This window comes from Anoxybacillus sp. MB8, from assembly GCF_011006755.1.
Classification (GTDB): Bacteria; Bacillota; Bacilli; order Bacillales; family Anoxybacillaceae; genus Anoxybacillus; species Anoxybacillus gonensis.
On record NZ_RXXX01000019.1, the window covers coordinates 1 to 51,904 of the forward strand.

Sequence of the window (51,904 nt, forward strand, 5' to 3'; positions counted from 1 at the left end):
TTTCCATAGAGTGGGGGCTTATTTGTGCTGCCCATAATCTCCTCAAAAAAGCCTCTAAGGACAAACAACGATCCTTAGAGGCTTAAGAAATGGAAAAATGAGAGGTAAATCCCTCTCTCATTTTTCATAATATGAAAACTAACTCCCAAAAGTCCGCTTTTTAGCGGACTTTTGGGTCAGCTCCACTCACTTTTTCTCGTTCTCTCTCTTGGAGAAATGCGATAAAACAATCGACCATTTGGGCATCCCATTGCGTGCCTCGACCTTCTAACAAAATCGAAATCGCTTTTTCTACGTTCATCCCTTTTCGGTATGGACGATCAGATGTCATCGCATCAAACGCATCTGCCACCGCAATAATACGTCCAAATAGCGGAATGTTCTCCCCTTTTAAGCCATCTGGATACCCTTTTCCGTCTATTCGTTCATGGTGCGACCGGATGCCTGGAAGCAAATCTTGCACTTCTTCAATCGGCTGTACTTGTCGAATAATATTTTCACCGAGTACCGGATGCTTTTTAATCCATGCAAATTCGTCATCAGTCAACTTTCCGTCTTTCAATAAGATATGATCAGGGATACCGATTTTTCCGATATCATGCAAAATAGCAGAACGATATAAACGCGTAAGTTGCTCAACTGTCATCCCCAGCCTCTTACCAATTTCTACAGCATATACGGCAACGCGCTGCGAATGACCAGCTGTATATTCATCGCGCGCATCGAGCGCGGTTGTCATAACTGAAATAAAACTATTTAATAATTGCTTATTTTTCTCATCTCGTTCAACGATCGCATCGACCATATGGTTAAAGCCATTTGTGAGCTCGGAAAATTCATCAATATAAACATTATCGCACATCAATTCGTATTCTTTTTTTTGTACGCGACTCATGTATTGAAGCAAATCTTCAATGCTTCGTTCCACATCTTCAGACAAGACGCGGGCCGCAAATAAAGAGAACAAAATGGAAATGACTAATACGACAATCGTCCACGTCCAATAACCTGAAAAAGTGTTTTTCCCTTCAGCAAACCATTTCACTTCAGTCGCTAACACAAATAATAAAACCGGGAAAATACCGATAAATAACACACTTAACCCAATTTTTACTTTCATCGGCACATATACGACGTTTGTCGCTCGGATCGCTTCATGAAATCCGTGCATTCTTCCCATTTGCATCATGTCATTAATAAGCGGACGCATCGTGCGCAACGTTAAAAAAAACTCAATCATCGCATGAAGCATCGCAATAAGCAATGCACCAAATAAAGCATAAACAACATACATATACGGAATGTGCAGCACATCGATAAAAATAAGTGAAAGGGTCATCCCAACAGCTGGAATCGAAAGTCCTAAAAAATGTGGGAGCGCAATCCGCTTGACTGTAAGTAGCGGAAATCTTTTTGCTTGAACCAACGCCCAATAAAACTGTTCTTCTGTTACTTTCGTTTCAGAAAAAACGAGACGAATTGGGTAAATATCTTTTTGAAAGGCACGATATTCGATAAACAACATAATACAAAAAGAAAAAAACTGAATAAGCAACAACATGAGTAAGTCTACTTGCCGAATGTTTAGCGCCATTACCATTAACGTGCTACCAACGCCGACAACGGCTAAAATCGAACCAATCGTATAATTGATAAACAACTTTTTTAATGTTTCATCATATATACGCATACCCATCCCTCCTCCCTATTCTTTTTCATTATAACAAGAATGTGATAAATTACGAGACATACATTCCTTTACAATTCATTAATAAAAATTTCTAAAAAATCAAACATTGTATTTACAAAGTCTACAAAAATATTAAACAAGGTTAACATTGCCCTTCTATAATAGGCGTTGTTGATATACAAACCTAGGAGGGAAAAAAATGTCCGTGAAGAAAGTGCTCGCACATACGCTGATCGCATCAGCTGTCCTCGCTTCTCCGCTTATTCCCGCGACCGAATGGAAAGCAGAAGCAAAGACTGTCCAAAAACAAACTATCCAAAAAACAAACTGGAGTGTAAACGGGACGGTAGTTTCTATTTCTGCGACGACCGTTTCTGGTGGGAACTGGATTGTAGCTGCTCCTGAAATCGCCAAATTACTCGGGGCTACATATTCCCACGACAAAAAAACAAAAATGTACAAGCTAACGAAAAAAGGAACGGTTGTTCAAGTAAAAGCAAATGACAAAGTTGCCGTCATTAATGGTAAAAAAGTAACGATGAACGTAGCACCTAAAACGGTAAACAACGTCTTATACGTTCCAGCTGTGACGATCGTTCAAGCGTTCGGAGGACAGTTACAAACAAATGCTAGCCCTATTCTTCTTTCGACAAACGGAAATGTACAAACAAAAAAAGTAACCGTTGCAGTTGATGGACAACCGACTCAGTTAAATGCTATAGCGATGGGACAAAAAACACTTTATTCTCTCTCTGATATCGCGAAAGCGTTCGGGGTCGCAATGAATGTCGATGGAAAAACAAAATCTATCACATTAAGCGGAAAAAGTAAAAAAGCTACTCTTCTTCTTCATCAACAAGGTTCATCCGTAGTCAAAGTAAATGGAAACTTCTACGCTGACTTGCACGGTGTCGTAACAAAATTAGGTGGCGAAATCGAGCATGGAAGTCCGTTATTTATCGCGACAAACGGATTTTTAAAAGGAACAAACTTTAATCCTCAATGGTTAAGCAACGAATACATGATCGTCACAAACGAAAACGATGAACCTGTGTCAAACATTGTACATGTTCCATCTCGCAAAGTCATCGCAACAATCGCAAGTGGAGATCTTGCGTTATCACCAGATAAGAAGAAAGGTGCATATGTAGACGATAACGGTCAATTATTCATTGTCGACCTAGCAACAAAGAAAACGATGCCTGTCGGTACAGATGATGATATAAAAGTAGAACTGACATGGTCACCAGATGGTTCGCTCATTTACTTCTTTAAAGGAAGTAGTAGTGATATTATCGCTTCTATGAATGTTCAAACTGGTGCGATGACAGAAATCGTTAACGATAAAGTGAAATACAAATCTGACCTTCGTCTATCGGCTGACGGAAAAAAAATTATATACACAGCCGCAAAAGAAGCAAAGGCAAACTATACCGATGATTCGAAAACAGAAATTGATACAATCGATACAACGGGCACAGAACCACAATTATATGTTGTTGATTTAACAACAGCGGATAAAAAACCAACAGCTGTAACAACAGATACAAATAATAAAACATTCTCGTCCTTTGCTGGCGATACGATTGTTTATTTAAGTGCTAATCCAGACGATGAAAACACGCTTCCTGTATTAAAAGCCATTGTTGCTGGCACAGAACAAAACATGGCAACAAACATGAACATTACTTACGTTGCAACAAAAGGAAATATCGTATTTGTGTTAGTAGAAGAGAAAAACGGATCTTATTCTATTTATCGTGCTACAGCACCACAAACACAATGGACACGCATTTTTAATACAAAAACAACAATAACATCTATTTCTCCTTCTCCATTCAGTAATGACATCGCTGTAACTATTCCAACAGATGAAGGAGAAAAAATTGCTGTTATCATAAACAATCGATTAATTGATATCACAAAATAAATTTTGTAAGAGGTGAAAATCATGAATTTAAAATCATTTATTAAAAAGTTCTCTCTTATTGCATTATCTTCTAGTTTATTATTCGGCTCTTCGCTTACAGTAACAGAAAAAACAGAAGCTGCTCAACAAAAGGGGAAAATTGTCGTCGCTGGCTCATCGGCATTACTTCCACTAACCCAACAAGCAGCAAAAGAATTTAAAAAGGCAAATCCAAAAGTAGCAATCTCTGTATCCGGTACATCATCTATCGTTGGACCACAATCTGTTTCAAAAGGTTCAGCAACAATCGGTGCTTGTGACTGGGATGCAACGAAACCTGTACCTGGCTTTAGTGCATTTCAAGGTTTAAACGCCTACCCGATTGCGGTTATTCCATTTGCAACGATCGTTCATAAAGACAACCCTGTAACAAATTTAACAACGAAACAATTACAAGATATTTTCGCAGGAAAAATTAAAAACTGGAAAGAAGTTGGCGGAAAAGATGAACCAATTATTGTCGTCAACCGCGCACACGGTTCAGGGACGCGTGTAAACTATCAAATGAAAGCATTAAAAGGCTCTTCATTTATGACACAAGGTGAAAACTATAAAGAAGTATCTTCAAACGGAAACATGATTAAAGCGGTGGAAACTACACCAAATGCCATTGGATACACAGACCTTGCGTACATTAAAGGAAACATTAAAGCGGTAGCCTACAACGGTGTAGATGCAACAGTAACAAACGTCATGAACGGAAAATATCCAGTTTGGGGCTATGGCTACTTGCTAACAAAAGGTCCTGCTACTGGAGCAAATAAAGCATTTATCGACTTTATCCAAAGCAAAAAGTTCCAACAAGGTTCGTTGAAAAAATTAAAATTCATCCCAATTACAGCAATGAAAAAATAAAATATTTGCAGCCTCCTTATGAGGAGGCTGTTCTTTATATGATAAACGAGGAGGAAACAATATGGCGTTACCTGCGGAACATGTTCGCATCCAACATGAGCAAACGAAAACAAAACAATGGCGCATCAAGTATATGAAAAATAACGCCTTTCGCTACGCTTGTTTAGTAAGTGCGCTCTCTTTAGGTGTTGCTCTTTTTTCGATCGTCATTTTTATTAGCCAAACGGGGTTTCTCGTATTTAAAGACGTCTCGTGGAAAGAGTTCTTTTTTTCCGCTACGTGGGAGCCGTTTGAAGAAAAATATGGGGCAGCTGTTTTTATTGCTGGGACGTTATATTTAACATTTTTAACGTTGATCATGTGCACGCCAATTGCTTTAGCTATTGCTATTTTTATTGCTGAAATGGCGCCAAATTGGCTAAAAAATATTATGCGTCCAATGTTAGATTTGCTAGTCGGCATTCCTTCCATTGTATATGGATTTTTAGGTTTAACAATCTTAATTCCATTCATTCGTGAGACAACGGGCACACTTGTTGGCGATGGTTTCTTCGCTGCTGCTCTCGTGTTAACGATGATGGTTTTACCGACTGTTGCTCGTATTAGCGATGACGCCATTTGCGCAGTGCCACAACATTTGCGCGAAGCAGGCTATGCACTTGGAAGCACAAAACTTCAAGTGATTACACGTATCGTTCTTCCTGCCGCTCGCCCAGGCATTTTAACGGCAATTATTTTAGGTATGACACGGGCAATCGGTGAAACGATGGCTGTTGTGATGGTCATTGGAAATACTGCACAGTTCGGTTGGGATCTACTCACGCCGACATCAGTGTTAACGAGCAACATCGTGATGCAAATTACAAACGTTCAATTTGATTCAACATGGAACTATGCATTATATATGATGGCGTTTTTATTGTTGTTTATTTCTCTTGTATTAATTATTATTATTCGTCAACTTCGTCCAAAGGGAGAGTAACATAATGAGAGAGTCATTGTTTCATAGTCATCGTAAAGCAATCGCAAGCGCCATTTACACAAATCGCTTGTTTCATATGTTCGTTGGCATGATTACAGTATCAACATTTATTTTAATTATCGGATTGCTATACACAATCTTAGTGAAAGGACTGCCGAAACTATCGCTTGATTTTTTATTCACATTACCGAACGAACTAGAAGCTGGTGGCGGTGTCGGACCATTTTTATTCAATTCTTTTTACGTTCTTATTTTATCTCTCATCCTTTCATTACCTATTGGCATTGGAGCCGGCATTTTTCTCGCAGAATATGCGCCGAACAATCGTTTTACAGAGTTTGTGCGCACGTCTGTTGAAAGTTTAGCATCTGTTCCTTCAATCGTTTTCGGTTTGTTTGGTTATGTATTGTTTGTCGAATATGTCGGTATTGGCTTGACGATCATTGGTGCTGCAGTTACGCTTGCTTTATTAAATTTACCCGTACTAGCCCGCGTCACAGAAGAAGCTATCCAAGCCGTGCCGCAAGACATTCGAGAAGCATCTCTCGCTCTTGGGGCGACAAAGTCGCAAACAATATTAAAAGTTGTCCTTCCTGCTGCGCTAAACGGAATTTTAACGGGTATTAGCCTCGTTGCATGTCGTGCATTTGGTGAATCTGCCATCATTATTTTAGCAGGAGGAACATCGACATCTGGCTTTATGTGGGATTTCAACTTGTTATCGCAAGGTGGTACACTTCCTGTTCACTTATGGTACGTACAATCCGAAGCACTCGTACCAGATGCAACAGAAATCGCTGAAAAATCTGCAGCTATTCTTGTTCTCATCGTATTAATCATTAGCTTTACTGTTCGCTTCCCACTTTGGATTCAAACACTAATTACAAAAATAAAAGCAACCCCTCGCAAAAGTTAAGCGAGGGGTTTTATGTTAATGCGCGGCATGTCCGGATGTTAATACCCAAATCGACCCTGCGACAATGACGATCGCGACAAACACCGCATAAGCCATATTAATGACGTTTGTTTTTCCGTCTTCTCCTTCTGTCACGTGCATAAACATAAATAGTTGCAATCCAGCTTGAATGATGGCCAGTGAACCGATAATCCACATAACAATTGTATACGATACGTTCATTTTCAACGCCACAAATACTGCAACGAATGTTAAAATGAGCGAAAATAAAAATCCAACAACGTGGCTAACGGGATATTTGCTTTTATGCTCCATTTACCCCACCATCCCTTTTAAATACACAAATGTGAAAATGAAAATCCAGACGACATCAAGGAAATGCCAGTATAAACTAATGATAAACATTTTTCTTGCAGTAACTGGCGTCAAACCGCGTTGAAGAAGCTGAATAATAAGCATCACTGCCCAAATGATCCCGAACGTCACGTGCGCACCGTGCGTACCAAGCAACACGAAAAAGCTTGATAAAAACGCGCTCGTTTGCATCGTTGCCCCTTCATGCACGTAATGAATAAACTCACGAATTTCCATAAACAAAAAGCCCGCCCCTAACAAAAGGGTAATGACAAACCAAACGAGCAGTTGCTTCATATTACGTTGTCGCATAAAAAAGACTGCCAAACCACATGTAAAGCTACTTGTCAACAACAACAACGTTTCAATGAGCACATCATTCAGCTTAAAGATGTCGCTTGGCGTTGGACCACCGGCATAGCGGTGACCTAACACGCCATAGACGGCAAACAACGTCGCAAATAGCACAATTTCTGCTCCAAGAAAAATCCAAAACCCTAAAATATTTAATCGGTTTTGCTCAGTTTGATATTCAAGTGGAAGCGAATGATTGACGTTAGCCGACATGGTTTTCCGTCCCCCCTTCTACATTTCTCCACGTCCGTTCGGTTTGTTTAATTTCATCGACGCTTACGTAATAGCCGTCATTGTAATCAAACGAACGGATAATAAGCCCAACGACAATTCCAATTGCCGCAACAGCTGCCGCGATATGTGCTTCAAAGACGAGGAAGAAACCCGTAATTCCAAACACAACCGCCATATAAAACGGCAATCCGGAGTTGCTTGGCATATGAATTTTCTTGATGTCGCTTTCTTTTAATGTGAGCGTTTCCCCACGTTTTTTCATATGCCAAAACGCATCTAATTGTTTCACTTCTGGCACGACCGCAAAGTTATAAAACTGTACTGGCGATGCCGTCATCCATTCAAGCGTACGTGCATCCCATGGATCGTGGGACACATTGCGCTTCGCATAACGGAAGCTCCAATAAATGTTATAACAAAATACCGCAAAACCGATCGCTAAAATAATCGAGCCGATCGCAGATACAAGGAAAAGTGGCGCAAAGCCGGATTCTGCTGAATACGTATAAGCGCGACGAACGGCTCCTTTTAAACCGAGGAAAAACATCGGCATAAACGTCACGTTAAATCCGATTGTAAATAGCCAAAAATGATATTTTCCAAGCTTTTCATTTAACATAAAGCCAAACATTTTTGGCCACCAATAATACAATCCTGCAAATACCGCAAACACAACACCTGGAATTAATACGTAATGGAAGTGAGCTACTAAAAATAACGTGTTATGGTATTGAAAGTCTGCTGCTGCCATCGCCAACATGACGCCGGTCACTCCACCAATGACAAAGTTTGGCACGAAGGCAAGCGCCCATAACATCGCTGTTGTAAATTGAATGCGTCCTTTTCGCATCGTAAACAGCCAGTTAAAAATTTTCACTCCGGTCGGAACCGCAATTAACATCGTTGTAATCGAGAAAAATGAGTTTACCGCAGGACCTGCATCCATCGTGTAAAAATGGTGCACCCATACGATCATACTTAAAAATGCAATACCAACAATAGAAATGACCATCGATGTATATCCGAACAACGTCTTCCGTGAAAACGTTGCAATGACTTCAGAGAAAATTCCAAACGCCGGCAAAATAACAATATATACTTCCGGATGGCCCCAAAGCCAGAACAAGTTTGCCCAAAGCATATCGCTTCCGCCTGAAGAAAGCGTAAAGAAATGTGTTCCGTACAAGCGATCAAATGTCATTAACGCTAACGCAACGGTGAAAATCGGAAATGCAGCAACGATGATAATGGACGTAATCAACGTCGTCCACGTAAACATCGGCATTTTCATTAATGTCATGCCTGGGGCACGCATTTTTAAAATTGTGACGATAAAGTTAATCCCCGTCATTAACGTACCGAGCCCTGCAATTTGCAACGCAATCGCATAGTAGTTGTTTCCGATTCCTGGACTAAACTCTTTTCCAGCTAGCGGGAAATACGATGTCCACCCTGCATCTGGTGAGCCACCAACAACGAACGAAATGTTAAATAACATCGCTCCGCTAAAAAATAACCAAAAACTAAGTGCGTTCAACTGCGGAAACGCGACATCGCGCGCTCCAATTTGCAAAGGGACAACAACGTTCATTAAACCGATCAAAAATGGCATCGCCATAAACAAAATCATAATCACGCCATGCGTTGTAAAAATTTCGTTGTAATGCTGCGCATCTAAAAAGCTCATTTCTGGTCGAGCCGTTTGCGCCTTCATTAACAAGCCGTCCATTCCACCGCGGAAAAACATCAGTACACCAGATAAAATGTACATAATCCCGATCTTTTTATGGTCGACGGTCGTTAGCCATTCGCGCCATAGCCAACCCCATTTTTTAAAGTACGTTAATCCAACAACAATCGCAACAACCGTTAGTACGATCGCAATTTGTGAACCGACAAGAAGCGGGTCTCCTCCGACAAATATTTCATTCCACTTAATGCCCATGATGTTCACCCCCACTATCACTCTCTAAAGCTTGCTGTTCTTCATTACAATTCGATGATGAGCTAGATTTATAATTATCTTCACGAGGAAAAATTTTCCCTTGATATCCATGACCGCGATACAGTTCAGGATTTGTGTACGTCTTCGAATGCGGATCTGCATGGTTTACCCATTGTAAATGTGTACCTATAAACGTTAACCTTCCTAAATGTGTCGGCAACAACAGTTCTTCATATTGTTCTTTCGTTAATTTTGGTGCCTTTTGTTTTACTTCTTGTACCCATTTTTCAAACTCTTTTGGCGTTTGCGCTAACACTTCAAACTGCATATGCGCATACCCACGTCCATTAAAGTTCGTATTTCTTCCTTCATACGATCCTGGACGATCCGCGACGACATACAATTCTGTTTCCATTTTGTTCATCGTATATTTTTGCCCAGCTAACGCCGGTACCCAAAACGACTGCATTGTCGATGCGGAAGTCATTTTAAATAATACAAGTCGGTTTGCTGGAATATTGACATAGTTTACTGTTTCAATATTTTGTTCAGGGTAGCTAAAAATCCATTTCCAATCTGCCGACGTGACATGAATGACAAGCGGCTCTTGATCTTCGTACCCTTTCGGTGGCTTTTCTAAATCGTATAACGTTCTAACTGTCGGAATCGTTAACGCAATAACGATTAAAATAGGAATAACTGTCCATACAATTTCAAGCACCGTACTTCCGTGTTCCTCAGGTGGCTCCTCTCCTTGTCGCTCAGGTCGATCGCGATATTTCCATACGATATAAGCGAACAACGCAAATACAACGACAACGACAAGAAGCATCCACCAAATCGACCAGTTAATCAGCTCTGTAATGCTTCGAGCAGCTGGTCCTTGTGGCTGGAAAACGACCATCTCACAGCCGCCAAGAAGCGGAAGCAATCCAGCTACCAATAAGGAAAACAAACGCTTCATCTTTCTTCACCTCAACAAAAATTGTAATTCATTGGGCACCTCGATCAACGAATGGAATTAATGAACTTTGTAGTATTAACACTATTGAAATGATTTTAACATGTATTGTAAAAATAATTGTGACGAAAAAAAGAAGGAAGAAACTGCATTGAGGGGGGCCAAAAAGAAAAATCGTTGACAAAAAGAAAAAAACTTTTCTCGACATCAAAAAATGAGCGAGAAAAGTGCTGTTTTTTGTATAATACATGGAAATAAAAAAAGAAATAGGATGTCCGTTTGAAAACTTGTCACATTTTCGTTAAATTTTTTTCGAAATTTGTTCAAAATTATTGTCCGAAAGCAAAAAGTACCCCGTTGGGAACATTTTTTCATTTCAATAACTTCCGCACCCATTTTAAAGCATTCGGAAAATTTGGATAACGCAAAGGAATATCGAATTTCGTTGTTTGTTTGAGCACACTTTTGTAGTGAGTAAATGCATCAAAGCTTGCTTTCCCATGGTATGTACCGATGCCGCTTTGTCCAACACCACCGAAAGGCAAATGAGGATTGGCAACGTGTACAACCGTATCATTTATACAACCACCGCCGAAACGAGCTTGCTGTAATACTTGTTGTTGCACATCGCGATCTTCTGAAAACAAATAAAGCGCAAGCGGCTTTTCGTAGTCGTTGATCATTTGAATCGCTTCATCAACCGTCCCAAACGTAAGAATCGGCAATATCGGCCCAAAAATTTCTTCTTGCATAATGTTATCGTCCCACGTCACATCGTCTAGCAACGTCGGCTCAATCCAACGTTGCTCAATGTCATACGTTCCACCATGTACAACGATACCATTTGTTAAAAAACGAACGAGCCGTTCAGCATGACGAACAGTAACAATACGACTATATGTATCTTTGTGACCATATAACTGCTCTATATACTGCTTCATTCGCTCAATCAACAAAGATTTAACAGAAGCATGGACGAACACATAATCTGGAGCAATGCACGTTTGCCCGGCGTTTAAAAATTTTCCCCATACGATTCGCTTGGCAGCTAAATCAATATGCGCGGAAGCATCGACGATCGCAGGACTTTTTCCGCCGAGTTCTAATGTGACAGGCGTCAAATGCTTTGCAGCAGCTGCCATGACGATTTTTCCGACCGATACACTTCCTGTGAAAAAAATATGATCAAAGCGCAAATCTAACAGCTGTTGGCTAACGTCTACCCCTCCTTCCACAACAGCAACATACTCCTCTGGAAACACTTCTGAAATGATTGTTTTCAGCAACGTCGACATTTCTGGCGTATATTCAGACGGTTTCACTACCGCACAATTTCCTGCCGCAATCGCCCCGATAAGTGGACTCATCGCAAGCTGAAACGGATAATTCCATGGCGAGATAATTAAAGTGACCCCATATGGCTCTGGATATATGTAACTTTTTGACCCAAAGTGCGTCAACGGCGTCGGCACACGTTGTGGCTTCATCCAATCGCTCAGTCGCTTCGTGATAAAGCGAATCTCTTCATAAACGATGCCGATTTCTGTTGTATACGCTTCAAACGATGATTTATGCAACTCTTTTTTTAACGTATCGGTAATTGTCTGTTCATATTTTTGTATCGCTTCTTTTAGTCGTGTTAATTGTTTTAAACGAAAATCAAGAGAAAGCGTTTCTCCTGTATGGAAATAGCGTTTTTGTTTCTTGAGCAACTCGTTCATTTATTTCACCCTCGTCACACCCGATCTTGAACCTTTCTGACAATATTCGTAACGAATTTACGTGACATAAAACGAACACTAAATGCAAGGAGTTTATTCGCCATCCCCGGAATAATGACGGTTTTATTGTTCATTACTCCTTTGTACCCAGCCTCCACCACTTGTTTAACATCCATCACACCGCTTTTAAACAATTTCGATTGTTGCAAGTTCGCCCGATCCGCAAATCCTGTCGCAGTTGGCCCTGGACATAGCGCACTCACAGTGACATTCGTGTGTCGCAACTCGTTACTTAACGCTTCTGAAAAAGATAACACATACGCTTTCGTCGCATAATATACAGCCATTAATGGTCCTGGTTGGAAAGCAGCCGTTGATGCAACGTTTAAAATTTTCCCTTCGTTTCTTTTTACCATATCTGCGACGACTAGTTTCGTCAAATGAGTGAGTGTTTTTATATTTAGATCAATCATATTTAATTCTTCTTGTAACCCGATCTCCACAAATTCTCCGTACAACCCGAATCCTGCGTTATTGACGAGGATATGAATGTCAAGCTGTTCGTTTTTTAATGTTTCATACAAATCATGAACTTCGTTTTGATTCGATAAATCTTTAGCATATATCCATACTGCTATTCCGTATGTTTTTTCTAGCTGGCGTTTTAGTTCATCTAACTTCTGCTTGTTTCGTGCTACCGCAATAATGTTATACCCTTCCTTTGCAAATTGTGCAGCAAATTCATAGCCAATTCCACTTGATGCCCCTGTGATTAATACGTTCTTTTTCATTCTCTACATCTCCTTTTTTTAAATGTTTAAAAACTTAAACATATAAAACGAAAAAGTTGGCCTTTAGCATATCTAAAGGCACTCCTTCTCGACAGCATGAATCAAATCTTTCAATAATTCAACAGCTTTTTCGATAGATAATACATAGTATCTCAATGTCCCTTTTTGTTCTACCGACACTAATCCTTGGTCGCGCAAAATTTTCAAATGGTGGGAAATCGCTGGACGTGATAAACTTGACCTTTCCGTAATTTCATTGACTGTTAGCTTATCGTGTTCCGCAAGCAGCAATACAATATCTTGTCGATGAGGATCGCTTAGCGCTTGAAATAATGGTATACACGATCGAAACACCTCGATCGCTTTTTGTCCCATTCCCCTCTTCCTTTCTTTTGTTTAAAAGTTTAAACATTTGATATCTTTATCTTATTCTTTTTCTTCACGCCTGTCAATGCATTATTCGAAAAATAGATCCTTTACCTTCCCTTCACCTCCCTCCTCAACTGTTCCACAAGCGCCTCTTGGTATCCTGCTTTTTTCCGCCGCAATATTTCTTGTTTTACTGGCTGCAAGTCATGAAGCGTCACCGATTGCAGTTTAGCCAAACGTTCATCGGATAGCGGAACGGTCGGTTTGGTCGCCAAATAATCAGAACAGTCGTAATGCCAAAGCCGAACAGATGAACCGTACCGCTCGACAAGGCGCTGCGCCATCTTTAGTCCTTCCGGGTCAAAATCGCCCGAATAATAAAGGGTAACCCCTTCTTTTACGAGTAAATCAAACAGCCACCTCGTCGCTAAATTCAATTGACCGTTTGTGCTAATGAGCGGTACGTTCGCATCTAACAGCGTCGAAAACACACCCGCATTTTCGACGACAAAGACGTTGTTTCCTACGGACGGATACGCCCGCACTAGCGGCATCACTTCCCGTAACGGCACATTTAGCGCCGTATTCGTTGCACATGCGGCAGCGAAAACAGGATGGCGGCCTTTCTCTGTTTCTGCCATCACGCCAGCGCACGTCACAAAGTTTAATACATCTTCCCGCAACAGCCGATACGACTGCAATAGTTCGTTCACGTCTTCGACCGCCGAAAGGTCATACTCGGTGTCCGCATAAAATTCGAGCGCCGAAAGCAATAGCTTCCCTGCAAGTGTATGCAAATCAAACATATGCGGATCGTTCGCTACTTTTTGCGCAAAAACGGGCAAGCGAACGTAGGTGGACGGAAGCTGTTCGAGCGCGCGGCAAACAGCAGAAAGCGCCGCCTCTAACGCGTGATGGTTTTGTTGATACGCTAATTGCACAAACCGCTGCTTTTCTACCGCCATCAACCAATCGCGCTGTGCTCGATACGTATTCATAAGCCGGGTAAAATAGGCTTCCTTTTCCCGCTCTATTTCTTGTTGTTGCTCTTTTTTCGTTACGAGCGGCTCGCCAAAATAGCATGACAGCAACTCCACGAGAGAAATGCCGGCAAACCTTGTATTCGCAAGCTGTTGTTCAAACGCCGCGAGCGACACGCGGCTCATTTCTTTGCCAAAAAACGACGCGATCGCTTCCTTTTCCTCCGCCGAAAGAGACGAAACGGAAATCGTGCCCCCTATGCGGCCAAGCGATTCGTATTTCTTTTTCATTTCGCAAAAAAGGCGGTGAAACGAACGTTCACCGCGAAAAAATTGCACCGCCTCATCTAATCGGTTCAATGATCTCACCCTTTCTTGCATCCTCGACGACAAGCTGCTTTACTTTTCCGTTCCAATAATAGCGAATGACCGTCACGAACGAGGCGTTTTTCGGACGAACGAGTTCACAAATCGATAGCGCCGGTACTGTATCGTAATCGCCCCAGAGCGCTTGCGAGTTCATCACATAGTTAAACCCAAGCTGCTCGACAAGCCCGAACATATTGCGAATATTATTTTCGTCTACCCCCGCAAACGCTTCATCCAACGAAATAATGTACGGTGCATCGTCTGCAGCTTCTTGATAGCGCGAATACGTCGCCGCAAACAACGGAATATACATCGCCATCGCTTTCTCCCCACCGCTAAATTGATAGAAACGCTGGTTCGTCAACTCCCGTTTCGGTTCGTTCGTTTTTTGGTAATAAAGGGTAAACGAAAACCATTTCCGATAGTCTAACACTTCTTTAATAATTTGGTGGAGCGTATTGCCTTGGCCGCGCTCTTCTAACAATTCGCGCGCCCGATGAATTTTCGAGCGGAAATGTTTCGTCACTCGTTGCAAATCTTCCTCTTTTAATAGCCGCGAGTTCATCCGCAACAATTCGACAAGCTCTTTCGTATCCATCTCTTCTTCCGTTTCCGCGGTGCGCGGCTTCCATTGAATAAACAACACAAGCCCCGAAGACGTATCGAGCTGCTGCATTAGTTCGTTCATATCTTTTACCCAACGTTCCGCCCGTTGAATACGGCTACGCAAAATTCGGCCAATCGTTTTTAAAATAATTTCTTCGTACAATTCGCGGTCTTGCTCTTTCATATATTCCCGCTGTAAGAAAATGTCATGCTCGATTTCATGTAATACATAAAATGGCGATACGCGCTGCCCTTTATAATCAAGCAAAAGGACGATTCGGTCTTGCTTTTCTCTCCACCCTGCGACTTTTAATTCCATTTCCTCGTCTAGCTCAATATCCGCAAACAAATTGTCCTCCTCAGCTGCGACGGGCTCTTGGCTAAGCCGATATTCCGTTAAATTCGCTGATTCTTGGAAAAAGACGCTATTTAATCGGTTCACAAGCGACGTTCGCGTTTCTTTCGCTAGCGCTCCATACCGCTGCATCGCCTCTTTTGCTTTTTCTAACAAATCAGCACCATGAAGTTCCACTAGTTCAAGAGCGACTTCTCGCGCAAACGACTGCTTCCATGCTTCTGCGAGCCGCTTAGCAAACGCTTCTTTCACCGAAAGCTGTTCGCATTTTTCCCGAATGGCTTTCAGTTCGTGTTCTAGCGCAATGCGCTCGTTCATTTTCGCCGGCATTTCTCGCTGCAAAAATGCCAACCGGTCGCGGACGCGCTGGATTTCCGCTTGAATTTCTTCTGCGCCCATTAGTTGCAGCGTCCGTTCGATTTCTTGCCGCTTTAGTTCGAGTTTTTGCTGCTCTTTTGCGAGCATATGCCGTTCGCCTTTTGTTTCGTCGATTTCTTGTTGCAACGTTTCGAGCTGCTCTGTCCGATGACGAATCATGTCGAGCAAATGAAGAAATTCGCGATGCGTCATTTGCAGTTCGTGAAGCCCGCGCATATACGATTTCATAAAGAGAAGCGCCTGTTCATAGCCGTCCTTGGAAAACTCTAAATCGAGCCCCTCGGTTTGCTCGCGCAACGTTTGTTTTGCTTGTTGCCAATCGCGGGCAAGCTGGGCTAACTTTTCGTTTTTCTTTTCCCATTCGCGTTGTTTGCTTATTATCATTCGCTTCGTTTTTTCTCGTTCTTCAAAGGCTGCGCGCATATCGCGGTCGGTTGGAAAGGCACGAAACCAGCGGGTTATTTGCGCAATCGTCTGCTCGAGCTGTTTTAGCATGTCGGTTCCCTCATGAAGCTGGGCGCGAAGTTCGTGGAGTTCTGCTTCGAGTGCGGCGATCTTTTCTAGCCGCCAACGCTTGCGGGCAGTGCGTCCGATAAACAACGCTTTTTCCCGCGCCGGGGCATGCCCTTTGATTAAGCCGAGCGTATAACGCCCTTCTTCATGAAGCATAAACGTTCCGTCCATTTCTCCATCGGCAAGAACGATGCTTTGAAGTACTTCGTTAATGCGCGTTTTGGATACTTTGCATCCTTCATCTACATCCGGCTGCAAATAGTCTGCTAATGTATGCGCCAGTTCGACAGGACGTGGAACAATCACTCGGTCACACGTTACTTCGACATCGGTTTCTGTAATTAACGCATCAAGTAGCCCTGCATGATACAATGCCGATTCAATCCGCTCCCGAAGCGGTTCTGGTACATGGTCTTGAAATTCCACCCCTGCATAAAACGGGACAAAAGCAATCCCTTTTTCGTCTAACTCCGCCCGCGCTGCGATCGTTTGTTCATCGCGCATGAGCTCGGGGTCTTTTTGCGTTTTCCATTGGTTCCATTCGGCTTCTTTTGCGGCAATTTTTTCTTCTAATAACGTGCACGTATGCTTTTGCTTCATTTTTTCTTCGTTTTTTCGATTGAGTGCTTCGTAATACGCTTCCGTAAACGGTTGCTTCATCTCATCGACGTGATACGTTTCGTATAGTTCGTGAAGACGCTGTAAAAATAGTTGGACAGAGGGTAAAGGTACGGAAACGTCTTGGCATTGTTCGAGCCAGCGAAATACTTCTTGTTGGAAACGCGCTTTTTCGTTTTCTAACAGTTCGAGCCATTTCGCTTCTTCATGGCGCAATTCGTCTACTTCCCGCTGCAGCTCCCCTGCCTCTTTACTCGTTTCTTCATAGCGCGCCTTCATTTCATCATGGCGGCGCCAAAGCGCAATCGTTTGTTCTAGTTTTTCAACGTATTCTTGTCCTTCTCGCTTCCAGACGGTAAAATCAAATTTCGTTTGGCGCTGTCGAGCAAAGTCCGCTTCGTTAAGAGCATGGGAAGAGAAGGAACTTTCCATCGCATCATGCCGTAAGTCTTCTACTTGCTGCGTGAGTTGCTTTTCTATCTGATACCGCCGGTCTTCGTCTTCTTCTAACTGGCGCTTATAGCGGCGTTCGAGCTGCTCTTTTTCATCGATTTGCCGCAATAGTTTTTGTTGCTTGTCATGAATGTCGCGTATTTCTTGTTGGACTCGCTCATATTCTTTCGCCGCTTGAAACACTTCGTGGCTCGCTAATTCTAATTCTCGTTGATGCAATACGTCCTGTTCGTTTGCAAGCGTTTGAATGTATTCGCTCAAATCGACAAGGTGCGCTTGCTTTTCCTGTTCCTCCGCAAGCCATTGCTTTTCTTCTTCTGCTAGCCGCTTCACTTGTTTGTCAGCCTTTATCCATTCGCTTGCTTTTTCCGCAATCATATACTCGTTATACGCTCGATATTGCGCACAAAGCCGTTTTAATGATTGCTCATCGCGCTCTAGCTGCTCTAGCTGCTGTTTCGTTTGGTCCATATTTTCAATCGTTTCCGATAAATAGCGCAACTCGTCGTCTGTCAACGCGGGGAGCGAGCTTTCTAAAATCTCGTAAATGACCGTTGGCTTGAAATCCTTCGATAGCTTCGGGCTACGCAATTGAATCAATAGCTCAATTAATTCTTGAAACGCCTCCATCGATTCAAATCGGAAGACGTGCTTATTGACGAGCTCCATATATTCTTTTTGTGAATCCACGACCGTTCCGCCGTTGCCAAGTACATTCGCCAGTTCGCGTTTGGTGAGCGGGATTTTTTCCGTTCCATCCGCTGATTTTTCCGTTTTATATAAAAATAAATCGCGACCGATGCGGCGGTTATCAAAAATGACGAACCCCCAAAAGTCCATATTTTTTTGCCGCTTTGCCCGTAAGCCAATCCCTGTCGTTACGTATTGTTCCGTCTGCATTCGCTTATATTCTAAAAATAAATAGCCTGTCCGCTCATCGCGATCGACAATTTCCTTTTCGCCAAGCAAGTAATCTTCCATTTTTCGTGCCCGAGAACCGAACGGGTCGAGCCGGTCGGGCGTTTTTTTTCCGTCCAATAAGACAGGAAGCAAGCTTTGCATCGTTACTGACTTCCCAGAGCCGTTCGTCCCGCGCAACAACAACTTGCCGTCGGCAAACTCGAAATATTGTTCGTCGTAATACCAAAAATTAATTAATCCCGCGCGATGAAGCACCCATTTATTTGTCATCATCGTCTCTTCCTTTCGTTGTAAAGTCGTCTGGATATTGACCGACAAGCCGTCCAAGCAGCGGATAAAGCACGACCATGCCCGTTTCCTGTTCATATTCTGCCATCTTCCAGTCTTTTAAAGCAGAGAGCAGTTCAGAGGCGAGCTGTGCCGTCGTCATTTCCCGATACGTTTTGCTCCAGCCTTCGCCATACTGCTCGCTGCACCGGTGAAGCAGCTGCCGAAAATCGGACATCGTCACGTGGATTTGCCCGTATTCATCCGGTGGATAGTTGTCCAAATGAGCGCGAACGACAGAGGCAAAATGAAGGATAATATCCGACGTTCCCTTTTGATCTGGAAATAACGTATACACATGTTGCCGTTCTGGAATCGTCAGCAAGGCTGCATTTTTATATAGTTCGTAGCGAAAATCGGTATGCGCCTCGATGTCATCGCGCAGTCGATGGCGGAAGTTGCGCAAATAATAAAAGTTTGGGTCGTCTTTTTGCCGACGATATACAACAGGAGATAAAAAGAGCTGCCGATAAATAAAGTGGCGGCGGTAGTCGTCGGGTGACACTTTCCACTCTTCCTCCAACAGTTGCTCGATCGTTTCATATTGAATGAAGTCTTTCGGATAGGACCGCATAAAATAGCGGGACAGTACAGGAACTTCATACAACGCTTCTTCGTCTTCTTGATTGGCAAACGCCTCAACTTCCCCGTCGACGTGATGTATAATCCCGATTTGCTCGGCTGTTTTTAAGACGCGAATTAACGCGCGACGATGTTGGTAGTTCGTCCAATCGAGCGCCGTTTCGCCTGGATACATCGCTTTTATTTCTTCGCATACATCAGACAATAAAAATTTTTCTTCGACTGCTTTTCCTTCTAAATATGCTAACAAGCAACAAAATAACGCGTAGTCGAGCGGTTCTTGAAACGACTCAATGCCCATCCACGCTTCGGGCTCGGCTGGTATTTTTTCGAGCTTAGCAAAATAGCGGTGGACGATGAGCCGATAGCCGAATTTCTCTTGTACATACCGTTTTAACACTTTTTCGCGTTCGCGTATTTTTTGAAAAAGTTCCGGCTCTTTTTCCCGAACAATCCAAAAATGCTCAAACAACGCCGTTAACGCCTCTTTCGCTTTCTCATCGAATTCTTTTTCCATTCTCTCTCCCCTAATCTAGCAAATGGATTTCGTAATTTGGCATCATTAACGCACCATCTTCTGCGTTCAGTATAATCGTTCCTTCGCGTTGGACCACTTTTACTTTCCATCCGTTTTCCGTTTGTACTATCCGGTCTTCTCGCCCCATCGCTTTCGCAATCCATCCAAGCAACGTTTTACGAATATGTGAAGCAACAACCGGGAGTTCCCGAAGGACAATTTTCCCGTCAGTGATAAGCTGCGCCAGTTCCTCTTCTTCTTGTTGCTTCGCTGCTAAGTAAGCGGTCATCGTTTCCTCTTTTTCTTTTCGCCGATCAATCATGGCTTCTGGTTTTTTCTTTTCCCGATAGTGGCGAACGCGCGGTTTGACGAGCCATTCGGTCGGTTGTTCCTCCCAAATGTCGCGGTACATGTTTTCCGTTGCATCGTTTTCGGCAACGATGTGCTTTGTATGGAAGCAACCGAACACCACCGCGGACAGTTTATGTGCTTCTTCTACTGTTTGTAACGACGAAAACCATTTTGCTAAATGCAAATAATCTTTTTTCCGGCTGCGAAAATGATGGTGACGCTCGCCTAACCGCTGGACGACGCGCGTCATTCGCCGAATCGCTTCGTTCGTTTGTTTTTGTAAAAACGAAAGCTCACTTTCGTGTCCGTTTCGTCCTAAAAACCATTCGTTTAAGCTGCGCCACGTGTCTAGCTTCTCTTCCGTTAGCTGTTCACGCGAAAAAACTGCGCCTTCAAAGCGCGGAATAGCAAGTTGATACGCAACCACTTCCGCAATAAAACGATGTACACCGTCCTCTGGCAAATCTTCAAGCAGCTTTTCAATTTGCATCGATGTTTTTTGCAAGGCGACGATAAAATCGCGCAAATAGGCAGTAAACTGTTCTTTATACACAAGAAACGAATCAGACATCATCCGTTCTTCCATATTTTCTCCGTTCAAATAAGCGATGTAGTCGGCGGAGTTTTGGATGATTTTTTTAAAATAATCGAACGTTTCTTCCCACACTTGATTCATTTCTTCTCGCTTTTCGACAAATCCAGCGTGAATAATCGCCTCCATTCGGACAAGTGATGCGTACAGGCGGTCAAACCGCGTTTTTTCGAGCGATCCGCCAAACGTCTCCCCTAGCTGCTCAAGCGTGCGAATCATTCGTTCGATTTCGACCGTATACGGGCTGCATTGATAACGAAATCGTTTCTTTTTAAATTCCTCAATCGTCCGAATATGACCCGTTTCTTGTCGAGCGATTAAGTTTTTCCATTTGACGAGCTGCTCTAAATCTTGTTGCAACTCTTCTTCCGTATAATCACGAAATTCATCGAATTGTTTTAAAAAAGCGTATACTTCTTCTGGAAACAAATATTGCCGCATTCGTTCATGCTGCGTATAAAAATAGCGCAAAATTGCGCGATACCGATAAGCGTTGTCAACTACTAAATATTTCGCCTCTGTAATCGGCTTTAGCCATGACGTATCCATCTTATGCTCCCCTTCGGTCATTCATCTACTATCATTGTAATCGATTCGCTATTTCTTCTCTACTAAAACGTCGATGGGAAAATGTGCTCCTCCAACAGCTGGCCTAAAAAAGAAAAACGTCCGCTAGTCATCCGCTGTCGATTCGTGTAAAATGGAAACGAAAAGGAGGTGAAAGGAATGGTAGAACAGCTGCTATACGAAATTCTCCATGAAGTAAAAGCAACACGAGAAAAAGTCGAATCGCTGGAAAAACGAGTGGATGTGCTAGAAAAAGAAGTGTCTTCCTTACGCCAACAAGTTCAAGCACTTGACGAGAAAGTTCAAACGCTCGATGGGAAAGTTCAAGCACTTGACGGAAAAGTTCAGGCGCTTGATGGAAAAGTGCAACTACTCGACGAACGAACACTCGAAACGAAAGCGATTTGTGAAGCGGTTCGTCACGGTCAAGAGGTGCTCGCCGCAAAATACGATGCACTCGTACTCGATGTCCACAACATGCAAGGAAACATCACCCGCTTAACCAACATACTCGAAGAAAAAGTACTCCCTGCCCTCACCGACCACGAAGCGAGCATTCAAGTATTAAACAATCGTGTATTTAAAGTCGAAAGCACTTTACAAAAGCTTGTACACCTATAAAAACAAAGCGGCATTGTCCGATGGCAATGCCGCTTTGTTTTTATCGTTTATTAATTTCTTCAAGCAATAGCTTATTGACAAGCGGTGGGTTGGCTTGTCCTTTTGTTGCTTTCATAATTTGACCGACTAAGAAGCCGATCGCACGGTCTTTTCCGTTTTTAAAGTCTTCGATCGATTGTGGATTCGCATCGAGCACTTCTAACACAATTTTGCGCAACGTTGCTTCGTCAGAAATTTGCACAAGCCCTTGCTCTTTGACGATTTGCTCTGGATCGCCGCCTTTTTCCACAAGTTCTTTAAAAATTTTCTTCGCAATTTTCGACGAAATTGTGCCGTTTTGAATGAGCTTAATCATGCTTGCTAAGCTTTCTGGCGTTAAAGCAATGTCATGTAATTCTTTTTGTTCTGCGTTTAAATAAGCAGATACTTCAACCATCAGCCAGTTCGAAGCAAGCTTCGGATCCGCCCCATTCGCGACCGTTGCCTCAAAAAAGTCTGCCATTTCTTTTGTCAGCGTTAATACTTTCGCATCATACTCTGGCAAACCAAGCTCTTCGACATATCGTTTTTGCCGCGCATCTGGAAGTTCTGGAATGGACGCACGTACGCGTTCTTTCCACTCATCGTCAATATAAAGCATCACTAAATCTGGTTCTGGGAAGTAGCGATAGTCTTCTGAACCTTCTTTTGTGCGCATTAAAATCGTTGTTTTCGTTGCTTCGTCGAAACGGCGCGTTTCTTGCTGGATGACGCCGCCAGACAATAAAATTTTCTCTTGGCGCTTCGCTTCGTATTCTAATCCTTGGCGAACGAAGTTAAATGAGTTTAAGTTTTTCAATTCCGTTTTCGTTCCAAATTTGTCTGAACCAATTGGACGAAGGGAAATGTTCGCATCACAACGGAGCGAACCTTCTTCCATTTTACAATCCGATACACCTGTATATTGAATGATCGACTTTAATTTTTCTAAATACGCATACGCTTCTTCTGGCGAGCGAATATCTGGCTCCGATACGATCTCAATAAGCGGCGTCCCTTGACGGTTGAAATCGACTAACGAATAGCCGTCGCCTGTATGCGTCAGCTTTCCTGCATCTTCTTCTAAATGAATGCGCGTAATGCCGATTTTTTTCTTTTTACCGTTCACTTCAATTTCAATCCAACCATTTTGTCCAATCGGTTGGTCGTACTGTGAAATTTGGTACGCTTTCGGGTTGTCCGGATAAAAATAGTTTTTCCGGTCAAATTTCGTTTCTGTTGCGATTTCGCAATTTAATGCCATCGCCGCTTTCATCGCATATTCGACCGCTTGTTTATTTAACACTGGAAGAACCCCCGGGTACCCTAAATCAATGACGCTCGTTTGTGTGTTTGGGGGCGCTCCGAATGCGTTTGGACTGCTTGAGAAAATTTTCGATTTCGTTTTCAGCTCGACGTGCACTTCAAGTCCGATGACGATTTCAAAGTTCATCACTTATTCCCCCCTTACAACGTTGGTTTCTGTTTATGATAATCTGTTGCTTGCTCGAACGCATGAGCGACGCGGTAAATTGTGCTTTCGTCAAAATGTTTGCCGATAATTTGAAGTCCTACAGGTAAACCATTGACAAATCCGCACGGAATCGAAATACCTGGAACACCAGCAAGGTTCACTGGGATCGTTAAAATGTCGTTTGCGTACATCGTTAACGGGTCGCTCGTTTTTTCACCAATTTTAAACGCTGGCGTTGGCGTTGTTGGTCCGATAATGACGTCGTATTTCTCAAAGACGTTTTCAAAGTCTTGTTTAATGAGCGTCCGTACTTTTTGCGCTTTTTTGTAGTACGCATCATAGTAGCCTGAACTTAATGCAAACGTTCCAAGCATAATGCGGCGTTTCACTTCATTACCGAATCCTTCGCTGCGCGTTTGCTTGTACATCTCCATTAAATTTTTCGCATTATCTGTCCGATAGCCGTAACGCACACCGTCAAAACGAGCAAGGTTTGCCGATGCTTCGGAAGACGCTAATAAGTAGTATGTTGCTAGCGCATATTTTGAATGAGGGAGTGATACTTCTTCCCACGTTGCGCCGAGGCTTTCTAACACTTTTAGCGCTTGAAGAACAGATTGGCGAACTTCTTCTGATACACCTTCGCCTAAATATTCTTTCGGCACCGCAATTTTTAAACCTTGAATGTCACCTGTTAAGGCAGAAACGTAATCTGGTACATCGACATTTGCTGATGTCGAATCCATCGGATCTAAACCAGAAATGACTTGTAGTAAATATGCGTTATCTTCCACTGTGCGTGTAATTGGACCGATTTGGTCAAGCGAAGACGCAAACGCAACAAGTCCATAGCGCGATACGCGACCGTACGTCGGTTTCAAACCAACTACACCGCAAAACGCTGCTGGTTGACGAATCGAACCGCCTGTGTCTGATCCAAGCGCAAATGGCACTTCTCCTGCCGCTACTGCTGCTGCTGAGCCGCCGCTTGAACCACCTGGCACGCGCTCTAAATCCCACGGATTGCGCGTAAGTTGAAACCCAGAGTTTTCTGTCGACGATCCCATCGCAAACTCGTCCATATTTAACTTACCGATCGTTACTGCATCAGCTTGATGTAAACGTTCAACGACTGTAGCATCATAAATCGGATCGAAGTTGTATAAAATTTTGCTCGCACACGTTGTGCGCAGCCCTTTTGTCACAATGTTATCTTTAATGCCGATTGGCATCCCGAAAAGTAAGCCAAATTCCTTTTCTGTTGCAAGTTTCTCATCTAACTCTTTTGCTTTCGCACGCGCTTGTTCTTCGTTCAACGTTAAAAACGCTTGTACTTTTTCTTCTACTTCATGAATACGTTTAAACGATTCATCTACTAAATCCGAAACGGAAATCTCTTTTTTATGTAATAAATTGTGCAATTCAGATACACGATAATCGAACAATGACATATTCTTCCCTCCTTACTCTAAAATGGCTGGCACTCGGAATTGTCCGTCTTGATGGTCTGGTGCATTTTTCAATACGTCTTCTAACGGAAGTCCAGCTGTCGGTACATCTTCACGCATCACATTTTTCATATTCAGCACGTGTGATGTTGGCGGAACGTTTTCTGTATCTAACTCGTTTAACTGCTCGGCAAACGTAATAATCGCATCTAATTGCTTCGCAAACATCGCTGCTTCCTCTTCTGTAATCGCTAAGCGCGCCAAATGCGCCACATGCTTGACTTGCTCAATTGAAATTCGTGACATATGTTTCACCTCCGATATTATCGACCTTTCACAATACTATGATGATACCAAACTTTCGCGCAGTGAAGCAACATTTGCCATTCATTTTGTTTACTCATAAATTTTGTTTACTCATAAATAAACAAAAAAATGAGATGCCCGATTGGACATCTCTCGTTATGACACGCGTTCTTCATCTCGTTTAAAATCATTGACCCAATAGTCCGCGTTTTTAATGCCTAGTTTTGTTGGATCAAACACAGGATCAAGTCCTTGTTCTTTTTGTTCTTCATAATCTTTTAATGCTTGTAACGCCGGTTTTGCCAAAATTAAAATGGCGATTAAGTTTAGCCAAACCATGATACCAAGACCGACATCACCGAGCGCCCATGCTAAGTCTGCTGTTTTTACCGCCCCGTAAAATGTTGCGATTAAAAGCATTATTTTTAATCCCGTCATTAACCACGTTCCATTTTTCCCACGCATTAAATAAGCGACATTCGTCTCGGCAATGTAATAATACGCCATGATCGTTGTAAATGCGAAGAAAAATAACGCAATCGCAACAAAAGCGGCTCCAAAGCCAGGGAAGATCGTTTCAATCGCAGCTTGTGTATAACCTGGGCCAGGGTTTACCCCTTTTAAGTTTTCAACAATAAATCCACCGCTTGGATTCGCTGTGTTATACATTCCCGTAAATAAAATCATAAACGCTGTAGCTGAACAAACGAGCAGTGTATCGATATATACAGAAAACGCTTGAACGAGCCCTTGTTTCGCTGGATGGGATACTTCAGCAGCGGCCGCTGCATGTGCCCCAGTTCCTTGTCCAGCTTCATTTGAATAAATGCCCCGTTTTACTCCCCATGAAATCGCCATGCCTAAAATACCGCCGAATGCGGAGTCAAACCCTAATGCACTCTTTACAATTAGTGCAAATACCGCTGGCAGCTGTGTAATATTTGCTGCCATAATGATGAGCGCAAGTAAAATGTACGCAAGCGCCATAAAAGGAACGACATATTGCGCTACGGTTGCAATTCGCTTCACCCCACCAAAAATAATGGCACCAAGCAACGCAACAAGCAAAACACCTGTCCATGTCGGACTTAAGCCGAAAGCGTTATTCAATCCCGTCGCGATAGAGTTCGATTGAATGCCCGGCATTAACAATCCAACTGCAATAATTGACGAAATCGCAAATAGCACTGCATACCATTTCCAACCGATCCCCTTTTCGATGTAATACGCAGGGCCACCCCGATATTGTCCATCTTGCTTTACTTTATAAATTTGTGCTAACGTTGACTCAATAAATGCACTTGACGCACCAATAAATGCAATCATCCACATCCAAAATACAGCACCTGGTCCACCAAAAGCGATCGCTGTCGCTGTTCCAGCGATATTTCCTGTTCCTACCCGACCGGAAAGAGCGATCGATAATGCTTGGAACGAAGAAACACCTGCATCGGAGCTTTTCCCTTGAAACATGAGTTTAATCATGTCTTTAAAATGGCGCACTTGTAAAAAGCGGGTAATAATCGAAAATAAAAGACCAACACCAAGACAAAAATAAATCATGACCGGACTCCATAATAATTCATTTAGAAAACCGACAATATTCTCCAAAACATTCATCTCCTTTCTTAAATAAAAGTATTTTACTTTTCAAACTTATTAGAATTATATAACAAAACATTTTTACGAAACAATATCATTTTTTATCGTTTATTCGACATAAATCAAGCATTGACGAAAAAAAAAGTGTCAGTGTAGAATGAAAAAAATTTTCAAAAAAACAACTCGTATAATTTCGGAAATATGGTCCGAAAGTTTCTACCAAACGACCGGAAATCGTTTGACTACGAGGGTCGCTCCTCGTATCGAGTTGGAGAGGAGGAACATCAATGAAACAACTTGCTGTAGCTTCAAAAAAACAATTAGCCGATGTTGTCGTCAAAAACGGAAAAATTATTAACGTCTTTACACACGAAATCGTGCAAGCGGATATGGCGATTGCCGATGGAAAAATTGTCGGTATCGGTGCATATGATGGGCACACCGTCATTGACGCCAAAGGGAAATACGTCTGCCCTGGGCTAATTGACGGACACGTTCACATTGAATCATCCATGGTTACACCGAGCGAATTTGCTCGCGTCGTCGTTCCACACGGCGTCACAACTGTCATTACCGATCCGCACGAAATTGCGAACGTCGCGGGGACAAAAGGCATTGAATTTATGCTAAACGATTCGAACAACATTCCCCTTGATGTATATGTGATGTTGCCGTCGTGCGTACCTGCAACCGATTTTGAACACGCTGGTGCAACGCTTCATGCCGAACAGTTAACACCGTTTTTTTCTCATCCGCGCGTGCTCGGGCTTGCGGAAGTGATGGACTATCCGTCGCTTTTGCAAGGAAAACAACATATGCTCGCTAAACTAACCGCTGCCACAGAAGCAAATAAACTCATCGACGGTCATTTAGCTGGTCTTAATGAAACAGCTGTGAACGTGTACCGAAGCGCCAATGTTCATACCGATCACGAGTGTGTCACAGTAGACGAAGCGCTCGCTCGCGTGCGACGTGGCATGTACGTTTTAATTCGGGAAGGATCCGTTGCAAAAGATTTACACAAACTACTCCCGGCAGTCAATACGTATAACGCGCGCCGCTTTTTATTTTGTACAGACGATAAACATATTGACGAACTTGTCACCGAAGGGAGTATCGATCATCATATTCGCCTAGCGATTCAAGCTGGTATAGAGCCGATAACAGCGATTCAAATGGCGACATTAAACGCCGCAGAATGTTATCGCCTATATACGAAAGGAGCGATCGCTCCTGGGTATGATGCCGACTTTTTGCTTGTGGATGATTTACAGTCGTTTTCGATTACGCATGTCTTTAAAAAAGGGACGCTCGTTGCTGAAAACGGACGCGCTACCTTTTCCGTGACAAAAGCAAATTCGGTCGACAAAATAATTATACAGTCCGTCCATGCAAAAAAAGTAACAAAAGAAGATATACAAATTCCATTTACGCGTGGAAATCGTGCAAATGTCATTCAAATTATTCCAAATCATTTGCATACAAAACATCTCATCACAGAAGTGCATGTTGAAAACGGCGCCTTTCAGCCGTCGCTCGAGCAAGATTTACTAAAACTTGTTGTTGTCGAACGCCACCGTGGTCTTGGAGCCGGTGTTGGCATCGTCAACGGATTCCAATTAAAAAAAGGGGCAATCGCCTCATCCATTGCGCATGATTCACATCACATCATCGCTACCGGAACAAATGATGACGACATCATTACTGCAATTGAACATATACAAAATATAAACGGCGGGCTTGTCGTCGTCGTAAACGGACACGTTTTAGCAGACTTGCCGCTTGAAATCGGTGGGCTGATGACAGCGAAAAGTTACGAGCAGGTGTTAGAACGGTTACGAACAATTCACAACGCCTTGACAGCGATTGGGGCAGCAACCGACTTTAACCCATTCATTACACTCGCCTTTTTAGCTTTGCCGGTCATTCCAGAACTCAAATTAACCGACCAAGGCTTATTTGACGTCTCATCATTTCAATTTATTGATGTGGAGGTATAGAGGGATTTTTTATCCCTCTTTTTGTCGAATGATGTTATAATATGGTTGTATATAAAAGGAGGTGAGAACATGAGTGCACAAGTGTTGGAGAAAATTTTAGCCATCGTCACAGACATTCAAAAAGAATTACAAGACATTCGAGAAGAGCAACGAGCTATTCGAGAAGAACAAATGGCTATTCGAGAAGAACAAATGGCTATTCGAGAAGAACAAATGGCTATTCGAGAAGAGCAAATGGCTATTCGAGAAGAGCAAAAAACGTTCCGTGAAGAAATAAACTCTTTGCGGGAAGAGATGAATGCATTCCGTAAAGAGCAGCAGTTTATTCGCGAAGAGCAACAAGCATTAAAAAATGGACAAAAAGAGCTTTACGATCTTATGAATGCTCTTCTCCATCGTCAAGAGGAAACTGACGCAAAGCTTGAAGCTTTAACGATGGACGTGCATCATATGCGCGGTGAAATGACAGCAATGAAGCAAGAAATCCACGCACTAAACGAAAAAATTGACTCCCACTACGAACAATTCAACGAGCGTCTTAACAACCTCCAACTTGACGTCGATTTCACCGTCCACAAAACAACGATGACTGAGCGAGAACTTTTCAAAATGAGAAATCGGTTGTTTTCATAAAAAACCCTCGCCGAGTAAACGGCGAGGGTTTTTCTGTTAAAACATTTCTGATACTGTTTTTGCTTGCATATGGAGAAGTAAGTAGTCTGGGCCACCTGCTTTCGAGTCTGTACCAGACATGTTGAATCCACCAAACGGATGGTAGCCGACGATCGCTCCTGTGCAACCGCGGTTGAAGTAAAGGTTGCCAACATGGAACTCCTCACGCGCTTTTTCTAAATGGAAGCGGTTGTTTGAAATGACCGCACCTGTTAAGCCGTATTCTGTGTTGTTTGCAATGTCAAGCGCCTGATCGAAGTCTTTTGCTTTCGTAAACGCAACGACTGGTCCGAAAATTTCTTCTTGCATAATGCGCGCTTTCGGATCGACATCTGCAAACACCGTTGGCTGAATGAAGAAGCCTTTCGAGTCGTCTCCTTCGCCGCCTGTCATAAGCTTGCCTTCTTGTTTACCAATTTCGATATATTCCATAATTTTGTTATATGCCGATTGATCGATAACCGGTCCCATAAACGTGCTTTGTTCTTCTGGGTTGCCGACTTTTAGTTGCTTTGTTAACTCGACAACGCGGTTTAATACTTGATCGTATACGTCTTCAAGCACAACAACGCGCGAGCATGCTGAACATTTTTGGCCTGAGAAACCGAATGCCGATGCCACAATTGATTGTGCAGCTAATTCAAGGTCTGCTTCTTTATCAACAACAATCGTGTCTTTTCCACCCATTTCAGCAATGACGCGCTTGAGCCAAATTTGTCCTGGATGCACTTTAGCGGCGCGCTCATAAATGCGAATGCCAACATCGCGCGAACCTGTGAAGCTAATAAAACGTGTGCGCGGATGGTCGACTAAATAATCGCCTACTTCCGCACCGCTTCCCGGAATGTAGTTTAATACGCCTGCTGGAAGGCCTGCTTCTTCTAACACTTCTACGAACTTATAAGCAACGACTGGTGTGGCACTTGCTGGCTTTAAAAGCACCGTATTTCCTGTCACAAGCGCTGCAACTGTCGTTCCCGCCATAATTGCAAATGGGAAGTTCCACGGCGAAATGACAACGCCAACGCCAAGCGGAATGTAAAAGAAACGGTTTGTTTCTCCCGGACGACTTTCGACAGGAATGCCGTCTTTTAATTTCAACATTTGGCGAGCATAATATTCCATAAAGTCAATCGCTTCAGCAGTATCTGCATCTGCTTCTTTCCACGGTTTTCCTGCTTCTTTCACAAGCAATGCGGAAAACTCATGTTTGCGACGGCGCACAATCGCTGCCGCACGGAACAAAATATCTGCGCGCATTTCTGGCTTCGTTTTGCTCCACCATGTAAATGCCGCATCGGCTGTTTGCATCGCTTTTTCTGCTAAATCTTTATTCGCTTTCGCTACGCGACCGACAACTTCTGTTTTATTCGCTGGATTAATGGAAACAATCTTATCTTCCGTCATGATTCGTTCTCCGCCAATGACAAGCGGATAATCTTGACCGAGATAAGCTTGTACCGTCTTCAATCCTTCTTCAAACGCTTTTTTGTTTGCTTCGATTGTAAAGTCTGTAAATGGTTCATGTTTGTAAGGTTGTACCATATGTAAGCCCCCTTTGTTGAAATTACAAAAGCGTTTTCATACACACAATTTCATTCTAACGGATGGAGCATACATATTCAAATTTTTTATGGTTGGTAGATGTGAACAAACGGTTCATTTTTGTCTGGGCTTTTTATAATGATACTTTCCGGTCCGCGCACCGAAGAAATGTAAACGGAAATCGGCATATAATCAGGCATTTTTTCCATGAGAAGACCTGTGACGTATTGCGTAAATCCAATAACTTCTGTTTTTCCGTAAAACTGCATAACAATGTCGATTGTCAATTGTTGTAGTTGGTCATCACGGTAAAATGCCCTACCGATCACCCCTGTGTAATTCGGAAAAAATTCTTCAATATCGGATTTCAAATTTAAAAACTTGACTAAATCATCGCGATGGTTTTTTTCCGCTTCATCCGATGGAAACACGTAATATTCTTCATTTATTTTTTCCCAATCTTGAATGGCGTTACTTCCTTTATCAACATAACCAACCGCAAAAAAGTGCCCTGGAACAATGGACGACTTCGGTTGTTGTTCAAATAAGCCAACAACAATCGGTACTTCTCTTAATCCATCGATTTGACGTAAACGAGAAACGATTTCTTCTGCTGCTTTTTTCCCTTCCTTCTCCATATCGCTTTTTGAAATTTTTACTTCGCGCGGATACCCTTCTTCTGTTTCATAGTAATGGACGGAATTCATCGCAAGCCCGATGACGACTCCACCTAATTGCACTTTATCGTTCCCTGTTTTTATTAAGTAGTTGTGCTCTAAAATATGTGAAATGTAGAGTGGATGTTTTTTATTTTTTTCTTCATTTGTCCCTTCATTTCCGAGCGCAGGATTCAACCCTTCGCCATTTCCTTGTTTTCGCTTAAGCCACGACTCAATCGTTTTTCGATCTAAATATTGTCCTTGTTGAAATAAATATTGTGACGGAGAAAACTTGTCTTGCGCAATGCGCATTAAACCGAGTTCAAATTCATCCATATCTAATCGTGTATTCACATTTTCAACGACAAGTCCCCGCGCCTCTCCGGGTTGAAACGGTAAAATTGTGCGATAATACGAGTTAGAAATGTTGTACTTTGGAATAATCGCCTTTTGTTTTTTATTATCTGTTTCTTGCACAACTTGCTCTTCTTGATTAAATTTTGGCGCGCATGCTGACAAAGTAAGAAGCGTACAAGTGAGCAATATCATCAGCCTTTTCATCGTTCACACCTGCTTTTATTGTTGTATTTCTTGAAGAAAACGCGCTTCATCCCAAATTGTAATGCCAAGCTGTTTCGCTTTTTCTAATTTTGATCCAGCATCTTCACCTACAACGACAACGTCTGTTTTTTTACTGACACTTCCTGTCACTTTTCCACCTAGTGCTTCAATTTTTTCTTTTGCTTCGCTCCGCGACATCGATTGTAACGTGCCTGTTAAAACAAACGTCTTCCCAGCAAACGTTGAGCTTATGTCCGCTGTCCGTTTCACACCTTTATATGTCATATTGACACCATACGCCCGCAAGCGTTCAAGCAACTGCTTTACTTCTTCTTTTGAAAAATACGTCACAATCGATTCCGCCATTTTCTCACCAATTTCATGAATGGCTGTTAGTTCTTCTTTCGTCGCTTGTTGAAGACGTTCCATCGTTTCAAAATGTTCCGCTAACGTTTTTGCCGCTTTTGCGCCAACGTGGCGAATACCGAGCCCGAACAATAAGCGCTCCAGTGAATTTTGTTTCGATGTTTCAATCGCTTGCAGTAAGTTTGTTGCTGATTTTTCTCCCATTCGTTCTAACGCGACAAGTTTGTCTTTCGTTAACGTATACAAATCTGCCACACTACGAACGAGACCGTGTTCAAATAGTTGAGCGATCACTTTTTCGCCTAATCCGTCAATATTCATCGCTTGGCGTGAAACGAAATGAGTAAGTCCCTCTCGAATTTGTGCCGAACATTGCGGATTGACGCAACGAAGCGCGACTTCATCATCGAGACGAACGAGTTCGCTCGCGCATGCTGGGCAATGCGTCGGCATATCGAACGGCTTCTCTTGTCCTGTTCGCCGCTCTGGCAATGAACGCACAACCTCTGGAATAATATCGCCCGCTTTTTTAATGACGACGTAATCGCCAAGACGAATATCTTTTTCACGAATGTAGTCTTCATTATGGAGCGATGCACGCTGTACAATCGTACCTGCCACACGCACAGGCTGTAAAATAGCTGTTGGAGTGACCACACCTGTTCGACCGACACTTAGCTCAATATCAACAAGTTGTGTCACAACTTCTTCAGCCGGAAATTTATAAGCAATGGCCCAGCGTGGACTTTTCGCTGTCGCTCCTAGTTGCTTTTGTTGCGCAAACGCATCTACTTTAATGACGATTCCATCAATATCATACGGCAATGACGCGCGTCGCTCATGCCACTGTTCAATGTAAGAAAGTACATCATCTATCGTTTCGCATACTTGCCGAGCCGGATTTGTTTTAAATCCGAGCTCGTCTAAATAATTAAGCGACTCACTATGAGAAACGAATCCGAGCTCTTCTGCATTGACGACATGATATACAAATATATCTAACTGACGGGACGCGACGACTTTTGGATCAAGTTGACGAAGCGAGCCAGCTGCCGCGTTGCGCGGATTAGCAAACAATTCTTCTCCGTTCATTTTGCGCTTTTCATTTAGCTTTTCAAACGATTTTCGCGGCATATACGCTTCTCCACGCACTTCAATCGACACTTGTTTACGCAATCGAAGCGGCAATGAGCGAATCGTTTTTAAATTTTCTGTAATATCCTCTCCAGTCGTTCCATCTCCGCGTGTCGCTCCTTGTACGAAATAGCCATTTTCATAACGGAGCGATACGGCTAAACCGTCAATTTTCAATTCACATACGTAACGGACGTCACCAACTTCTTGGCGCACACGGCGGTCAAAATCTCGTAAATCCCCTTCATGAAAAGCGTTGCTTAAACTAAGCATCGGCACGCGGTGAAGCACCTTTGCAAACGCTTCTAACGGCGCTCCGCCAACGCGTTGCGACGGAGAATCCGGTGTTTTATATTTTGGATATTGTTCCTCTAACTCCATCAATTTTCTCATTAATTCATCGTACTCGGCATCAGAAATAGAAGGTTTGTCTAATACGTAATATTCATAGTTATATTTCTCAATTTGTTGGCGCAATTCGGCAATTTGCTTTTCAACGTCGTGTTGTGCCACGTTCTTCATCCTCTCTACACTTTCGTAATCGGAGCAAATTTCGCCAATAGTCGTTTAATGCCAATTGGGCTTGAAAAAGCGACATCTAGCTCTTGATCACCATCGCTTTCTTTTACGCGCACAATTGTCCCAATGCCCCACACTTTATGGCTCACCTTATCTCCTACGCGCCATCCTCCTTGCAACATGGTAGATGGACGTTGAGATGTCGCCTGTTGTTTCACTCGTTTATGTGCATATTCAATGAGCTCTTCAGGAATTTCATCAATAAAACGAGATGGGGCGTTAACATGCGTTTGCCCGAATAACGTACGCATATGCGCACGCGTTAAAAAAAGTTCTTCTTCCGCACGCGTAATGCCAACATACGCTAAACGTCGTTCCTCTTCCATTTCATCTTCATCGTTTAATGAGCGGTTATGCGGGAAGATCCCTTCTTCGAGTCCGACTAAAAAGACGACAGGAAACTCTAATCCTTTTGCAGAATGAAGTGTCATTAAAACAACCGCATCGTTTGTTTGCCCTTCATTATCATTATCAAGCTGATCGATATCCGCAACAAGCGCTAAGTCCGTTAAGAAGGCAACGAGCGACTTATCTTCGTTTACTTGTTCAAAATGTTGAGTAACTGATAAAAACTCGTCAATGTTTTCAAGTCGACTGTGTGCCTCTAACGTTTTTTCTTCACGAAGCATATCGCGATAACCTGAACGGTCGAGCACATCTTCGACAAGCTCCGTGACGGATAAATAGTGTTGCATTTGGCTCCAATGATGAATTTGTTCGCGAAATTGCACGAGCGGTGCAGCGATGCGAGCGCTAATTCCCATTTCTTCAATAGAACCGAGCGCATCAAACATCGATATTCCTCGGCTAGAAGCATATGCTGCAATTTTATCAATTGTTGATGCCCCAATGCCGCGTTTTGGAACGTTAATAATGCGTGTAAAACTAATGTCATCATTCGGATTCGCAATTAAGCGTAAATAAGCTAAAATATCTTTAATTTCTTTTCGGTCATAGAATTTTAAACCGCCAACAATTTTATATGGGATATTCGCCTTTAATAACATTTCTTCAAGCACGCGCGATTGCGCATTCGTTCGATATAAAACAGCAAAATCTTTATACGCTCGTTTTCCTGCATCGACATATTCTTTAATTTTTCCAACGACAAATTGCGCTTCATCTACTTCCGTCATCGCCTCATAATACACAAGTGCATGTCCCTCGCTATTCTCCGTCCAAAGCTTTTTCGGTTTTCGTTGCGTGTTATGCTCAATAACTGCATTGGCTGCTTGTAAAATACGTTTCGTCGAGCGGTAATTTTGCTCAAGCAAAATGACTTTGGCGTTCGGATAATCTTTTTCAAACGATAAAATGTTGCTAATATCGGCACCGCGCCAACGATAAATCGATTGATCAGAATCGCCGACCACACATAAGTTTTGAAATCGTTTCGCAAGCATGTTCACGAGCAAATATTGCGAGCGGTTCGTATCTTGATATTCATCGACATGAATGTACTGAAACTTTCGTTGATAATATTCCAACACTTCCGGAACACGTTGAAATAGTTGAATCGTCGTCATAATTAAGTCATCGAAATCAAGGGCATGATTGCGCAACAATCGCTTTTGATATTCTTTATACACATCCGCGACAAGCTTCTCATATGGACTTGCCGCTTGGTCGGCATATTTTTCTGGCGTCATCAATTCGTTTTTCGCGCTGCTAATTGTACCTAAAAGCGCACGTGGATCATATTTTTTTGGATCAATATTGCGATCTTTTAAAATATGTTTTAACACGGATAATTGATCGGTTGGATCCAGAATGGAAAAATTAGCATGAATGCCGATCCGATCGATGTCGCGTCGCAAAATGCGAACGCACATCGAGTGAAACGTAGAAATCCATATATCTTCCGCTTGCTTTCCAACGATTCGTTCTACACGTTCTTTCATTTCACGCGCTGCTTTGTTTGTAAATGTAATCGCTAAAATGTTCCATGGAGCAACATCTTTCTCCGCCATTAAATAAGCGATGCGATGCGTTAACACGCGCGTCTTTCCACTTCCTGCCCCCGCCATAATTAAAAGCGGACCTTCCGTCGTTTTCACAGCCTCTTTTTGTTTTTCATTTAATCCTTCCAACAGCATATGTGCTGACATACTCATTTTTTCACCACCAAAACATATGTTCTCTTTTTTATTCTCCATTTATGCCGATTTTCCTTTTACCGCTTCGACTGTTTGTAACGCCATTTGTAAATTTGTATAAATCGCATTTCCTACAACGACCGTGTCGGCCCACATCGCCATCTCTTTCGCTTGTTCAGGTGTATGAATGCCACCGCCATAAAACAAACGTGTGCGTTCTAGCGTCCGTTTCACTTTCTCTACAAGCGCCACATCTCCGTATCGCCCGCTATATTCCATGTAAAAAATTGGAAAATGGTACATATGTTCCGCCATTCGAGCATACGCAATAACATCTTCTTCTGTTACATTCGTTCGTGCACTCGTTAATGATGCCGCTTTACATTCGTCATTTAAAATACAATACCCTTCAACAAACAGTTCTTCCCAATTAATTAAGTCACCAAACTGTTTGACCGCTTCGTGATGCAAATCAATTAACCAAGTCAGATCACGGCTATTTAGCACCATTGGAATGAAATAATAGTCAAACCCAGGTGTAATCGCCTCAATATTTGATACTTCTAATGCACATGGAACGGAAAAACGGCGCACGCGCGCAAGCAAATCGATGACGTTTTCAAGGGTCACACCGTCTGTTCCGCCAACAATGATCGCATCCGTTCCTGATTCGCATACTTGTTCTAATTGTTCATCTGTTATCTCTTTATTCGGATCTAATTTAAACACATGGCGCCATGTTGTTATCTCATTCATGTTTTTTCACCTCATCTCATTATAACAAAAATCATAACAAAAAATCGTAAAAAGAAGCTGACTCATTGTGAGCCAGCCTCCTCTTGTTGTTCATTATAAATGCGATCGAGTGCCATCGCATACGCATCATTTCCGTAGTTTAAGCAACGTTTTACGCGCGAAATAGTCGCTGTGCTTGCCCCTGTTTCTGTTTCAATTTTATGATACGTATATCCTTCGCGCAACATGCGAGCTACTTCCAACCGTTGCGCAAGCGCTTGTATTTCATTGACGGTACATAAATCATCGAAAAAACGATAACATTCTTCTAAATCTTTCAATGACAAAATCGCGCGAAATAATTGGTCAAGCTCTCTGCCTCGCAATTTATTAATTTGCATATACGTCCCCCTATTCATATTGTACTTGCTTTAAGTCCGGAACGACTTGAATCCACGTTTTTCCTCGGGTAAATCCGAGCGGAACACCGTCTTTATAAGGAAGGAGGCGTCCGTCAATATTTTTCCACTCCACTTCCTGCACCGTTCCTTCTTGAAATAAATACCCTTTTCCACCTGATGTAAAGTCAATGTCTCTTCGACCATAGTCGTCAATAATTTGATGCATCGCTTCAATGACGAACACATTTTCTACCGCAATCGGTGTATTCGTCTCCCGATCCACTGTCGGCTCTCCACCGCTCGAACGAACATATTTCGTTCCGTCGTACGCATAATGAACGTGAGCATACGATCGTTTAGAGTACACCACATCAATATTCGTCGCTTTTACAGCGTTTGTCAAATCGTTTGTAAAAAAAGGTAACGGTTTGACTTCTTCTTCAAAAACATAGCCGTTTTTTTCGGCACCTTTTTTAATATGTTCAAAGGAAATATACGAGTTGTGTGGTGCCTTTCGTGTATGATCGCGCCAAAATAGTGTTCCATCATAAAATAAACCATTTACGTAATCTGTAGCACCAGACTTTAATAACGTTTGCGCTTCCGGACTCCATCCGTGACATACGTATAACGCATGAAAACCGTTGCTTAGGTGAACAAAATAATCTCTTGCGCTTCGAACAGGCCCGATGGTATCAGGTTGTTCGCTTTGGTAAATCGCTAACAGCCGTGTAATATCTCCTTCTGCAAGCACTTCATACACGATGTCTGCTTTGTGTAACCCCGATTGTGGCCGTGCAGCAGGATAGTTATTGATCATCACTGCCACCGCGCGTTGCATCGTTTTTTCATTTGTTGGCATGCCTGTTAACGGAAACATCCAAGCTATGTCTTTTGTTTTTGGTTCATTTTTTTGTTCAACGGTTGTTGGTGGGGATTCCTTTTCTTTTATGTTTGACTCTATACGTTGACATCCGATGCTCAATAAAAACACCGTCATGATCATCAACAGAAAAAATAGTCGTTGCAACATGAACCCAACCTTTCATCTTCCATCCCTTTTATATTTTAACGCATTATTGTTGGAAAGAGTACTGTTTTATGCATCACATCGTAAATTCCTTTCGGTGTAATGCGAACATAAGGTAAATGTGTTGACGATAAAAAAAGCAGTGTGTAAATTGGATCAACAAACGTATAACCGCGTTCCCGTAACAATTCTCCAAGTTTTTTTTCTTCTTCCATCAGCTCTCTCATTGGTTTCGCTGACATTAATCCACCTAGCGGAAGAGGAATTTCATGAATGACTTCCCCTTGCTCACATAAAACGATACCGCCTCCGATTTGTTTCATCCGTTTAAAGGCAAGCAATAGATCACGCTTACTTTTCCCGATCAAAATAATGTCTCCCGTATTCGAATACGAGCTAACAAGTGCTTGCACATGTGTAGCAAATCCTTTTAATACGGTGTTTACACGCCATTTTCCATTACGATCAATAAGCATTAAAAAGCTTTCGTCGTGATCGACAGATAACTCATCCGATGATGTATCAATCGAAATCGAATATGGCTTAATAATGACCGAGTTTTCCATATACATGCCTAATGGCATCGAAAACTGCAAATCATCCATCTGTAAATCCCAAGACAAAGAAAGCGGTGCAAGACCATGTACGTCCCATTCCATCGTTGAGAAAGCATGAACAGGAACGCCATCACGTTTTACCCATTGTCCGCTTGCTAAAACAGAGATCGGTGTCGGATTGGAAGCATGTTCAAGAATATTAATGTGTGCAATACGCCCTGGTGTAATGCTTCCGTGCAAATGATCGATATTATAATAACGAGCGACGTTCCATGTGGCCATGCTATATGCTTCGATTTCAGGCACTCCTTCTTGCAAGGCGATACGAATCATCTCATCGATCATTCCGTCCTCATAAAAAGCCGGCGTTGAGCCATCTGTCGTAAACATGCAATGATCGTAATGATGAATCCCGCATTGTTTCATCTCTTTAAGCAATGTCGGCAAATCTGGTCGGATGGACGAATGGCGCAATGATACGGTATACCCTTGCATCAAGCGCTTATGTACATCGCTGCCAGTCATCGCTTCATGGTCAGCATCCGCGCCAAACAGTTTCATTTTCGTTAACGTGCGATCTGAAGCTCCCGGAAAATGACCTTCCACTTTTTTACCGAGCTTTTTCGCTTCTTGCATCCAATGAAGAATGAAATCATCCCCTTCTAACAGTTTTGGCCATCCTGTTAGTTCTCCGACCTGCAAAACCGCATCATTTTCAAGCCAACCTTTCATGTTTTTATATGAAAAAAGGTGTTCTTCTCCGTCCATTTCTGTTTGTGGATCAAGTCGGCACCACCAATACATCGTGACAGGTTGTTTTTCCATAGCTACCAAAAAAGAAAACGCTTTCTTTTTTGTCAACTGTAAAAAAAGAAATAAATTATCGTTAATGAGTGTCGTTGTTCCAAATTGAGCTGCATATTCCGCTAACGTCTGGGGATTATATAACTGGAACGGATGAGCATGAGGCTCAATGTAACCAGAAACAAGCGTATGATTCGTACAATCAACGACTTCGCATGAGTCCAGTTGCTTCGGTTTATTCGGACCGACGTATACAATTCGATCATCGCAAATCCATATGTTCCCTTTCACCCATTGACGTATGTATGGGTGTAAATATGTGGCGTTCAGCAGCACTTTCGTTGGCGCTTGTTTTCCATCAACAATCGCAACGTGCCTACGAATTTGTTCGCTTTTCCATCGATACCGTTTTTCAATCATCATCGCTTTCCTCCTAAATCGTACCATCGTATATACACATTTTAACGGATGAAAGCGAAATTCACAAACAAAAAGGAGGAATAACATGAAACAAAACATCGGTATTATTAACGCGATGATTCGCATTACATGCGGGTTTACTATGCTTGCTTGGGCAACAGCCAATCTTTCCCGTAAACCGTGGCGCGAATCGTATATATGGCTCATTATGCTCGCTGCGATGAAAATTGCAGAAGGTATTGTTCGCTTTTGCCCTGTTATGGCGTTGTTTGAACGATATCAATGCCATTGTGAAAAAGATCGTGAACAAGAGAAAGCGATTCCTATTGAACCGGTCAACCCTTCGTAACAATAACCCCCTTGTATTCGTACAAGGGGGTAAAAAGGAGAGAGCACATATGATTGCAGAATATATAACAGATACGTTCTTCGTTCTCATTCTTCTCATTGGCAGTCTCGTTGCCCTTAGTTTTGTATACGTTCGCAAGCGGCGTGCGCGATAGCTTTATGGCCGATATCGTGACGATAAAACAGTTGATCGCATGAAATATGCTGAATTTGTTCATACACAAGACGTTGTGCTTCTTCTAATGTCTTTCCATTAGCAACAACGAGGAGCACTCGTCCTCCATCCGTTACCCACTCACCGTTTACAAACTTTGTGCCGGCGTGGAAAATTTGTGCTTTTTTTATACGTTCTAGCCCGCGAATAACACTGCCTTTTTCATATTGTTCAGGGTACCCTTTCGCCGCTAAAACAACCCCAATCGTTGTTTCGTCACTCCAATGTAACGTAATCGGTTGATCTTCTAATAACGAAACAATCACTTCAACAAGATCGTTTTGTAGCCGTGGTAAAATGACTTGTGCTTCAGGATCGCCAAATCGCGCATTAAATTCAATCACTTTTGGTCCTTCTTCTGTAGCAATTAATCCTGCATATAAAAATCCTGTAAATGAACATCCTTCTTGCTTCAAAGCCATTGCTGTCGGCTTCACAATTGTTTCAACCGCTTCATAAACCGTTTGCTCACTAATTTGCGGAACAGGCGAATACGCGCCCATTCCTCCCGTATTTGGACCTTGATCGCCATCAAATGCTCGCTTATGATCTTGGGCGATAACCATCGGATACACGTGCTCCCCGTGCACGAACGCCATCAACGAAAATTCTTCACCTTGTAAATATTGTTCAATGACAACTTGTGCACCTGCTTCATCAAACTTTTTCGCAACCATCATGTCATGTAACGCGCCAAGCGCCTCTTCCACTGTCATGGCCACCGTGACACCTTTTCCAGCCGCAAGTCCATCCGCTTTAATAACAATCGGTGCACCTTGCTCTCGTACATAACATACAGCGTCATCATAATTTGTAAATGTCGCATAGTTCGCTGTCGGAATGTTATATTTTCTCATAATTTCTTTCGCAAACGCCTTGCTTCCTTCAATGAATGCCGCTTGTTGTTTCGGACCAAAAATACGCAATCCTTCACTTGCAAAACGATCGACAATACCTGCTAACAGTGGAGCTTCCGGACCAACGATTGTTAAATCGATCGCTTCTTTTTTCGCCCACTGAGCTAGCGCTTCAACATCCGTTTCCGAAATCGGAACGCGCGTAGCAATCGAAGCCATTCCGTCGTTTCCCGGCGCGACATATACGCGAGTAACAAGCGAGCTTTGGGCTACTTTCCATACAAGCGCATGTTCTCGACCACCGCGCCCGATAATGAGCACTTTCATCGTCCGTCGCCTCCTTTAATGTTTAAAATGGCGTACTCCTGTAAATACCATCGCAATGCCGTACTCATTTGCTTTTTGAATCGAATCTTCATCGCGAATCGAACCACCCGGTTGAATAATAGCTGTGACTCCCGCTTGGGCAGCCACTTCAACTGTGTCGCTCATCGGGAAAAAGGCGTCAGAGGCTAATACTGCACCGTTGGCATTCCCGCCTGCTTGCTCAATGGCAATTTTCGCTGCTCCCACACGATTCATTTGACCAGCGCCAACACCAATTGTCATCCCATCTTTCGCTAACACAATCGCATTTGATTTCACATGCTTCACAACACGCCAAGCGAACGTTAAATTCGCCCATTCTTCTTCTGTCGGCTGTCTGTCAGTCACAACTTGAATGTTCGCATCATTAATCGTGTATATATCTTCATCTTGAACAAGTAATCCACCGCGCACCGATACGAAAAATGGTTCTTGTTTCCGTTCTGATTGAAAATCAACAGTTAATAGACGAATATTTTTCTTTTTCGTTAAAATCGCAAGTGCTTGTTCTGTGAACGACGGAGCGATAACAATTTCTAAAAAAATGTCATGTAATTTCGCAGCTGTCTGTTCGTCAACCTCGCGATTAAGCGCCACGATGCCGCCAAAAATGGACGTTGGGTCGGCTTCATAAGCTTTTTGAAACGCTTCTGCAATCGTTTCACCGACACCCACTCCGCACGGATTCATATGCTTCACTGCTACCGCTGCTGGCTCAGTAAATTCCGCAACAATTTGCAACGCTGCATTGGCATCATTAATGTTGTTATATGACAGTTCTTTTCCGTGTAGCTGCTTCGCTGCCGCAATAGAAAACGGTGAGCTGAGCGGTCTTTCGTAAAATGCTGCCGTTTGATGTGGATTTTCCCCGTATCGCAACGATTGTTTTTTCACAAAAGTCATCGTCATCGTTTCTGGATATGTTTCTCCGACGACATTTGTCAAATATTGCGCAATCATTGCATCGTACGCTGCGGTATGACGGAACACTTTAGCCGCTAACGCTCGTCTCGTTTCTAACAATACTTCGCCATATTGTTTTAACTGTTCAATGACTACATCATAATCAGCAGGATCGACAACAGCTGTGACGTAAGCATGATTTTTCGCTGCCGCTCTAAGCATTGTCGGACCGCCAATATCAATCTGTTCAATGGCTTCCATCAACGTCACGTTCGGCTTTGCGATCGTTTCTTGAAATGGATATAAATTCACCACAACAAAATCGATCGGCGTGATGTTATGCGCTTGCAGTTGCTGTTGATGTGTTTCGTCATCTCGAACAGCTAACAGACCGCCGTGAATGTTTGGGTGCAATGTTTTGACCCGTCCATCTAAAATTTCTGGGAAGTTTGTGACATCAGAAATGCTTGTCACAGGAATTCCGTGTTCTGCTAATACACGCTTCGTCCCACCTGTCGAAATAATTTCCACTCCAAGCTCAGCTAGTTGCTTGGCGAATGTAACAATTCCTTTTTTATTTGAAACGCTAATAATCGCTCGCTTTTTCATCCTTCGTACTTCCTTTCCCCATCAGCAATTGTTGAATGACTTGTGGATACAACGTATGTTCAATCTCATGAATGCGACGCTCAACACTTTCTAACGGCTCTCCGTCATCAATATATAGTGCCAGTTGCGCAATAATTGGTCCGGTATCCATTCCTTCATCAACGTAATGCACGGTGACCCCCGTCACTTTCACGCCATAACGGTATGCTTGACCAATTGCATCTTTACCCGGAAACGCCGGCAAAAGAGAAGGGTGGATGTTTATAATTTTGTTCGGATATGCCTGTAAAAGCGTCGAACCGATGAGCCGCATATAGCCCGCAAGAACGATCCAGTCAATTTCTTTTTGTTGTAGTTGTTGTAAAATCTCACGTTCAAACTGTTGTTTTGTTTCGTACTGTTTAGGGTTAAAAACAAATACCGGCACGTATTCACGAATGGCTCGTTCAATCACTTTGGCATGCGGTCGATCACATACGAGAAGCGCTACTTCTGCTTGAATATCTCCTTTTTTTACCGCATCGATAATCGCTTGAAAATTCGTTCCGCTTCCCGACGCAAAAATAGCTATTCGCTTCATTCGATTTTTCCCCCAGCAAACGATACACCTGCTCCCTCTTTGATCCGACCGATGATATATACTTTCTCTCCGCACGATTCAAGCAACTGCACAACGTCTGGCACAACATCGCTATCGATAGCTAGCACAAAACCGATTCCCATATTAAAAATATTGAACATTTCCATTCGTTGTAGTTGTCCATGTTGTTGTAAAAAGTTAAAAATCGGCGGAATCGGCCATGAACCGTAGTCTATTTCGGCTTGTAATCCCTTTGGCAACATACGTGGAATGTTTTCGATAAAACCGCCCCCCGTAATATGTGCCATTCCTTTCACACGAAATTGTTTTAATGCCTCAAGTACCGATCGGACGTAAATGCGTGTAGGCGTTAACAACTCCTCGCCAAGCGAGCGAGAAAACGGTTCATATATATGATTTAACTGTAAATGAGCATCTTTTATAATTTTTCTAACAAGCGAATATCCATTACTATGCAAACCACTTGAAGCTAAACCGATTAGCACATCGCCAGGGACAATCGCCTCACCTGTCACAAGCTTTTCTTTTTCTACCACACCAACTGCAAAACCAGCTACATCATATTCATCTTCACCGTACATGCCTGGCATTTCTGCTGTTTCCCCTCCAATGAGCGCACAGCCTGCTTCGATGCAACCATCAGAAATTCCTTTTACAATATGCTCGATTTTTTCAGGTACTGCTTTTCCACAGGCGATGTAGTCAAGGAAAAAAAGCGGCTCTGCCCCTTGTACGACAATATCATTCACACACATCGCTACACAGTCGATTCCGATCGTATCGTGCCGATCTAAAGCGAACGCAAGCATCAATTTCGTACCTACTCCGTCCGTTCCTGATACAAGCACAGGTTGTTTGTACCCGAGCGAAGATAGATCAAACATCCCGCCAAAACCGCCTAAACTTCCTAATGCACCCATTCGGGCTGTTTTTGCGACATGTTTTTTCATCCGCTCTACAGCTTCATAACCAGCTTCAATATTCACACCAGCTTGCTTGTACGCATGTGCCAACGTGCTCCCCTCCTATCTTCGTCGGATATTGTCCTGTAAAACAAGCTAAACATTGCCCACAGTTTGTGGAATCGTTCGGTCTTCCAATCGCTTGCAAAAGCCCTTCTTGGCTTAAAAATGCAAGGGAGTCCGCTTCAATGAGTTGTCGAATTTGTTCGATGGTATGATTAGCTGCAATCAGCTCTTCTTTCGTTGATGTATCAATACCATAAAAACATGGATGCGTAATTGGTGGGGAGCTAATGCGCACATGCACTTCCGTTGCTCCTGCCTCACGAAGCATGCGTACAATACGCTTGCTCGTCGTTCCACGCACAATAGAGTCATCAACCATGACGACTCGTTTCCCTGCTACAACCCCTCGAACAGGCGACAATTTCATTTTTACCCCTTGTTCCCGAAGTGATTGCGACGGTTGAATAAACGTCCGTCCAACATACCGATTTTTAATTAACCCTAACTCGTATGGAATACCTGTTGCTTCCGCATAACCAATGGCTACCGAAATACTTGAATCCGGTACGCCAGTGACGACATCTGCTTCAACAGGTGCTTCAAATGCTAATCGCTTCCCAAGATTTTTTCTCGCGGTATGAATGTTAATGCCATCCACATTACTATCCGGACGAGCGAAATAAATATATTCCATACTGCAAATGGAGCGAGCGACTTTAGGGGCGAAACGTTCAGAACGAACACCTTGCTTATTGATCATAATGAGCTCCCCCGGTTCCACTTCTCGCTCGTATGTGGCACCAATGACATCAAACGCACACGTTTCCGACGCCACAACGTACGCCTCGCCTAAACGTCCAAGCGATAAAGGACGAAAGCCATGTGGATCAAGAGCGATATACATTTCTGTTTCCGTTAAAATTAAAAAGGCAAAAGCGCCACGTAAATGCGTCAACGCTTCTTTAATCCTCTCTTTTAAAATTGGTTCGTCGCTACGCTTAATTAAATGAGCGAGCACTTCTGTATCAGACGTCGTTTGAAAAATACTTCCTTGTTGCTCTAAACGAAAGCGCAACTCATCAGCATTGACTAAATTTCCGTTATGCGCGAGCGCCAAACTACCACCTTGAGAACGGAACAAAAGCGGTTGAACATTCGTATATCCGCCCCCACCAGCAGTAGAGTAACGGACGTGGCCGATCGCAGCCATGCCCGTTAATTGTTCTAGTTCACCGCGACTAAATACTTCTGTGACTAAACCAAGTCCTTTATGAAATTGTAACGTTCCGTTGCCTCCAACAACAATTCCTGCTCCTTCTTGTCCACGATGTTGTAAACTGTGCAATCCGTAATACGTCAACGTTGCTGCTTCCTCATGTCCCCAAATGCCAAAAATCCCGCACTCTTCATTTAATCCTTTGATTTCAGCAAGCATGGAATAGCTCCTTTCCATACATTTCGCATTGTTTCTACTGGAACATGGAGAATGCATGTATCCCCATTTGTCACATGAAGCGTTCCATCGTTTGTCACTTCTCCGATACATACTGCTTGAACAAGCTGTTCAAACGCTTGTTGATGTTCCCTTTTCACAGAGACGACAAAGCGTGATTGCGTTTCGCTAAATAGCTCCGAAACGACATCGCCTTGAATGGTCACATGCGCCCCTAAACCTTGTGCGCTCATTAGACATTCCGCAAGTGCAACCGCTAAGCCTCCTTCTGATACATCGTGTGCTGATGCCACAACCCCAGCTCGAATCGCAGCGAGAAGCTGTTGTTGTCGTTTCGCCTCCACATGTAAATCAATCGTTGGAGCCTTTCCAAAAATGCGACCTGTTAGCCATTTTTGTAACTCACTTCCGCCAAATTCTTGCTTTGCTTCCCCAATGACATAAATGAAGTCACCAGGTTGTTTAAACGATTGTGTTGTCACATGGCTCATATGTTCAACGATGCCAACCATGCCGACAATCGGTGTCGGATAAATGGCTTCGCCGTTCGTTTCATTATAAAGGGATACATTTCCGCTAATAACAGGCGTTTCTAGCACACGACACGCTTCGCTCATTCCTTCTACCGCTTTTTCAAGTTGCCAAAAAATTTCCGGTTTCTCTGGACTGCCAAAGTTTAAACAATCGGTAACAGCAAGTGGCTGGGCACCGGAACAAACGATGTTGCGTGCTGCTTCTGCGATCGCAATTTTCCCACCGACTTCTGGATCTAAATATACGTAACGGGAATTACAATCGGTTGTCATCGCTAGCGCTTTATTTGTGCCACGAATGCGTAAAACAGCTGCATCAGATCCTGGAGCAACAACCGTATTTGTTCGCACCATATAATCGTATTGCTCATACACCCATTCTTTACTTGCGATCGTTGGCTGACTTAATAGTGCAAGTAGTGTTTCTTCGTAATTGTCAACTGTCGGTGTGTATTGTATCGTTTGAAACTCGCGATAATACGCTGGTTCTTGCGAAGGTTTATGATAAACAGGCGCATCTTTGGCAAGCGCATCAACCGGGATTTCAGCAACGACTTCTCCGCGATGATACAACCGCAACATATGATCATCTGTTACACGACCAATCGCTTTCGCCTCAAGTCCGTATTTTGCAAATACATCTGCAATTTCTTGTTCACGACCTTTTTGAACGACAAGAAGCATACGTTCTTGCGATTCAGACAGCATCATTTCATACGGTGTCATTCCCGTTTCACGCTGTGGCACGAGATCTAAATTCAGTTCGATCCCAGAACCTGCTTTGCTCGCCATTTCTGCTGACGAACTTGTTAAGCCAGCAGCTCCCATATCTTGCATCCCAACAAGCGCATCGGAATGAATGACTTCTAAACAAGCTTCAAGGAGCAATTTTTCCATAAATGGATCTCCGACTTGCACAGCTGGACGTTTTTGTTCAGATTGTTCCGTTAATTCCTCCGATGCAAATGTCGCTCCGTGAATTCCGTCACGCCCCGTTTTTGCCCCGACATACATAACCGTATTTCCAACGCCTGATGCGATTCCTTTTTGAATATCTTCATGGCGAATAAGCCCAACGCACATCGCATTTACAAGCGGATTTCCTTCGTATGCCGCATCAAATTGCACTTCACCGCCAACGGTCGGAATGCCGACGCAATTTCCGTATCCAGCAATGCCTGCGACAACGCGCTCAAATAAATATTTCACACGCGGTAACGTTAATTCGCCAAAACGAAGCGAGTTTAATAATGCAATTGGTCGCGCACCCATTGAGAATACATCGCGAATAATTCCCCCAACACCCGTGGCAGCCCCTTGATACGGTTCAATCGCAGACGGGTGGTTATGGCTTTCAATTTTAAACGCTACCGCTAATCCATCCCCGATATCTACAATGCCTGCACCTTCTCCTGGCCCTTGGAGCACATGCTTTCCTTCTGTCGGAAACTTTTTTAATACAGGTTTCGAATTTTTATAGCTGCAATGTTCCGACCACATGACAGAGAAAATGCCCGTTTCTGTATAATTTGGCGAGCGCCCAAGAATACGTTCCACCATCGCAAATTCTTCGTCTGTTAATCCCATTTCACGATATAATTTTTGCTCTTTAATTATTGCTGGACTTGGCTCAAGTAGTAACGACATGCGCGTCCCTCCAATATGTCACAATTGATTGAAATAGTTTTAATCCGTCAGCTCCTCCAAGCAATTCATGAACAGCTCGTTCAGGGTGTGGCATCATCCCGAGCACGTTTCCTTTTTCATTCACGATGCCTGCAATGTTATGCAAACTACCGTTTGGATTTTCTCCCTCGTATCGAAAAACGATTTGGTTATTGGCAATGAGCTGTTGTAACGTTTGTTCATCACAATAATAGTTTCCTTCGCCGTGCGCAATCGGAATCGTAATGATTTCTCCACGTTCGTATTGAGACGTAAACATCGTTTCATTATTTTCAACACGAAGCTTTACCGGGCGGCAAATAAACGTTAACGTATTGTTGCGTCGCATCGCCCCTGGAAGAAGCCCTGCTTCGAGTAAAATTTGAAATCCGTTACATACACCTAAAATCGGCTTTCCGTCATCGGCTGCTTTTTTGATCGCTTTCATCACGTTAGAAAAACGGGCAATCGCTCCAGAGCGTAAATAATCACCATATGAAAAACCGCCCGGTAACAGAATCGCATCAAACTCATCTAAACAATGTGCGTCATGCCAAACGTATTCCACTTCTTCTCCTAATTCATCCGAAATGGCATGATACATGTCGATATCACAGTTTGAACCTGGAAATACAACGACCGCAAATTTCACTGAACGACGACCTCCTCAATCTCATAGCGATAATCTTCAATGACTGTGTTCGCTAACAATTTTTCACACATTTCCTTCACGATTGCATCAATATCGCGGTCGCTTTTTTCCACGATCAACTCCATAAACTTTCCAATCCGTACATCTTGTACTTCACGATAGTTTAAGCTATGCAATGCCCCTTTCACAGCATTGCCTTGTGGGTCTAATACGTTTTCACGCAATGTGACATACACTTTTACTTTGTACATGATAATCCTCCTAATCTTTGTAACAGTTTCGTATATGTTTCTGTTAAGTCGCCTAAATCGCGGCGAAATACATCTTTATCAAATTTCTCTTTCGTGTGTACATCCCATAATCGACACGTATCTGGGGAAATTTCATCCGCTAACAGCACCGCTCCCGTTTCATCTCTTCCAAACTCTAATTTGAAGTCGACAAGCTGTAAGTCACATGAACGAAATAAGGAAATGAAAATGTCGTTCACGCGTAGCGCCATTTGTTTCATATGCAAAAGCTCATCGCAAGAGGCGAGCTGCAACACGGCAATATGATCTTCTGTTAATAGAGGATCGCCTAAGTCATCGTTTTTGTAGTAAAACTCTACAATCGGTTTCTCGAGTGCAGTTCCTTCCTCAAGCCCGATTCGTTTTGCTAGACTACCGGCGACAATATTGCGGACAACAACTTCGAGGGGAATGATCGTCACTTGACGCACAAGCTGTTCGTTGTCAGATATTTTACGAATAAAGTGATTGTTCACACCCGCTTCATGCAGCAAAGAAAATAGTAAACTTGTAATCTCATTATTTAGTCTTCCTTTTCCAGCAATCGTTGCTTTTTTTTCACCGTTAAATGCAGTTGCTTCATCTTTATATTCAATCCATAGTACGCGCTCTTCATTTGTCGCATATACTTTCTTCGCCTTTCCTTCATATAGAAGGTGTTGCTTTTGCATGTTCTCTCCCTCCATTTATCCAGAATATTAGGAATTTTTATTATGTAGGCAAGGCATTGGCCTTACCTACTGCAAACCAAGTCGACAAAAAATCGTATCAACATGTTTTAAATGATAGTTATAATCAAAGCAATCAGCGATTTGCTCTTTTGTTAAACGGCTTGTAATCATTTCGTCCGCTTCAATTAACGAGCGAAACGGCACTTGTTTTTCCCACGCTTCCATCGCTTTCGGCTGTACGAGATCATACGCCTCCTCTCGCGTCATGCCTGTGTCAATAAGCGCAAGTAATACACGTTGCGAATAAATAAGTCCGAGCGTACGATCCATATTTTTCTTCATGTTTTCTGGGAATACAGTCAAGTTTTTCACGATATTTGTAAAGCGGTTGAGCATGTAGTCTAATGCGATCGTTGCATCCGGTAAAATAATGCGCTCCGCTGACGAATGCGAAATGTCGCGCTCATGCCAAAGCGGGACATTTTCATATGCTGTTAACATATAGCCGCGAATGACGCGCGCCATTCCTGTCATATTTTCCGAACCAATCGGGTTGCGTTTATGTGGCATCGCTGATGAACCTTTTTGTCCTTTAGCGAAAAATTCTTCCACTTCACGCGTTTCACTTTTTTGCAGTCCTCGAATCTCAACCGCAAATTTTTCAATCGATGTCGCAATTAAAGCGAGCGTCGCCATATAGTGCGCATGGCGATCACGCTGTAACGTTTGGGTTGAAATAGGCGCAGGCTGCAAACCGAGTTTTTCGCATACGTACTGTTCGACAAACGGGTCAATGTTTGCATACGTACCGACAGCACCAGAAATTTTACCAACGCGCACCGTTTCGGCCGCTTGCTTAAATCGTTCTAAATTGCGCTCCATTTCGGCATACCAGAGCGCCAATTTTAATCCAAATGTCGTCGGCTCGGCATGCACACCGTGCGTTCGCCCCATCATGACCGTATATTTATGTTCGATCGCCTTCTCCTTTAATACCACAATAAAGTTTTCTAAGTCGCGCAATAAAATTTCATTTGCTTGTTTTAATAAGTACGATAATGCTGTATCAACAACATCGGTAGACGTAAGTCCATAATGTACCCATTTTCGTTCTTCTCCTAACGTTTCTGATACCGCACGAGTAAAGGCAACGACATCATGACGCGTCTCTTCTTCAATTTCTTTAATACGCGCAATATCGAATGAAGCATTTTGACGAATTTTTACAACATCTTCTTTCGGGATCACGCCTAACTCAGCCCAAGCTTCACAAGCTAAAATTTCGACTTCCAGCCAAGCACGAAAACGGTTTTCTTCCGTCCAAATCGCACCCATTTCTGGCCTTGTATAACGTTCAATCATACGTTCATCCTCCGATCTGTCCAGGTATTGTCAAAAGTTTTAAAGACATACCCTAAGTTTTTATTGATTTTATGCGGTTTTCGACAAAAAAAGCTTGCCACCCCTGCTGTTTTT

43 protein-coding genes and 1 riboswitch are annotated in these 51,904 nt (G+C 42.9%); of the genes, 9 read left to right on the top strand and 34 right to left on the bottom strand.

The features are described 5' to 3' along the window. Nucleotides 1–160: 160 nt before the first annotated feature. A complete protein-coding gene (locus EKC99_RS08325) occupies nt 161–1,690 on the bottom strand; it encodes an HD domain-containing phosphohydrolase (protein WP_163151394.1) in 1,530 nt (509 codons plus the stop codon). Nucleotides 1,691–1,889: 199 nt separating this feature from the next. Between EKC99_RS08325 and EKC99_RS08330 the strand changes: the two genes are divergently transcribed. The 4 genes from EKC99_RS08330 to pstA all read left to right on the top strand — a co-directional run bounded on the left by EKC99_RS08330 (nt 1,890) and on the right by pstA (nt 6,412). Beyond that, nucleotides 1,890–3,620 carry a stalk domain-containing protein gene (locus EKC99_RS08330; protein ID WP_163151396.1) on the top strand — a complete coding sequence of 577 codons (1,731 nt, stop codon included), beginning with the start codon at nt 1,890–1,892 and terminating at the stop codon, nt 3,618–3,620. A 21-nt stretch (nt 3,621–3,641) separates the two neighbouring features. After that, the gene (locus tag EKC99_RS08335; protein ID WP_055441662.1) at nt 3,642–4,514 is read left to right on the top strand and encodes a phosphate ABC transporter substrate-binding protein; all 873 of its coding nucleotides are present in this window, start codon (nt 3,642–3,644) and stop codon (nt 4,512–4,514) included. Between the two features lie 61 nt (nt 4,515–4,575). Then, on the top strand, nt 4,576–5,496 hold the full coding sequence (gene pstC, locus EKC99_RS08340) for a phosphate ABC transporter permease subunit PstC (RefSeq protein ID WP_055441661.1): 921 nt from the start codon (nt 4,576–4,578) through the stop codon (nt 5,494–5,496). A gap of 76 nt (nt 5,497–5,572) precedes the next feature. Further along, nucleotides 5,573–6,412, top strand: a complete 840-nt coding sequence (pstA, locus tag EKC99_RS08345) for a phosphate ABC transporter permease PstA (protein WP_425339074.1) — start codon at nt 5,573–5,575, stop codon at nt 6,410–6,412. Nucleotides 6,413–6,427: 15 nt separating this feature from the next. Here the strand turns inward: pstA and qoxD are convergent, their stop codons facing one another. The 11 genes from qoxD to EKC99_RS08400 all read right to left on the bottom strand — a co-directional run bounded on the left by qoxD (nt 6,428) and on the right by EKC99_RS08400 (nt 21,252). Continuing rightward, complete coding sequence (qoxD, locus tag EKC99_RS08350) at nt 6,428–6,727, bottom strand: cytochrome aa3 quinol oxidase subunit IV (protein WP_032100979.1); 300 nt, start codon at nt 6,725–6,727, stop codon at nt 6,428–6,430. Beyond that, nucleotides 6,728–7,333, bottom strand: coding sequence for a cytochrome aa3 quinol oxidase subunit III (gene qoxC, locus EKC99_RS08355; protein ID WP_032100978.1), 606 nt, complete (start codon nt 7,331–7,333; stop codon nt 6,728–6,730). It abuts the gene before it with no gap. Then, on the bottom strand, nt 7,323–9,299 hold the full coding sequence (gene qoxB / locus EKC99_RS08360; protein WP_055441659.1) for a cytochrome aa3 quinol oxidase subunit I: 1,977 nt from the start codon (nt 9,297–9,299) through the stop codon (nt 7,323–7,325). The genes qoxC and qoxB overlap by 11 nt, the downstream gene beginning before the upstream one ends. After that, the gene (gene qoxA / locus EKC99_RS08365) at nt 9,289–10,263 is read right to left on the bottom strand and encodes a cytochrome aa3 quinol oxidase subunit II (protein ID WP_055441658.1); all 975 of its coding nucleotides are present in this window, start codon (nt 10,261–10,263) and stop codon (nt 9,289–9,291) included. Before qoxA ends, qoxB begins: the two co-directional genes overlap by 11 nt. Before the next feature lie 368 nt (nt 10,264–10,631). Continuing rightward, the gene (locus tag EKC99_RS08370) at nt 10,632–11,981 is read right to left on the bottom strand and encodes an aldehyde dehydrogenase (RefSeq protein WP_055441657.1); all 1,350 of its coding nucleotides are present in this window, start codon (nt 11,979–11,981) and stop codon (nt 10,632–10,634) included. A gap of 14 nt (nt 11,982–11,995) precedes the next feature. Beyond that, nucleotides 11,996–12,772 carry an SDR family NAD(P)-dependent oxidoreductase gene (locus EKC99_RS08375; RefSeq protein WP_032100975.1) on the bottom strand — a complete coding sequence of 259 codons (777 nt, stop codon included), beginning with the start codon at nt 12,770–12,772 and terminating at the stop codon, nt 11,996–11,998. Nucleotides 12,773–12,844: 72 nt separating this feature from the next. Next, complete coding sequence (locus EKC99_RS08380; protein WP_003398862.1) at nt 12,845–13,147, bottom strand: ArsR/SmtB family transcription factor; 303 nt, start codon at nt 13,145–13,147, stop codon at nt 12,845–12,847. 101 nt (nt 13,148–13,248) lie between these two features. Then, nucleotides 13,249–14,481 (bottom strand): TIGR02679 family protein, encoded by a 1,233-nt coding sequence (locus EKC99_RS08385; protein ID WP_163151427.1) that lies wholly within the window; start codon nt 14,479–14,481, stop codon nt 13,249–13,251. After that, complete coding sequence (locus EKC99_RS08390) at nt 14,465–18,604, bottom strand: TIGR02680 family protein (protein ID WP_163151425.1); 4,140 nt, start codon at nt 18,602–18,604, stop codon at nt 14,465–14,467. Before EKC99_RS08390 ends, EKC99_RS08385 begins: the two co-directional genes overlap by 17 nt. Further along, a complete protein-coding gene (locus EKC99_RS08395) occupies nt 18,594–19,760 on the bottom strand; it encodes a TIGR02678 family protein (protein ID WP_163151398.1) in 1,167 nt (388 codons plus the stop codon). The genes EKC99_RS08390 and EKC99_RS08395 overlap by 11 nt, the downstream gene beginning before the upstream one ends. Nucleotides 19,761–19,770: 10 nt before the next feature. After that, complete coding sequence (locus tag EKC99_RS08400; protein ID WP_163151400.1) at nt 19,771–21,252, bottom strand: TIGR02677 family protein; 1,482 nt, start codon at nt 21,250–21,252, stop codon at nt 19,771–19,773. Between the two features lie 177 nt (nt 21,253–21,429). Here EKC99_RS08400 and EKC99_RS08405 point away from each other — a divergent pair, with 177 nt between their 5' ends. Continuing rightward, a complete protein-coding gene (locus EKC99_RS08405) occupies nt 21,430–21,891 on the top strand; it encodes a hypothetical protein (RefSeq protein WP_163151402.1) in 462 nt (153 codons plus the stop codon). Nucleotides 21,892–21,931: 40 nt separating this feature from the next. Here EKC99_RS08405 and gatB read toward each other — a convergent pair whose 3' ends face one another. From gatB to EKC99_RS08425, 4 genes are all read right to left on the bottom strand, one after another. Then, nucleotides 21,932–23,362 carry an Asp-tRNA(Asn)/Glu-tRNA(Gln) amidotransferase subunit GatB gene (gatB, locus tag EKC99_RS08410; RefSeq protein ID WP_163151429.1) on the bottom strand — a complete coding sequence of 477 codons (1,431 nt, stop codon included), beginning with the start codon at nt 23,360–23,362 and terminating at the stop codon, nt 21,932–21,934. Between the two features lie 14 nt (nt 23,363–23,376). Next, on the bottom strand, nt 23,377–24,834 hold the full coding sequence (gatA, locus tag EKC99_RS08415) for an Asp-tRNA(Asn)/Glu-tRNA(Gln) amidotransferase subunit GatA (protein ID WP_163151404.1): 1,458 nt from the start codon (nt 24,832–24,834) through the stop codon (nt 23,377–23,379). A gap of 12 nt (nt 24,835–24,846) precedes the next feature. Continuing rightward, nucleotides 24,847–25,137 carry an Asp-tRNA(Asn)/Glu-tRNA(Gln) amidotransferase subunit GatC gene (gatC, locus tag EKC99_RS08420; RefSeq protein ID WP_009360719.1) on the bottom strand — a complete coding sequence of 97 codons (291 nt, stop codon included), beginning with the start codon at nt 25,135–25,137 and terminating at the stop codon, nt 24,847–24,849. Between the two features lie 156 nt (nt 25,138–25,293). Beyond that, the gene (locus EKC99_RS08425) at nt 25,294–26,748 is read right to left on the bottom strand and encodes an alanine/glycine:cation symporter family protein (protein WP_009360720.1); all 1,455 of its coding nucleotides are present in this window, start codon (nt 26,746–26,748) and stop codon (nt 25,294–25,296) included. A 154-nt stretch (nt 26,749–26,902) separates the two neighbouring features. Beyond that, a riboswitch (purine riboswitch) is annotated at nt 26,903–27,004 on the top strand. A 22-nt stretch (nt 27,005–27,026) separates the two neighbouring features. On the opposite strand from EKC99_RS08425, the gene ade reads away from it, so the two are divergent. Together ade and EKC99_RS08435 are read left to right on the top strand one after the other, a co-directional pair. After that, nucleotides 27,027–28,739 carry an adenine deaminase gene (ade, locus tag EKC99_RS08430; RefSeq protein WP_163151406.1) on the top strand — a complete coding sequence of 571 codons (1,713 nt, stop codon included), beginning with the start codon at nt 27,027–27,029 and terminating at the stop codon, nt 28,737–28,739. 69 nt (nt 28,740–28,808) lie between these two features. Continuing rightward, nucleotides 28,809–29,372, top strand: a complete 564-nt coding sequence (locus EKC99_RS08435; RefSeq protein WP_163151408.1) for a hypothetical protein — start codon at nt 28,809–28,811, stop codon at nt 29,370–29,372. 36 nt (nt 29,373–29,408) lie between these two features. On the opposite strand, the gene pruA is transcribed toward EKC99_RS08435, so the two are convergent. The 8 genes from pruA to EKC99_RS08475 form a co-directional block, all read right to left on the bottom strand. Next, the gene (pruA, locus tag EKC99_RS08440) at nt 29,409–30,956 is read right to left on the bottom strand and encodes an L-glutamate gamma-semialdehyde dehydrogenase (protein ID WP_019418092.1); all 1,548 of its coding nucleotides are present in this window, start codon (nt 30,954–30,956) and stop codon (nt 29,409–29,411) included. An 86-nt stretch (nt 30,957–31,042) separates the two neighbouring features. After that, complete coding sequence (locus EKC99_RS08445; RefSeq protein ID WP_163151411.1) at nt 31,043–32,176, bottom strand: CamS family sex pheromone protein; 1,134 nt, start codon at nt 32,174–32,176, stop codon at nt 31,043–31,045. A gap of 15 nt (nt 32,177–32,191) precedes the next feature. After that, nucleotides 32,192–34,198 (bottom strand): NAD-dependent DNA ligase LigA, encoded by a 2,007-nt coding sequence (ligA, locus tag EKC99_RS08450; RefSeq protein WP_163151413.1) that lies wholly within the window; start codon nt 34,196–34,198, stop codon nt 32,192–32,194. 5 nt (nt 34,199–34,203) lie between these two features. Beyond that, the gene (gene pcrA / locus EKC99_RS08455; RefSeq protein ID WP_042536323.1) at nt 34,204–36,369 is read right to left on the bottom strand and encodes a DNA helicase PcrA; all 2,166 of its coding nucleotides are present in this window, start codon (nt 36,367–36,369) and stop codon (nt 34,204–34,206) included. A gap of 42 nt (nt 36,370–36,411) precedes the next feature. Next, entirely contained in the window at nt 36,412–37,107 is a 696-nt protein-coding gene (gene pcrB / locus EKC99_RS08460) for a heptaprenylglyceryl phosphate synthase (RefSeq protein ID WP_042536309.1), read from the bottom strand. Between the two features lie 62 nt (nt 37,108–37,169). After that, nucleotides 37,170–37,487 carry a YerC/YecD family TrpR-related protein gene (locus EKC99_RS08465; RefSeq protein ID WP_006323616.1) on the bottom strand — a complete coding sequence of 106 codons (318 nt, stop codon included), beginning with the start codon at nt 37,485–37,487 and terminating at the stop codon, nt 37,170–37,172. A gap of 10 nt (nt 37,488–37,497) precedes the next feature. Beyond that, on the bottom strand, nt 37,498–38,520 hold the full coding sequence (locus EKC99_RS08470) for a DUF3048 domain-containing protein (RefSeq protein WP_163151415.1): 1,023 nt from the start codon (nt 38,518–38,520) through the stop codon (nt 37,498–37,500). A gap of 35 nt (nt 38,521–38,555) precedes the next feature. Beyond that, entirely contained in the window at nt 38,556–40,298 is a 1,743-nt protein-coding gene (locus EKC99_RS08475; RefSeq protein WP_163151431.1) for an adenine deaminase C-terminal domain-containing protein, read from the bottom strand. Nucleotides 40,299–40,383: 85 nt separating this feature from the next. Here EKC99_RS08475 and EKC99_RS08480 point away from each other — a divergent pair, with 85 nt between their 5' ends. Further along, a complete protein-coding gene (locus tag EKC99_RS08480; RefSeq protein WP_055441644.1) occupies nt 40,384–40,647 on the top strand; it encodes a YgaP family membrane protein in 264 nt (87 codons plus the stop codon). A 49-nt stretch (nt 40,648–40,696) separates the two neighbouring features. After that, a complete protein-coding gene (locus tag EKC99_RS16050; protein WP_342413237.1) occupies nt 40,697–40,801 on the top strand; it encodes an EYxxD motif small membrane protein in 105 nt (34 codons plus the stop codon). Here EKC99_RS16050 and purD read toward each other — a convergent pair. From purD to purB, 10 genes are all read right to left on the bottom strand, one after another. Further along, entirely contained in the window at nt 40,764–42,044 is a 1,281-nt protein-coding gene (gene purD / locus EKC99_RS08485; protein ID WP_055441643.1) for a phosphoribosylamine--glycine ligase, read from the bottom strand. The genes EKC99_RS16050 and purD overlap by 38 nt on opposite strands. A 15-nt stretch (nt 42,045–42,059) precedes the next feature. Beyond that, nucleotides 42,060–43,595, bottom strand: coding sequence for a bifunctional phosphoribosylaminoimidazolecarboxamide formyltransferase/IMP cyclohydrolase (gene purH / locus EKC99_RS08490; protein WP_163151417.1), 1,536 nt, complete (start codon nt 43,593–43,595; stop codon nt 42,060–42,062). Next, entirely contained in the window at nt 43,573–44,175 is a 603-nt protein-coding gene (purN, locus tag EKC99_RS08495; RefSeq protein ID WP_163151419.1) for a phosphoribosylglycinamide formyltransferase, read from the bottom strand. The genes purH and purN overlap by 23 nt, the downstream gene beginning before the upstream one ends. After that, complete coding sequence (purM, locus tag EKC99_RS08500; RefSeq protein ID WP_055441678.1) at nt 44,172–45,209, bottom strand: phosphoribosylformylglycinamidine cyclo-ligase; 1,038 nt, start codon at nt 45,207–45,209, stop codon at nt 44,172–44,174. The genes purN and purM overlap by 4 nt, the downstream gene beginning before the upstream one ends. After that, nucleotides 45,172–46,599, bottom strand: coding sequence for an amidophosphoribosyltransferase (purF, locus tag EKC99_RS08505; RefSeq protein WP_163151421.1), 1,428 nt, complete (start codon nt 46,597–46,599; stop codon nt 45,172–45,174). Before purF ends, purM begins: the two co-directional genes overlap by 38 nt. Then, nucleotides 46,575–48,797 (bottom strand): phosphoribosylformylglycinamidine synthase subunit PurL, encoded by a 2,223-nt coding sequence (gene purL, locus EKC99_RS08510; RefSeq protein ID WP_055441639.1) that lies wholly within the window; start codon nt 48,795–48,797, stop codon nt 46,575–46,577. The genes purF and purL overlap by 25 nt, the downstream gene beginning before the upstream one ends. Continuing rightward, complete coding sequence (purQ, locus tag EKC99_RS08515) at nt 48,781–49,467, bottom strand: phosphoribosylformylglycinamidine synthase subunit PurQ (protein WP_055441638.1); 687 nt, start codon at nt 49,465–49,467, stop codon at nt 48,781–48,783. The genes purL and purQ overlap by 17 nt, the downstream gene beginning before the upstream one ends. Beyond that, on the bottom strand, nt 49,464–49,718 hold the full coding sequence (gene purS / locus EKC99_RS08520) for a phosphoribosylformylglycinamidine synthase subunit PurS (protein WP_055441637.1): 255 nt from the start codon (nt 49,716–49,718) through the stop codon (nt 49,464–49,466). The genes purQ and purS overlap by 4 nt, the downstream gene beginning before the upstream one ends. Beyond that, complete coding sequence (purC, locus tag EKC99_RS08525; protein WP_055441636.1) at nt 49,706–50,428, bottom strand: phosphoribosylaminoimidazolesuccinocarboxamide synthase; 723 nt, start codon at nt 50,426–50,428, stop codon at nt 49,706–49,708. The genes purS and purC overlap by 13 nt, the downstream gene beginning before the upstream one ends. A gap of 66 nt (nt 50,429–50,494) precedes the next feature. After that, complete coding sequence (gene purB, locus EKC99_RS08530) at nt 50,495–51,790, bottom strand: adenylosuccinate lyase (RefSeq protein WP_163151423.1); 1,296 nt, start codon at nt 51,788–51,790, stop codon at nt 50,495–50,497. Nucleotides 51,791–51,904: the final 114 nt, after the last annotated feature.

What these genes read in the sequence shown, in the direction of transcription:
- EKC99_RS08325 (WP_163151394.1), bottom strand. Translation starts at nt 1,690, where the DNA reads ATGCGTATATATGATGAAACATTAAAAAAGTTGTTTATCAATTATACG.
- EKC99_RS08330 (WP_163151396.1), top strand. Translation starts at nt 1,890, where the DNA reads ATGTCCGTGAAGAAAGTGCTCGCACATACGCTGATCGCATCAGCTGTC.
- EKC99_RS08335 (WP_055441662.1), top strand. Translation starts at nt 3,642, where the DNA reads ATGAATTTAAAATCATTTATTAAAAAGTTCTCTCTTATTGCATTATCT.
- pstC (WP_055441661.1), top strand. Translation starts at nt 4,576, where the DNA reads ATGGCGTTACCTGCGGAACATGTTCGCATCCAACATGAGCAAACGAAA.
- pstA (WP_425339074.1), top strand. Translation starts at nt 5,573, where the DNA reads ATGTTCGTTGGCATGATTACAGTATCAACATTTATTTTAATTATCGGA.
- qoxD (WP_032100979.1), bottom strand. Translation starts at nt 6,727, where the DNA reads ATGGAGCATAAAAGCAAATATCCCGTTAGCCACGTTGTTGGATTTTTA.
- qoxC (WP_032100978.1), bottom strand. Translation starts at nt 7,333, where the DNA reads ATGTCGGCTAACGTCAATCATTCGCTTCCACTTGAATATCAAACTGAG.
- qoxB (WP_055441659.1), bottom strand. Translation starts at nt 9,299, where the DNA reads ATGGGCATTAAGTGGAATGAAATATTTGTCGGAGGAGACCCGCTTCTT.
- qoxA (WP_055441658.1), bottom strand. Translation starts at nt 10,263, where the DNA reads ATGAAGCGTTTGTTTTCCTTATTGGTAGCTGGATTGCTTCCGCTTCTT.
- EKC99_RS08370 (WP_055441657.1), bottom strand. Translation starts at nt 11,981, where the DNA reads ATGAACGAGTTGCTCAAGAAACAAAAACGCTATTTCCATACAGGAGAA.
- EKC99_RS08375 (WP_032100975.1), bottom strand. Translation starts at nt 12,772, where the DNA reads ATGAAAAAGAACGTATTAATCACAGGGGCATCAAGTGGAATTGGCTAT.
- EKC99_RS08380 (WP_003398862.1), bottom strand. Translation starts at nt 13,147, where the DNA reads ATGGGACAAAAAGCGATCGAGGTGTTTCGATCGTGTATACCATTATTT.
- EKC99_RS08390 (WP_163151425.1), bottom strand. Translation starts at nt 18,604, where the DNA reads ATGACAAATAAATGGGTGCTTCATCGCGCGGGATTAATTAATTTTTGG.
- EKC99_RS08395 (WP_163151398.1), bottom strand. Translation starts at nt 19,760, where the DNA reads ATGGAAAAAGAATTCGATGAGAAAGCGAAAGAGGCGTTAACGGCGTTG.
- EKC99_RS08400 (WP_163151400.1), bottom strand. Translation starts at nt 21,252, where the DNA reads ATGGATACGTCATGGCTAAAGCCGATTACAGAGGCGAAATATTTAGTA.
- EKC99_RS08405 (WP_163151402.1), top strand. Translation starts at nt 21,430, where the DNA reads ATGGTAGAACAGCTGCTATACGAAATTCTCCATGAAGTAAAAGCAACA.
- gatB (WP_163151429.1), bottom strand. Translation starts at nt 23,362, where the DNA reads ATGAACTTTGAAATCGTCATCGGACTTGAAGTGCACGTCGAGCTGAAA.
- gatA (WP_163151404.1), bottom strand. Translation starts at nt 24,834, where the DNA reads ATGTCATTGTTCGATTATCGTGTATCTGAATTGCACAATTTATTACAT.
- gatC (WP_009360719.1), bottom strand. Translation starts at nt 25,137, where the DNA reads ATGTCACGAATTTCAATTGAGCAAGTCAAGCATGTGGCGCATTTGGCG.
- ade (WP_163151406.1), top strand. Translation starts at nt 27,027, where the DNA reads ATGAAACAACTTGCTGTAGCTTCAAAAAAACAATTAGCCGATGTTGTC.
- EKC99_RS08435 (WP_163151408.1), top strand. Translation starts at nt 28,809, where the DNA reads ATGAGTGCACAAGTGTTGGAGAAAATTTTAGCCATCGTCACAGACATT.
- pruA (WP_019418092.1), bottom strand. Translation starts at nt 30,956, where the DNA reads ATGGTACAACCTTACAAACATGAACCATTTACAGACTTTACAATCGAA.
- EKC99_RS08445 (WP_163151411.1), bottom strand. Translation starts at nt 32,176, where the DNA reads ATGAAAAGGCTGATGATATTGCTCACTTGTACGCTTCTTACTTTGTCA.
- ligA (WP_163151413.1), bottom strand. Translation starts at nt 34,198, where the DNA reads ATGAAGAACGTGGCACAACACGACGTTGAAAAGCAAATTGCCGAATTG.
- pcrA (WP_042536323.1), bottom strand. Translation starts at nt 36,369, where the DNA reads ATGAGTATGTCAGCACATATGCTGTTGGAAGGATTAAATGAAAAACAA.
- pcrB (WP_042536309.1), bottom strand. Translation starts at nt 37,107, where the DNA reads ATGAATGAGATAACAACATGGCGCCATGTGTTTAAATTAGATCCGAAT.
- EKC99_RS08465 (WP_006323616.1), bottom strand. Translation starts at nt 37,487, where the DNA reads ATGCAAATTAATAAATTGCGAGGCAGAGAGCTTGACCAATTATTTCGC.
- EKC99_RS08470 (WP_163151415.1), bottom strand. Translation starts at nt 38,520, where the DNA reads ATGTTGCAACGACTATTTTTTCTGTTGATGATCATGACGGTGTTTTTA.
- EKC99_RS08475 (WP_163151431.1), bottom strand. Translation starts at nt 40,298, where the DNA reads ATGATTGAAAAACGGTATCGATGGAAAAGCGAACAAATTCGTAGGCAC.
- EKC99_RS08480 (WP_055441644.1), top strand. Translation starts at nt 40,384, where the DNA reads ATGAAACAAAACATCGGTATTATTAACGCGATGATTCGCATTACATGC.
- EKC99_RS16050 (WP_342413237.1), top strand. Translation starts at nt 40,697, where the DNA reads ATGATTGCAGAATATATAACAGATACGTTCTTCGTTCTCATTCTTCTC.
- purD (WP_055441643.1), bottom strand. Translation starts at nt 42,044, where the DNA reads ATGAAAGTGCTCATTATCGGGCGCGGTGGTCGAGAACATGCGCTTGTA.
- purH (WP_163151417.1), bottom strand. Translation starts at nt 43,595, where the DNA reads ATGAAAAAGCGAGCGATTATTAGCGTTTCAAATAAAAAAGGAATTGTT.
- purN (WP_163151419.1), bottom strand. Translation starts at nt 44,175, where the DNA reads ATGAAGCGAATAGCTATTTTTGCGTCGGGAAGCGGAACGAATTTTCAA.
- purF (WP_163151421.1), bottom strand. Translation starts at nt 46,599, where the DNA reads ATGCTTGCTGAAATCAAAGGATTAAATGAAGAGTGCGGGATTTTTGGC.
- purL (WP_055441639.1), bottom strand. Translation starts at nt 48,797, where the DNA reads ATGTCGTTACTACTTGAGCCAAGTCCAGCAATAATTAAAGAGCAAAAA.
- purS (WP_055441637.1), bottom strand. Translation starts at nt 49,718, where the DNA reads ATGTACAAAGTAAAAGTGTATGTCACATTGCGTGAAAACGTATTAGAC.
- purC (WP_055441636.1), bottom strand. Translation starts at nt 50,428, where the DNA reads ATGCAAAAGCAACACCTTCTATATGAAGGAAAGGCGAAGAAAGTATAT.
- purB (WP_163151423.1), bottom strand. Translation starts at nt 51,790, where the DNA reads ATGATTGAACGTTATACAAGGCCAGAAATGGGTGCGATTTGGACGGAA.